45 protein-coding genes and 2 tRNA genes (1 of these 47 cut by a window edge) are annotated in these 57671 nt (G+C 49.6%); 28 read left to right on the top strand and 19 right to left on the bottom strand.

Translation table 11 applies throughout. The features are described 5' to 3' along the window. From C0081_RS10270 to C0081_RS10255, 4 genes are all read left to right on the top strand, one after another. A protein-coding gene (locus C0081_RS10270) for a protein-L-isoaspartate O-methyltransferase family protein (protein ID WP_101533685.1) crosses the window boundary here: on the top strand, positions 1-205 show its end. Its footprint begins 449 nt before the window's first position; 205 of the gene's 654 nt are visible here — the last part of the coding sequence; its start codon lies off the left edge, out of view; the stop codon is at positions 203-205. Between the two features lie 315 nt (positions 206-520). After that, positions 521-1903 carry a TolC family outer membrane protein gene (locus C0081_RS10265; protein WP_245417909.1) on the top strand — a complete coding sequence of 461 codons (1383 nt, stop codon included), beginning with the start codon at positions 521-523 and terminating at the stop codon, positions 1901-1903. A 303-nt stretch (positions 1904-2206) separates the two neighbouring features. After that, positions 2207-2944: a PopZ family protein gene (locus C0081_RS10260; RefSeq protein WP_101533684.1), complete on the top strand. Its 738-nt coding sequence runs from the start codon at positions 2207-2209 to the stop codon at positions 2942-2944. Positions 2945-3203: 259 nt separating this feature from the next. Continuing rightward, positions 3204-5927, top strand: coding sequence for a valine--tRNA ligase (locus tag C0081_RS10255; RefSeq protein WP_101533683.1), 2724 nt, complete (start codon positions 3204-3206; stop codon positions 5925-5927). 112 nt (positions 5928-6039) lie between these two features. Here C0081_RS10255 and C0081_RS10250 read toward each other — a convergent pair whose 3' ends face one another. Together C0081_RS10250 and C0081_RS10245 are read right to left on the bottom strand one after the other, a co-directional pair. Further along, the gene (locus C0081_RS10250; protein WP_101533682.1) at positions 6040-6528 is read right to left on the bottom strand and encodes a hypothetical protein; all 489 of its coding nucleotides are present in this window, start codon (positions 6526-6528) and stop codon (positions 6040-6042) included. Positions 6529-6615: 87 nt separating this feature from the next. Then, complete coding sequence (locus C0081_RS10245) at positions 6616-7488, bottom strand: ATP-binding protein (RefSeq protein ID WP_101533681.1); 873 nt, start codon at positions 7486-7488, stop codon at positions 6616-6618. A gap of 171 nt (positions 7489-7659) precedes the next feature. On the opposite strand from C0081_RS10245, the gene yajC reads away from it, so the two are divergent. The 5 genes from yajC to C0081_RS10225 all read left to right on the top strand — a co-directional run bounded on the left by yajC (position 7660) and on the right by C0081_RS10225 (position 12170). Further along, entirely contained in the window at positions 7660-8061 is a 402-nt protein-coding gene (yajC, locus tag C0081_RS10240; RefSeq protein WP_373235829.1) for a preprotein translocase subunit YajC, read from the top strand. Between the two features lie 81 nt (positions 8062-8142). After that, a complete protein-coding gene (secD, locus tag C0081_RS23400; RefSeq protein WP_210200456.1) occupies positions 8143-9777 on the top strand; it encodes a protein translocase subunit SecD in 1635 nt (544 codons plus the stop codon). A gap of 18 nt (positions 9778-9795) precedes the next feature. After that, positions 9796-10761: a protein translocase subunit SecF gene (gene secF / locus C0081_RS23395; RefSeq protein WP_210200455.1), complete on the top strand. Its 966-nt coding sequence runs from the start codon at positions 9796-9798 to the stop codon at positions 10759-10761. A 3-nt stretch (positions 10762-10764) separates the two neighbouring features. Then, positions 10765-11283, top strand: a complete 519-nt coding sequence (locus tag C0081_RS10230) for an Mth938-like domain-containing protein (RefSeq protein ID WP_245417908.1) — start codon at positions 10765-10767, stop codon at positions 11281-11283. A gap of 23 nt (positions 11284-11306) precedes the next feature. After that, the gene (locus tag C0081_RS10225; RefSeq protein WP_101533680.1) at positions 11307-12170 is read left to right on the top strand and encodes a phytoene/squalene synthase family protein; all 864 of its coding nucleotides are present in this window, start codon (positions 11307-11309) and stop codon (positions 12168-12170) included. Here C0081_RS10225 and trmFO read toward each other — a convergent pair. Then, on the bottom strand, positions 12162-13589 hold the full coding sequence (gene trmFO, locus C0081_RS10220) for a methylenetetrahydrofolate--tRNA-(uracil(54)-C(5))-methyltransferase (FADH(2)-oxidizing) TrmFO (protein WP_245417907.1): 1428 nt from the start codon (positions 13587-13589) through the stop codon (positions 12162-12164). The genes C0081_RS10225 and trmFO overlap by 9 nt on opposite strands. A 79-nt stretch (positions 13590-13668) precedes the next feature. Here trmFO and C0081_RS10215 point away from each other — a divergent pair, with 79 nt between their 5' ends. Continuing rightward, positions 13669-14445 carry a hypothetical protein gene (locus tag C0081_RS10215; RefSeq protein ID WP_101533679.1) on the top strand — a complete coding sequence of 259 codons (777 nt, stop codon included), beginning with the start codon at positions 13669-13671 and terminating at the stop codon, positions 14443-14445. A gap of 216 nt (positions 14446-14661) precedes the next feature. Here the strand turns inward: C0081_RS10215 and C0081_RS10210 are convergent, their stop codons facing one another. Together C0081_RS10210 and uvrA are read right to left on the bottom strand one after the other, a co-directional pair. Beyond that, positions 14662-14814, bottom strand: a complete 153-nt coding sequence (locus C0081_RS10210) for a DUF1127 domain-containing protein (RefSeq protein WP_101533678.1) — start codon at positions 14812-14814, stop codon at positions 14662-14664. Between the two features lie 558 nt (positions 14815-15372). Beyond that, positions 15373-18270 carry an excinuclease ABC subunit UvrA gene (gene uvrA, locus C0081_RS10205; RefSeq protein ID WP_101533677.1) on the bottom strand — a complete coding sequence of 966 codons (2898 nt, stop codon included), beginning with the start codon at positions 18268-18270 and terminating at the stop codon, positions 15373-15375. Between the two features lie 401 nt (positions 18271-18671). Here uvrA and C0081_RS10200 point away from each other — a divergent pair, with 401 nt between their 5' ends. Next, positions 18672-19223: a single-stranded DNA-binding protein gene (locus tag C0081_RS10200; protein WP_101533676.1), complete on the top strand. Its 552-nt coding sequence runs from the start codon at positions 18672-18674 to the stop codon at positions 19221-19223. A gap of 90 nt (positions 19224-19313) precedes the next feature. Here the strand turns inward: C0081_RS10200 and C0081_RS10195 are convergent, their stop codons facing one another. Beyond that, a complete protein-coding gene (locus tag C0081_RS10195) occupies positions 19314-19907 on the bottom strand; it encodes an NADase-type glycan-binding domain-containing protein (RefSeq protein ID WP_101533675.1) in 594 nt (197 codons plus the stop codon). Positions 19908-20046: 139 nt separating this feature from the next. Continuing rightward, complete coding sequence (locus C0081_RS10190) at positions 20047-20994, bottom strand: cation diffusion facilitator family transporter (protein ID WP_101533674.1); 948 nt, start codon at positions 20992-20994, stop codon at positions 20047-20049. A 170-nt stretch (positions 20995-21164) separates the two neighbouring features. Here C0081_RS10190 and C0081_RS10185 point away from each other — a divergent pair, with 170 nt between their 5' ends. Beyond that, positions 21165-22181 carry an efflux RND transporter periplasmic adaptor subunit gene (locus C0081_RS10185; RefSeq protein ID WP_101533673.1) on the top strand — a complete coding sequence of 339 codons (1017 nt, stop codon included), beginning with the start codon at positions 21165-21167 and terminating at the stop codon, positions 22179-22181. Positions 22182-22191: 10 nt separating this feature from the next. Beyond that, positions 22192-25398 carry an efflux RND transporter permease subunit gene (locus C0081_RS10180; protein ID WP_101533672.1) on the top strand — a complete coding sequence of 1069 codons (3207 nt, stop codon included), beginning with the start codon at positions 22192-22194 and terminating at the stop codon, positions 25396-25398. Positions 25399-25475: 77 nt separating this feature from the next. On the opposite strand, the gene C0081_RS10175 is transcribed toward C0081_RS10180, so the two are convergent. Continuing rightward, a complete protein-coding gene (locus tag C0081_RS10175; protein ID WP_180966825.1) occupies positions 25476-27035 on the bottom strand; it encodes a CYTH and CHAD domain-containing protein in 1560 nt (519 codons plus the stop codon). Between the two features lie 230 nt (positions 27036-27265). On the opposite strand from C0081_RS10175, the gene C0081_RS10170 reads away from it, so the two are divergent. Further along, complete coding sequence (locus C0081_RS10170; RefSeq protein WP_101533670.1) at positions 27266-27613, top strand: hypothetical protein; 348 nt, start codon at positions 27266-27268, stop codon at positions 27611-27613. Here C0081_RS10170 and C0081_RS10165 read toward each other — a convergent pair. After that, positions 27603-28232, bottom strand: a complete 630-nt coding sequence (locus tag C0081_RS10165; protein ID WP_101533669.1) for a MarC family protein — start codon at positions 28230-28232, stop codon at positions 27603-27605. The genes C0081_RS10170 and C0081_RS10165 overlap by 11 nt on opposite strands. Positions 28233-28450: 218 nt before the next feature. Between C0081_RS10165 and gyrA the strand changes: the two genes are divergently transcribed. Continuing rightward, the gene (gyrA, locus tag C0081_RS10160) at positions 28451-31270 is read left to right on the top strand and encodes a DNA gyrase subunit A (protein ID WP_101533668.1); all 2820 of its coding nucleotides are present in this window, start codon (positions 28451-28453) and stop codon (positions 31268-31270) included. A 197-nt stretch (positions 31271-31467) separates the two neighbouring features. Here gyrA and C0081_RS10155 read toward each other — a convergent pair whose 3' ends face one another. Then, positions 31468-31692, bottom strand: a complete 225-nt coding sequence (locus tag C0081_RS10155; protein ID WP_101533667.1) for a hypothetical protein — start codon at positions 31690-31692, stop codon at positions 31468-31470. A gap of 229 nt (positions 31693-31921) precedes the next feature. Between C0081_RS10155 and coaD the strand changes: the two genes are divergently transcribed. From coaD to tgt, 6 genes are all read left to right on the top strand, one after another. Then, positions 31922-32422 (top strand): pantetheine-phosphate adenylyltransferase, encoded by a 501-nt coding sequence (gene coaD / locus C0081_RS10150; protein ID WP_101533666.1) that lies wholly within the window; start codon positions 31922-31924, stop codon positions 32420-32422. Between the two features lie 11 nt (positions 32423-32433). After that, on the top strand, positions 32434-32994 hold the full coding sequence (locus C0081_RS10145) for a peptidylprolyl isomerase (protein ID WP_101533665.1): 561 nt from the start codon (positions 32434-32436) through the stop codon (positions 32992-32994). 81 nt (positions 32995-33075) lie between these two features. Further along, on the top strand, positions 33076-33549 hold the full coding sequence (locus C0081_RS10140) for a peptidylprolyl isomerase (RefSeq protein ID WP_101533664.1): 474 nt from the start codon (positions 33076-33078) through the stop codon (positions 33547-33549). A 162-nt stretch (positions 33550-33711) separates the two neighbouring features. After that, a complete protein-coding gene (locus C0081_RS23090) occupies positions 33712-33984 on the top strand; it encodes a hypothetical protein (protein WP_146006435.1) in 273 nt (90 codons plus the stop codon). Positions 33985-34027: 43 nt separating this feature from the next. After that, entirely contained in the window at positions 34028-35083 is a 1056-nt protein-coding gene (queA, locus tag C0081_RS10130) for a tRNA preQ1(34) S-adenosylmethionine ribosyltransferase-isomerase QueA (RefSeq protein WP_101533662.1), read from the top strand. A gap of 84 nt (positions 35084-35167) precedes the next feature. Continuing rightward, a complete protein-coding gene (tgt, locus tag C0081_RS10125) occupies positions 35168-36328 on the top strand; it encodes a tRNA guanosine(34) transglycosylase Tgt (RefSeq protein ID WP_101533764.1) in 1161 nt (386 codons plus the stop codon). A gap of 218 nt (positions 36329-36546) precedes the next feature. On the opposite strand, the gene C0081_RS10120 is transcribed toward tgt, so the two are convergent. Together C0081_RS10120 and C0081_RS10115 are read right to left on the bottom strand one after the other, a co-directional pair. Then, a tRNA-Lys gene (locus C0081_RS10120) sits at positions 36547-36622 on the bottom strand. A 213-nt stretch (positions 36623-36835) separates the two neighbouring features. Further along, a tRNA-Lys gene (locus C0081_RS10115) sits at positions 36836-36911 on the bottom strand. A gap of 392 nt (positions 36912-37303) precedes the next feature. Between C0081_RS10115 and C0081_RS10105 the strand changes: the two genes are divergently transcribed. Next, positions 37304-38041 (top strand): cytochrome c biogenesis CcdA family protein, encoded by a 738-nt coding sequence (locus C0081_RS10105; protein WP_101533660.1) that lies wholly within the window; start codon positions 37304-37306, stop codon positions 38039-38041. 32 nt (positions 38042-38073) lie between these two features. On the opposite strand, the gene C0081_RS10100 is transcribed toward C0081_RS10105, so the two are convergent. Both C0081_RS10100 and C0081_RS10095 read right to left on the bottom strand, forming a co-directional pair. Further along, positions 38074-38991, bottom strand: a complete 918-nt coding sequence (locus tag C0081_RS10100; RefSeq protein ID WP_101533659.1) for a DMT family transporter — start codon at positions 38989-38991, stop codon at positions 38074-38076. 132 nt (positions 38992-39123) lie between these two features. Further along, positions 39124-40179, bottom strand: a complete 1056-nt coding sequence (locus tag C0081_RS10095; RefSeq protein ID WP_101533658.1) for an SPOR domain-containing protein — start codon at positions 40177-40179, stop codon at positions 39124-39126. Positions 40180-40347: 168 nt separating this feature from the next. On the opposite strand from C0081_RS10095, the gene glmU reads away from it, so the two are divergent. After that, positions 40348-41697 (top strand): bifunctional UDP-N-acetylglucosamine diphosphorylase/glucosamine-1-phosphate N-acetyltransferase GlmU, encoded by a 1350-nt coding sequence (glmU, locus tag C0081_RS10090; RefSeq protein WP_101533657.1) that lies wholly within the window; start codon positions 40348-40350, stop codon positions 41695-41697. A gap of 179 nt (positions 41698-41876) precedes the next feature. Continuing rightward, the gene (glmS, locus tag C0081_RS10085; RefSeq protein WP_101533656.1) at positions 41877-43703 is read left to right on the top strand and encodes a glutamine--fructose-6-phosphate transaminase (isomerizing); all 1827 of its coding nucleotides are present in this window, start codon (positions 41877-41879) and stop codon (positions 43701-43703) included. A gap of 82 nt (positions 43704-43785) precedes the next feature. Here the strand turns inward: glmS and C0081_RS10080 are convergent, their stop codons facing one another. Continuing rightward, positions 43786-44166, bottom strand: coding sequence for a YbaN family protein (locus C0081_RS10080; protein WP_210200454.1), 381 nt, complete (start codon positions 44164-44166; stop codon positions 43786-43788). Positions 44167-44484: 318 nt separating this feature from the next. Here C0081_RS10080 and C0081_RS10075 point away from each other — a divergent pair, with 318 nt between their 5' ends. Further along, positions 44485-45279 (top strand): DUF502 domain-containing protein, encoded by a 795-nt coding sequence (locus tag C0081_RS10075; RefSeq protein WP_101533763.1) that lies wholly within the window; start codon positions 44485-44487, stop codon positions 45277-45279. A 39-nt stretch (positions 45280-45318) separates the two neighbouring features. On the opposite strand, the gene recG is transcribed toward C0081_RS10075, so the two are convergent. Next, positions 45319-47424, bottom strand: a complete 2106-nt coding sequence (recG, locus tag C0081_RS10070) for an ATP-dependent DNA helicase RecG (RefSeq protein ID WP_101533762.1) — start codon at positions 47422-47424, stop codon at positions 45319-45321. Positions 47425-47601: 177 nt separating this feature from the next. Between recG and C0081_RS10065 the strand changes: the two genes are divergently transcribed. Next, positions 47602-47901 carry an FAD assembly factor SdhE gene (locus tag C0081_RS10065; RefSeq protein ID WP_101533654.1) on the top strand — a complete coding sequence of 100 codons (300 nt, stop codon included), beginning with the start codon at positions 47602-47604 and terminating at the stop codon, positions 47899-47901. 86 nt (positions 47902-47987) lie between these two features. After that, on the top strand, positions 47988-51485 hold the full coding sequence (mfd, locus tag C0081_RS10060; protein ID WP_245417906.1) for a transcription-repair coupling factor: 3498 nt from the start codon (positions 47988-47990) through the stop codon (positions 51483-51485). Between the two features lie 20 nt (positions 51486-51505). Here mfd and C0081_RS10055 read toward each other — a convergent pair whose 3' ends face one another. From C0081_RS10055 to C0081_RS10045, 3 genes are all read right to left on the bottom strand, one after another. Further along, complete coding sequence (locus C0081_RS10055; RefSeq protein WP_101533653.1) at positions 51506-52855, bottom strand: diguanylate cyclase domain-containing protein; 1350 nt, start codon at positions 52853-52855, stop codon at positions 51506-51508. A gap of 50 nt (positions 52856-52905) precedes the next feature. Next, complete coding sequence (locus C0081_RS10050) at positions 52906-54612, bottom strand: AMP-binding protein (RefSeq protein WP_101533652.1); 1707 nt, start codon at positions 54610-54612, stop codon at positions 52906-52908. A 129-nt stretch (positions 54613-54741) separates the two neighbouring features. Next, positions 54742-56628 (bottom strand): extracellular solute-binding protein, encoded by a 1887-nt coding sequence (locus C0081_RS10045; protein ID WP_101533651.1) that lies wholly within the window; start codon positions 56626-56628, stop codon positions 54742-54744. A 372-nt stretch (positions 56629-57000) separates the two neighbouring features. Between C0081_RS10045 and C0081_RS10040 the strand changes: the two genes are divergently transcribed. After that, entirely contained in the window at positions 57001-57651 is a 651-nt protein-coding gene (locus C0081_RS10040) for an invasion associated locus B family protein (protein ID WP_210200453.1), read from the top strand. Positions 57652-57671: the final 20 nt, after the last annotated feature.

The raw sequence follows: 57671 nt of genomic DNA, 5'->3' as shown, positions 1-57671 counted from the left end.
CGAAGGTGCCGTTGAAGAAATACCGCAAAAATTGTTGGACCAGTTGAAAGACGGGGGACACCTCATCACCGTCGATGGCGCTGCACGGCGGGCCGAAGCGATTAAGATTCTCCGAACCGGCGATCATTTTTCGCGCATGTCCGCCTTTGATACCAATGCACCGGTTCTGCCAGAATTTCGAAAACACGTTTCATTTGATTTTTAGCCATTCTGGAGTGGCCATTGGGTTACCCACAAAAATATACATCAATGTATGTAAATTGATCCAAAACCGTAACTTTCACGGTTTTGGGGCGTAAATCACCGTGTGATACGCACTTTAACGAAAATTAGGACAAAATTGCGCGTTTCTTGTGGTTTTATTTTGTTGCGAGAAAGCCTCATTAATAACTTTTTAACCAAATCACCAAAAGCAAACACTAGGCATTCCGATCACTTCAGACTATGTTCCAACGAAAATCATAGCGTAAAGACGGTCCATCACGATTTTGCGGACTGTTCATTTCTAGGAGTATTGGGCGTGGCTGGCCTTAGAAAATTAACATTGTGCGCTGTTTCTGCGCTGCTTTTGAACATAAATTCGGCGTCAGCCGAAAATCTGACTCAAGCACTTTCGCTGGCATACAGCAACAATCCAACACTCAACGCGGCCCGTGCAGGATTGCGCGCTACGGACGAGGGTGTTCCTCAAGCAATGTCGGGCTATCGCCCTACGATATCTGCAAGCACATCAGCCAGCCGCAGTTGGACCAATTACGACTATCTTTCAGGCACCAGCCGTAACTCTCAAGCCACAACAACCAGTCTTGGACTTCAGGTCCAACAAATACTATATCGCGGCAACCGTACTAAAAATGGCGTAAAGCAAGCCAAAGCAGCCATTGAGGCAGCGCGCCAAGGGCTTAGGACAACCGAACAGACGGTCCTTTACGATGTCGCATCTGCCTATATGGACATTCTCCAAAATCAGGCAATTCTTGAACTTCGCAAACAAAATGTAGCCTTTTTGCAAGAACAAGCCCGTTCAGCTCGAGACAGATTCGCCGTTGGCGAGACCATTAGCACCGATGTTAGCCAAGCAGAAGCCCGCTTGTCAGGCGCTGTTTCTGAGGTTAAAGCAGCGGAAGCCAGCCTGTCATCCAGTCGCGCGACTTATCAAATGCTCGTTGGAAAAAAACCGGGAACCCTCAAAGCAGGATATTCGGTTGATAAGCTTTTTCCCAAAAGCTTGAACGCTGCCATCAGCCAAGCTATGGCAAAGCATCCTGCTATCTTGTCTGCAACATATAATGTCGATGTCGCTCAGCTTTCAGTTAAGCTCGCTGAAGGGGAATTGTTGCCGACAATTTCTGTTACAGGAAGCGCCGATCGTAACTGGTCCAATAACGCAAGTAACGACCTGCATGGTGCCACAAATAGCGCTTCACTGACCGGTTCAATCAACATTCCAATTTACTCTGGTGGTGCAGTTCATTCCAAAGTCCGCCAAGCCAAAGAGACATTGGGTCAACGCCGCATCCAGCTAGACCTCGCCCGCGATCAAATTCGTGCCAATATTATTGCATCGTGGAGCTTGTTACAGGCAACAATCCCGCAAATCGAGGCAGCTCAAGCGCAAGTGAAAGCGTACCGTCTGGCAACGCGTGGAGTGATCGAGGAACAAAAAGTTGGACAACGCACATTGCTTGATGTTCTGGATTCACAAGAAGATCTGATCTCCGCTCGTATTGCTCTTGTCCAGGCTCAGCGCGCACGTATTGTCGCATCTTTTAGCGTTGCCTCTGCAATTGGCAATTTGTCTGCCGAGAACTTAAAGCTGCGTGTTCAACGCTACGATCCAAAAGCACATTATACAGCTGTTCGCGATAAATGGATTGGCCTGCGCACCCCAGATGGTCGATAGAATATCGGCATCCATATTCCGACGTTAAAAGGCCCGATTTTTGATTGGGCCTTTTTTGTCACCGTTTTGATGTGCTGCGACAATAAGCGCAGATACAAAGAGTGCATCTGTTATGCAGGGCCAGAAGGGGATTGCGGGGAAATTAGGTGTTGAAACCCTCCCTCCACACCTCTTTCAAGCTTTTTTACGTTACGGATTTCAACAAATTGGCAAAAAGCCTATAGTGATTAGACGACCGAATCACGTTCGCGGCGGAATGCGATTTGATCGGTTACCTGTTTGTCAGTAGTTTCGGGTGAGGCCATGTCCAATTCAAGTGCAGCTCAAGAACCCTCTATGGAGGAAATCCTAGCGTCGATTCGCCGGATAATTTCCGATGAGGAAGCTGCAATAGGTGATGAACCGGCCCCAGCAGAAGAAGCAATGCCGGACGGCAATGCTGAGCTTAGCCAAGACGACCTCGACGCACTTTTTGATACGCCAGCGCCTGCTCCTGTAGAGGAAGAGCCAGTCGAAGACGACATGGCCGCGGCAATGGCCGAAATGGAAGCGCAAGAAAGCGAGCCGGAACCAGAACCAGAAGAAGATGTTTTGGATCTTCAAAGCGAGTGGCAAGAAGCAGAACTTGTCGAACCTCGAGATGATGATCTTGTTTTCGCTGAAGAGGCCAAGCAACCTGAACCCGCACCAGAACCAGTCGCTGCAATTCAAGAAGCTCTGCATAGGACTCTTGAAGAACAGGTGCCTCCGATTCTAAAAGCAAGCATAGAGACAACACCGACGCCAGATGGTCCGTTGCCTGAAGTGAATCGTGGAGCACGTCTCGTTTCTGATTCCACTTCCGACGTCGTAACCAACGCATTCGGCGATTTGACCCATACAATTCTGTCGCAAAATACGCGCACCATGGAAAATGTGGTTGAAGATATGCTGCGCCCAATGCTGAAAGCGTGGCTTGATCAGAATTTGCCCATCATGGTGGAACGCTTGGTCCGTGCAGAAATTGAACGAGTGTCTAGGGGCGAGCAGCATTATCGCTGATCGCCCGCACCAACCTGACCAAACAAACCTCCCACCCCTCATATTGTGTATTTTTTCGTTAAATATACACTCAAAGCGGCAACTTAGACCCATATGGGCTGCTAATGGTTGACAGCTGTGAGGGAGAATGGGATTTACACCTTTACCCGAGATAGTTTGCGAACCATGCCTGCTCCTTTCGCGAGCCAAGGCTGGATTTGGCGTCTGAGAGACAGATTTGCAGGCATCCAAGCCGAGCGATCTGCGAGATGGAAGTGCAATGCTGGAAAAAACATTCGATGCAGCGGCCGTTGAGCCGCGCCTTTATGAAGCGTGGGAAAAATCAGGTGCCTTTAATGCTGGCGCTGGTAAAAAAGACGGGCAGGATAGTTTCTGCATCGTCATCCCACCACCGAATGTAACCGGTTCCCTTCATATGGGCCACGCCCTGAACAATACATTGCAAGACGTAATGATCCGCTACCATCGGATGAATGGCAAAGACGTTCTTTGGCAACCGGGAATGGACCACGCCGGCATCGCGACGCAAATGGTGGTGGAGCGCCAATTGGCTGCTAACAATGAACCAGGCCGTCGTGATATGGGTCGCGAGGCCTTCCTTGAGCGCGTTTGGAAATGGAAAGACGAGTCGGGCGGAACTATTTTCAACCAGCTTCGCCGCCTTGGCGCATCAGCAGATTGGTCCCGTGAACGCTTCACGATGGATGAAGGTCTGTCCAAGGCCGTTCAGAAGGTCTTCATCGAACTTTACAATGAAGGCTTGATTTATAAAGACAAACGTCTGGTCAATTGGGACCCGCATTTTTTGACCGCCATTTCCGATTTGGAAGTCGAGCAGAAGGAAATGAACGGCCACATGTGGAACCTGTCTTACCCAATCGAAGGGGAAGAGGGGCGCACCATTACAATTTCGACCACCCGACCAGAAACCATGCTTGGCGACACTGCCGTTATCGTTCACCCTGATGACGAGCGTTACAAGGATCTGATAGGTAAAAACATAATTTTGCCTCTGGTCGGACGCCGTATTCCGATCATTGCTGATGATTATGTCGATCTAGAAACGGGCACAGGCGCAATGAAAGTGACGCCAGCGCACGACTTCAATGACTTTGACATCGGTAAGCGCCACAATTTGCCAATGATCAACATCATGACCCGTGAAGCCAAAATGTGGCTGAAGGATAACGAAGATTTCCTCGACGGCATTGATGCATCCAAAGATCTGTTTGAAACAATCTCGGCTCTGGAGGGTGTGGATCGCTTTAAAGCACGCAAGATTGTTGTGCAAATGTTTGAAGCCCGCGGTCTGCTTGCAGGCATTGATGACCATGTCAATATGACTCCGCATGGCGATCGTTCAGGCGTTATCGTTGAGCCCTATTTGACCGATCAATGGTTTGCCGACGCGCAAACTCTGGCCAAACCAGCAATTGCGTCTGTGCGCGAAGGCCGCACCAATTTTGTGCCTAAGAATTGGGAAAAAACCTATTTCGATTGGATGGAGAACATCCAACCATGGTGCATTTCGCGCCAGCTTTGGTGGGGTCACCAGATTCCGGCATGGTATGGACCAGATGAGAAGGTTTTTGTTGCTCACAATGAAGCCGAAGCTCAAGAACAGGCCAGAGCCCATTATGGCAAAGACGTTGAACTGGTCCGCGATGAAGACGTTCTTGATACGTGGTTCTCATCGGCATTATGGCCATTCTCAACCCTTGGCTGGCCAGACAAAACCCCTGAACTAGACCGTTACTATCAAACGGATGTCTTGGTCACGGGTTTCGATATTATCTTCTTCTGGGTAGCCCGCATGATGATGATGTCGCTGCACTTCATGAAAGAAGAGCCGTTCCACACTGTCTATGTCCACGCGCTTGTACGTGACGAGCACGGCGCCAAAATGTCTAAATCCAAGGGCAACGTCATTGATCCACTGGATCTGGTTGATGAATATGGTGCGGATGCGGTTCGTTTCACCTTGACGGCAATGGCCGCGCAGGGCCGCGACATCAAACTCGCCACCAATCGTGTTGCCGGATATCGCAACTTCGGCACCAAACTGTGGAACGCCACGCGTTTCACACAGATGAACGGCTGTGCACGTGTTGAAGGCTTCGATCCCCATACGGTCAAGGAAACAGTCAATCAGTGGATTGTGACAGAGCTGGCCAAAACCGCGAGCGAAGTGTCCGAAGCCATCGAGACCTATCGTTTCAATGATGCGGCCAATGGTCTGTACCGGTTTGTCTGGAATCTTTATTGCGACTGGTACATAGAGCTTTCCAAGCCGGTTTTGCAAGCCGAAGACGAAAGTGACGCAAAAACCGAAACTCAGGCTTGTGCGGCTTGGGTGCTCGATCAAATCTGCCTGCTGATGCACCCGCTTATGCCGTTCATTACCGAAGAATTATGGGCTGAAACCGGCAAAACTGGGCCCTCCCGTGATGGTTTGTTGATCACCGAAAGCTGGCCAACCTACGACATTGCGGATACTGGAGCGGCCGACGAAATCAACTGGTTGGTTGATACCATCACAGCGATCCGCTCTGTTCGCGCCGAAATGAACATCCCGCAATCGACCAAATTGACGCTCGTATTTGTTGGTGCTTCAAAACAAACCAAAGAGCGCCTTGCGGCTCAAGACGCAGTTCTCAAACGTGTCGCTCGCTGCGAGAGCATCACCACCTCGCAGGAAGTGCCTCAAGGGTCTGCGCAGGTCGTCGTTGGCGAAGCCACCATTGCTTTACCATTGGCTGGTGTGATTGATTTGAGCGCAGAAAAAGCCCGCCTAGAAAAAGAGATCGACAAGATCTCCAAAGTGGCGGCTAAATTCGAAGCCAAACTTGGCAATGAAAAATTCATTGCCAATGCACCAGATTCGATCATTGCCGAACAAAAATCCAAACTGGCCGAACAGAATGCCTTAAAGGAAAAAGTTCAGGAAGCCCTCGATCGAATCCTCGGTTTCATGCAAGCGTAATCGACGCTATCACGAAAATACAAAAGCCCCGCTAGAGCATTCTAGCGGGGCTTTTTACTACTGTTGAAAATGTTGAGCGCTTCAGAACGGTAGCCCCAACGCATAGAAAAGACTATTTGTTGTCCGGCCTGATGCTTTTCGAGATATAACAAACGAATATTGGCTTACCGTTTTTGCTATTATTCTCACGGACCACGACATAGTCTGTTGGAACGCCGTGACCGGTACGTGGGGTATATCTTTCAACCCGATAGCGAGATTTCATAAAACGCCCAAGGTCTGCATTTCCACCCAATATTGAAGCATCAAAGTGAGTTTTGGCTTTCCCCTTGCCCTTGCGTTTACTGTAGTGAAGTTGCACCTGCAATTCTTTATTGAATGGTTTGCCTGTGGTGCGTTTTCTTTTCATAGGATGATGTTTGCACGCGATACTTTCCAATTCATAGCCACGTAATTTCATCCTTTTGGCAAGAAACATCGCACTTCCATAGTCTCGCCATCGCTCCCCAGCAAAGGCCTCAGAGGATTGACCGACCGTGACGGCAAGAAAAGCCAGCGAACTGCAGAGAAATGATATTGAAGCAATACGGAGCGGATTCATTGAGACTCACCCAAAAATAGAAAAACTGCTCAACAGTTTATACTTGCATCAATAGATCAACACAACTTCGAAAAACGTCCATACGGATCAGAGTTTCACGCCCTTTTCACCAGCCAGATCCTGAATATATTGCCACGCCACGCGGCCAGAGCGTGAGCCACGTGTTGTCGCCCATTCCAATGCGGATGCACGCAAGATATCTGGATCGATTTCAATGCCATATTCAGCCACATAACCAGTAACCATCGCCAGATACTCATCCTGACTGCAATTGTGAAACCCGATCCATAGGCCAAACCGGTCGGATAGAGAAACTTTCTCCTGCACACTCTCACCTGGATTGATCGCAGTGGACTGTTCATTCTCGATCATATCCCTCGGCATCATATGGCGTCTGTTGGAAGTGGCATAAAACAGTACATTATCGGGCCGCCCCTCAATGCCGCCATCAAGCACTGCTTTAAGCGACTTATAGGCATTCTCACCGCTATCAAATGACAAATCGTCGCAAAATAATATGCAACGCTCGGATCGGTAACGCAGAATATTCATCAATTGCGGCAGACTTTCTATGTCTTCTCGTGCAATTTCGATCAATTTCAAACGCGCATCTGACTTGGCTTCCAAATTGATATGACCGTGACAGGCTTTTACCAAGGAGCTTTTACCCATCCCTCTAGCCCCCCATAACAAAGCGTTGTTTGCAGGCAATCCATTCGCAAAACGCCGTGTATTCTCCAAGATCATATCGCGATTGCGGTCAATCGCTTTCAGAAGCGACAAATCGACTCGATTGACTCTCAAGACTGGTTGCAAATGAGCGACAGGCACCGTCTGCCACACGAAGGCATCTGCCGTTGTTAAATTTGGTTTAGGCGTCTTTGGCGGTACAGCTCGCTCGATACTCTTATGAATTTTCTTGAGCATATTGGCAATTTTTTCAAGATCATTTGCGGACATGAAAGGGCAGGCTCCATTTATCGTAACTTAAAGCAAAATTTGTGGCTAATAATCGCGCAGAACCGCATACCAGCCCTTTTATCTTGCTGAAAAAATCATTATGTCTAACCACTAATTAGCAGAGTTGGACAAGGCGTTGCAAACCGTTCACAAGATATTTGCAAAGTCACGATGGATCGCTATAGTCCGCTCAAACCAGTTCCGACCCAATTGAGTGGTCAAAGCAAAATACAGCCTGAGTTTGCCGCCGTGCAGTTCGCTGTTGAAGGAGACCTTATGGATACCAATAGTGCAGTGGTGCAATTTCTACCATTCGTTCTGATCTTTGTAATCATGTATTTCTTGATCATCCGCCCGCAACGTCAACAGATCAAAAAGCATGCAGAGCTCGTTGCCAACGCACGCCGCGGCGACACCATCGTGACCGGTGGCGGCATTGTGGGTAAAATCACCAACGCGACAGACGAGAACGAAGTCACCGTTGAGATTTCCGAAGGCGTAAAAATCAAACTGATGCGTAAATCCATCGCAGATGTCCGCTCCAAGGGCGAGCCTGCAGGCGATGCTTCCTAAATCTTTTATCCCAACATTTTCTCAGTAAAAAGTACTCGGCCTCATAGCCGGGTACTCTGCCAATACTGGTAGGATTGCCGCATGCTACATTTCGCTAAATGGAAGGTTGGACTGGTTTTGATCACAGTACTCTGTGGCATCCTGTTCTCCATCCCCAATATGTTATCCGACAAATTTCTAACTGAAACGATGCCGGGTTGGTTACCATCCAACAAACTCGTCTTGGGTCTTGATTTGCAAGGCGGAGCCCACATTCTTCTTCAAGTTGAAGAAGAGGGCGTGATCAAAGAACGTCTTGAAGTATTGCGCGGCGATGTACGAACCCTGTTGCGCGAAGAAAAGATTGGCTACACAGGCCTTGCTATCAAAGATGGTGCGGCACAGGTGCGCATCCGCGACTTGAACGACCTAGATGTGGCCACCGCCAAGATTCGCACGCTGGTGCAACCAATATCCAGCTCGATCCTGACCGGCAGTGGCGCCATGGAGACATCCCTTGATGTGGCTGAGACCGGAGTTATTCGGCTCGAATTGACACAAGAAGGTATTACCAATCGTGTTCGCAATGCCGTTGCCCAATCCATCGAAGTGATCCGCCGTCGTATCGATGAACTGGGTACAACCGAACCATCTATTCAACAGGAAGGCGACAGTCGTGTTCTTGTTCAGGTGCCCGGCTTGCAAGATCCTGATCGCTTGAAGAATATTCTTCAATCAACCGCGAAACTGACTTTCCGCATGGTTGACGTCACCATGGCACCAGAAACGGCCTTGGAAACACGCCCTCCGCTTGATTCAGAAGTCTTGTTCGAAGCTGATGACAAAAACAATCCACTACCCCAGGAACAACGCACTCCCTATTTGGTGACCAAACGCGTTTTGATTTCGGGTGACGAGTTGGATGACGCTCAACCAACATTTGATCAGCAAACCAACGAACCGGTGGTTTCCTTCCGCTTCAACACCTCCGGCGCAACCAAATTCGCACGCGTTACCGAACAAAATGTTGGCCTGCCATTCGCGATTGTGCTTGATAATGAAGTGATTTCTGCACCAAGCATTCGCGAGCCTATCCGGGGTGGATCGGGGATTATTTCCGGATCATTCACTGCAGAAAGCGCCAACGATCTAGCTATTCTTATGCGGGCAGGGGCATTGCCTGCTGACCTGACAATTGTCGAAGAACGTACAGTCGGGCCGGGCTTGGGCAAAGATTCCATCGCAGCAGGAGAGATCGCAGGCATGGTCGGCGCTCTTGCCGTTGTTGTCTTCATGTTCCTCAGCTATGGCCTGTTTGGGTTATTTGCCAATGTTGCCTTGGTGATTAACGTCGTCTTGTTGATAGGAGTTCTGTCAGCACTCGGCGCGACCCTTACGCTACCCGGTATTGCAGGTATTGTTCTGACCGTCGGTATGGCGGTGGATGCCAATGTGCTTATTTATGAGCGTATACGCGAAGAGAACAATTACGGCCGATCAACCATAGCCGCCATTGATGCCGGTTATAGTCGAGCGCTTGGCACCATCCTTGATGCCAATATCACCACTTTCATAGCTGCGGTCATTCTGTTCTCGTTGGGATCAGGTCCTGTGCGAGGCTTTGCTATAACGCTGGCTGTTGGTCTTATCACGACCGTTTTCTCGGCCTTTACCTTCAACCGTTTGCTTGTGGCAACGTGGGTCAAAGCCCGTCGCCCATCCAAGCTGCCCATTTAACGAACCGGAGATAAAACTATGAAAACCCTTCGTCTTATCCCGGACGGCACTTCCATTCGTTTCATGGAAGACCGACGCTTTAGCTTTCCGCTTTCGGGACTGCTAATTGTGGTATCATTGGCCCTTTATATGGTCTTCAACCTCAACTTCGGAATTGATTTCAAAGGCGGAACGCTGATTGAGATCAAAACAGCTGAAGAAGTAGCAGACATAAGTGGCATTCGGTCACAACTGGGCACTCTTAACTTGGGCGATGTTGAGGTGCAAGAATTCGGTGCGCCAAACGACGTTCTTATCCGCGTTCAAACACAAGAAGCCGGAGACCTCGGCGCAGAAGCAGCTCAGCAGGAAGTGGTAGCTAAAGTAAAGGCAACTCTTGGAAATACCGTTGACTATCGCCGCGTAGAAGTAGTCGGGCCCCGTGTCTCGAGTGAATTGGCCAGTGCTGGTTCCATAGCTGTGATTTCGGCTCTGTTTGCCGTGTTGGTCTACATTTGGTTTCGCTTTGAATGGCAATTTGCTTTGGGTGCCGTTATTGCAACGGCCCATGATGTGATCCTAACCATCGGAATTTTTGCCTTTCTACAGATGGAATTCAACCTTTCTACCATCGCGGCGGTTCTTACAATTGTTGGTTACTCACTGAACGATACAGTGGTTGTCTATGACCGTATTCGCGAAAACTTGCGTAAATACAAAAAGAAGCCGCTGACTGAAGTTCTCGATCTATCTATCAACCAAACCTTGTCCCGCACCATACTGACGTCTGTCACAACTTTGCTGGCCTTGGGCTCGCTCTATTTCTTTGGCGGTGAAGTGATCCGTTCCTTCACCTTTGCAATGATCTGGGGTGTTTTTGTCGGCACCTATTCATCCATCTTCATTGCCGCTCCATTGCTCGTCTTCCTCAATTTGCGTAGCGAACAGGTGCAAATACCAAATGAAGCTGATGAAACAGATGACACCGGTAGTGTGACAAACTGATTGATGATTTTCAATTGGATCAAGGGCAACATAACCAAGCCCGCACCATCTGATACCAAGTCAACCGGCGAGGGCACGTCCCCTGCCGGTTTGACGAACCAACCTGAAGGCCTTGTCGAGAATGCTGTTGCATTGGCCACCGGCCTAGAAATGGTCGATGCCTTTTATCCTGGGCATGACCCAATCGACTATTATGGCGATGGTGGCTTCCGTTTTGGCCCCATGTCACATCAAGGCGCAGTGATGTTTCTCCCCAGCGGGATAAGACGGTGGGATGTTACAGGCTTGAACGACATTGCCTTGAATAGCTTCGACAAGATTCTGGCCGAAAAAGAAGACATTGAAATCCTGCTGATAGGGACTGGCCAACAGATGAGTTTTTTGAACCGGTCTGTGACGGACGCCCTTCGCAAACAAGGTATCAAAATCGAGGTGATGGACACCTCCGCGGCTGTAGGCACACTCAACATTCTACTGTCCGAAGGGCGCGCCGTGGCTGCCGCCTTGTTGCCTGTCGATTGAGTAAATCTGAGCAAAGAGTAAGCATGTCTACTGTACAAGACAATCTCGTCTTCTGTAAGACAGAGTTGAGAAAACTCGACCCCGTGGCGCATTTTTCCTCCCTCACAGCAGATAAAAAGCATAGAGCAGCACTTATCAGTTTTCTTGCATTCGTCGCTGAAATTTCCCGAATCCCCAAGATGGTCTCAGACCCCTCCATGGGAGAAGTTCGCCTGCAATGGTGGCGCGATATCGTCGGTGATCGCGACAACAATAAAACCTTCAGTGCAAAGAATATCGGACCATTGGCTGCGGCATTAAAAGACACTCAACGGCGCTACAATCTGCCTGCTGAAACACTCCTGCAGATAATAGATGCCCATACGTTCGACCTCTACAATGACCCGATGCCAGACGTGGCGACCTATGAGGCCTATGCGGGAGAAACCGCAGCGCTGCCCATTTTGCTTTCGGCGCAAATTCTGAATGGCGGTGAACATCCAAACCATCTGTCTGATTTGTGCGGCCACGCAGGAATGGCAATCGCGCTCGCTAACAATCTATTCGACTGGCCCAAGGCCGCTAACGCGCAAAGATTGTTTCTTCCCGCAACAATCTTTGCAAAGGAAGGCGTCGGAACACATGACATATTCAATCAAAAATCATCGCAAAATTTGATTGAAGCTATTCGGTCCTGCACCCAATTAGGCCATGACCATCACTCCAAGGCAATGGCATTCTATCAAGCATTACAAGGAGAAGGGCGGTCGCATCTTGCTCCTGCTTTCCTAATGCTTGCTCCCGCCAAAAGACTACTGATCAAGAGATCAAAAGATCCAATTAACAATATGACACTAGCCAATTGGCGGGCGTATTTAAGCATCTGGCGCATGGCAGCTTTAAGCTGACGCCACGGACAAATCGATGTTGGCCAGCCATGCTTTGGTGTCTGTCAACGCGCGTTTTGACAGTGCCTTCTTTTTGGAGAGTTGCTTTTCAACTCCGCGCATTCTTGACCCATCTTCTCGGCGACGGGAGAATTCCACGGGTGGGAACAAACCGAAATTGACATTCATTGGCTGAAACGACCGGCGCCCACCATTGGTATCGATCAAATGCCCGCCTGTAATGTGCGCCAGAAGTGCGCCAAAAGCAGTTGTCTCTGGTGGGGGTAAAGCTTGGCGCCCTAAAGCCTCCGCAGCCAAAAATCGACCGGTCAGCAAGCCTATGGCAGCGGATTCTACATATCCTTCACACCCTGTGATTTGGCCCGCAAAGCGAATATGCGGATGTTTTTTCAGGCGTAGGGTGCCGTCCAACAGTTTGGGAGAATTAAGAAATGTGTTGCGGTGAATGCCGCCAAGCCGCGCAAATTGTGCCTCTTCAAGGCCGGGAATCATCCTAAAAACTTCCGCTTGCGCACCATATTTCATTTTTGTTTGAAATCCGACTATATTGAACAAAGTTCCTAGCTTATTGTCTTGGCGCAATTGTACCACTGCATAGGGATCCACATCTGGATTGTGCGGATTGGTCAAACCAACGGGCTTCATCGGCCCAAAACGTGGGGTTTCAATGCCGCGTTCAGCCATCACTTCGATTGGCAAGCAGCCATCAAAATAGGCCGCTTTCTCAAACTCCTTAAATTCCGACTTATCAGCCGACAACATCGCAGCGATAAAAGCTTTATACTGCTCTTCATCCATTGCACAATTGATGTAATCCGCACCGGTTCCCGAGGGCCCCTTTTTGTCATAACGCGATTGGAACCAGGCCTTTTCCATATTGATTGAGTCAAAATGAATAATCGGCGCAATGGCATCATAGAAGGCTAGAGATTCTTCTTCTGTTGCAGCCAAGATCGCTTCCGACAAGGCTTTTGACGTCAATGGACCCGTTGCGATGAGACACGGTCCGTCTTCGGCATCGGGCAGCTGAGATATTTCACCACGATCAATGCTAATCAACGGGTGAGCCTTCAGCTTCTCGGTTACAGCTTCAGAAAAAGCTTCGCGTGCGACAGCCAAAGCACCACCCGCAGGAACAGCATTCACATCTGCGCAACCAATAATCAAAGACCCAGCTTCACGCATTTCTTGATGCAAGACACCAACGGCATTGGCTTCATGGTCATCTGACCGGAAAGAGTTGGAACAAACCAATTCAGCACAATGATCAGAAACATGCACTTCGGTTTCTTTAACCGGCCTCATCTCATGCAAAACAACAGGCACGTTATGGTTTGCCAATTGCCACGCAGCCTCTGAACCGGCCAAGCCAGCACCAATGATGTGAACGGGTTTGAAGGATTGCATAATGATTGCCATTGCCTCTTGTCGAATGAAATTTTCAAATGGGAAGTGCGCTTTCGTATCATTCCTAAGGAATAAAGCAAAGTCTCATTCGATGATTGGCAAAGATTTGTCTCGTGATCGAATGACAACACGAACCTTCCTCACAAATGGGCATTATGATTTGCAATTGGCAGCGATGGATCCAAATGCTAAGTCAGTCAAACACCAAAGCCAACAGGATGGAATCGAAAGCCTCATGAAAGCACTCACTCTTCTGCGCGGTCCAATGTTGGCTACCACCCTCATTACAGCACTCGCCGCTTGCAGCACACAGTATGCGGAGTCACCCGACCGTTGGATCAATGACATGAACAATCGGGCTCCAACAAAATCAACGATTTACATATGTCATGCCTATAGCTGCAAATTGAAATACAGTTTTCATCCGACTCAAAAAGATCTAAATGCGTTGGAAAAAATCCTAGCAAACGGTTCGGACACAGCAAAAACGGAGCGCAAGGCCATAGGAAAAGCCGTACAATGGTTTGAAACCCGCGTTGGTCCCCTTGTTGGATCAGACAAAGACAAAGGCGGGTTGGATCTATACAGCGCAGGAATCCCGGGACAAATGGACTGCATCGATGAGGCAAGCAACACCACGTCATTACTGATGTTTGCTCAGCAGTATGGGTTTCTAAAACACCACCGCGTGGTTTCACCGGTTGCGCGCGGTTTCTTCTTGGATGGTCGCTATCCTCACGCCACCGCTGTCGTCATCACCAAAAGCACAAACAAGCGCTTTGCCGTTGATAGTTGGAAGTTTGACAATGGTATGTTTCCTGCGATCAAGCCGCTTGACGTTTGGATGAGCGAGTCACCAACAAGATAATAGCCCAGCAAAACATACAAGTATTTATAAATTCAGCGCGACGCAGCCTGAAGACGATTGATTCTGCGGGAATTTGAAACGATTGGCGAAAACGACGAAAGCCCACCGGGGGAGGAAATCCGGTGGGCTTCGTTAGGTGTTTCAAAACGGGGAGGAGGTCGTTTTGAAACCGATCAGGTTTCCGGGAGGAGGAGAAAACCTGAATTCCATAAATTCTTACTTGCTGACCGATTCACGGGCAACTTGCGGAATGTCGCTGCGAGAAATGCCAAGATCTGCAAGATCACGGTTACTCAAGCTGCTCAGTTCATCAACTGTATCGCGAAAGTTACGCCACTGACGGTAGCCATCTACAAAACTATCAAACATGTCTGATCCTTTTTGCGGTTAACTAATAAGTTAGCGTTACAAGTATCGATTTCAAGAGCGCTTATTGGGAGGAGTTAAGTTGCTCTCGTTTGTTGAAATAAGATATACAGGAAATATTTTTGAGTTGCACTGCAAAATAATGCATAGCTGTCCTGCATCCAATGCAAATCTGTTACTAACTAAATCAAGCCCATCTAAATTTGCATACCGGTCTAAAGGAATAAATATTTATTCCTTTAAATACAATATCTTATAAGATTATTGAATCAATTTTAGCACTCAACATTCAATAGGCAATAGTGCGTATGACGCAAAGGTCAATGGTGTTGATATAATTTTTTGACACCAATTTCAGTCATCCCAAGCAGCTGTTTCTCATTGAATTCATCAAAAATGTGCGCTGCACCATAGAATCCCAGCCTAATTTTTGATTTGGTTCAAGGAAACGAAAAAGACTGGATAAATGAAAGAGAATAACCTGCCCAAATAGAGATCTGGCGCATAGTAAATGCACCAGATAGCGCCCCATCAAGATCTCTCTTGGATATTGGCAAGACACTAATCAGCGTTAGCTTTGCGTCTTTCTTGCAACTCCTTAAGAAAGACACCCGTATAGCTTCTCTCGACTTTGACCAAATCCTCTGGTGTACCAACGGCGACAATCTCACCCCCACCATCTCCACCTTCAGGACCGAGATCCAAAATCCAGTCTGCCGTTTGTATGACTTCAAGATTATGCTCAATCACAACGACGCTGTTGCCCTGATTGACCAACTCATGCAGAACTTCCAGCAACTTGGCGACATCATGAAAATGCAATCCGGTGGTTGGCTCATCCAAAATATATAGCGTTCGTCCAGTGGATCTCTTGGAGAGCTCTTTAGACAATTTTACACGTTGTGCCTCACCGCCTGACAAAGTATTGGCCTGCTGGCCTACCTTTATGTAGCCAAGTCCGACTTTTTGCAGCGTCACCATCTTGTCACGCACAGAGGGAACCGCAGCAAAGAACTCAGCTGCCTCATCCACCGTCATATCCAGAACACCGGCAATGGATTTGCCTTTGAATTCCACTTCAAGTGTCTCACGATTATAGCGATGCCCCTGACAGACATCACACGTCACATAGACATCAGGCAGAAAATGCATTTCGATTTTGATGACTCCATCACCCTGACAAGCCTCACATCGTCCACCTTTCACATTGAATGAAAAACGACCTGGCTTGTATCCACGAGCTTTCGCTTCAGGCAGGCCTGAAAACCATTCTCGGATCGGAGTGAAGGCACCGGTATATGTGGCAGGGTTAGAACGAGGTGTACGGCCAATCGGCGATTGATCAATATCGATAATCTTATCGATATGTTCCAGTCCTTCAATACGGTCATGAGGGGAGGGCATGTTGCGGGCTTTGTTGAGCTTCATCGCCGCGCCTTTATACAGCGTATCGATAAGGAAGGTAGACTTGCCCCCACCCGAAACACCGGTCACACATGTGAATATACCAAGAGGAATGGAGGCGGTTACATTCTTGAGGTTGTTGCCTCGCGCATTGACGACGGTTATTTCACGACCCTTCTTGCTCGTGCGCCGACCATTTTCAACACCAATGCTCAAGGCTCCGGACAAATATTGCCCTGTTAAAGAGGCGGGGTCAGCCAAAATTTCCGTTGGCGTCCCCTGACTGACGATCCGGCCTCCGTGAACACCAGCCCCTGGGCCAACGTCGATCACATGGTCAGCGCTTAAAATCGCATCTTCATCATGCTCAACAACAATCACGGTGTTTCCCAGATCTCGTAAATGCTTCAGCGTTTCTAAGAGTCTCGCATTGTCGCGCTGGTGCAATCCGATGGATGGTTCATCGAGCACATAAAGCACACCGGTTAAGCCTGATCCGATTTGCGACGCCAGCCGAATACGCTGGCTTTCTCCGCCCGAAAGAGTGCCAGAGCCGCGCGATAGGGTTAAATATTCAAGTCCGACGTCGTTGAGGAAATTGAGTCGCTCACGAATCTCTTTCAAAATCCGCTCTGCAATTTTCATTTGTTTGCTGGTGAGTGTCTCCGGAAGATGGTGCACCCAGTGGGCAGCTGCGCGAATAGATAGAGTCGCGACTTGAGAAATATGTTGACCATCCAGCTTCACAGCCAAGGCTTCAGGCTTCAAACGATGGCCTTCACAGGCGGAACAAGGGTGGCTGGATTGAAACTTGCTCAGTTCCTCGCGCACCCAATTGCTCTCGGTCTCTCTAAAGCGTCGTTCAAGATTTGGGATCACGCCTTCAAAAGGTTTCTCGGTTTTGTAAGAACGCGCCCCGTCGTCGTAAACAAACTGTATTTTCTCTTTTCCCGTGCCATGCAGAAGAATCTCCTGCGCCTTAAAGGGCAATTCCACCCATGGCACGGTCAGTTTAAAATCATAATGGCGCGCCAAAGCCTCGAGCGTTTGACGATAGAAAGGAGAAGTCCCTTTGGACCAAGGCGCAATTGCCCCGTCTTTGAGGCTGAGTGACATGTCTGGAACCACGCGCTCAGGACTGATTTGCAATTCACTGCCCAGACCGTCACAAACAGGACAGGCGCCGAATGGATTGTTAAAGGAAAACAGACGCGGCTCTATTTCCGGAATGGTAAAACCCGAAACAGGACAGGCGAATTTCGCCGAAAAAACAATCCGCTTGGGCGCTCCTTTTTCGTCCTTCTCGTCCACCATTTCAACGATTGATAGACCGTCTGCCAAGCCAAGCGACAACTCCAAAGAATCCGCCAACCGCTTTTGAATGCCATCTTTGACCACCATCCGGTGAACAACGACTTCAATGTCATGCTTGAATTTCTTATCCAGCGTTGGCAAATCGCCATCGTCATACATTTGGCCATCAATACGGAACCGCGTCAGGCCTCGCTTGACCAGTTCCGCCAATTCCTTGCGAAACTCCCCTTTGCGCCCACGCACGATCGGAGCCAGCAAAAGAAACCGAGTTTTTTCCGGCAAGTCCATAACCCGATCAACCATTTGACTAACGGTTTGGCTCTCGATGGGTAGGCCTGTCGCAGGGCTATAGGGAATGCCGACACGAGCATAGAGCAAACGCAGATAATCATAGATTTCAGTTACAGTACCCACCGTTGAGCGTGGATTGCGTGAAGTGGTCTTTTGTTCGATAGAAATAGCTGGCGACAAACCATCGATTTGGTCGACATCCGGCTTCTGCATCATTTCCAAAAACTGGCGGGCATAAGCAGAGAGAGATTCCACATAGCGGCGCTGCCCTTCCGCATAGATGGTATCGAAGGCCAAAGAGCTTTTGCCCGACCCAGACAATCCTGTCATGACAATCAATTGATCCCGGGGAATGTCCACATCAACATTTTTAAGATTGTGCTCCCGAGCGCCGCGAATCGAAATCGCTTTCAGGGAAGAAGGAACGGGCTTTTGTGTTTCGCTACTCATGTCAGGCAATCTCTCCGAAGGCTTACTAAAGCCATCTATATCAATAAGTCGATGCTATGTACGCATACGATCAAGGGGACAAGATCAGATTTTCCAAAACTCGCTAATGACAGATTTTCGTCCCACTCGATCCAATAACGCTTTATAAAATCAAAGGCAATTGCCTAAGCTCATGACCCACATCGCGAGCATATTAGCCTCGGCACTTCCATTTGTACATACTTTGTTCTATTATTTAAACCGTCACTTCTACCTTTCAAGTGGGTGCTGACGCCAACCGGCAAAGGATGGGGATTGAAGGCAAACGAATATAGAACTGTAGATCAAACCCGCCTATGCTAGGCTCCACCCGTTCTAATTGTTACAGTACGGGGCGGGCACAAAAGACAAAGGACAAACCAATGGCCGGAAGCGTAAATAAAGTCATCCTTGTGGGCAATTTGGGAGCCGATCCCGACATTCGCAGAACGCAGGACGGCCGCCCTATCGCTAACCTGTCTATTGCTACGTCAGAAAGCTGGAAAGATCGCAATTCTGGCGAGCGGCGCGAAAAAACCGAATGGCATCGTGTTGTTATCTTCAATGAAGGCCTGTGCCGGATTGCAGAAAATTACCTAAAAAAAGGTGCTAAAGTTTATCTGGAAGGTCAGCTACAGACCCGCAAGTGGAAAGACCAGAGCGGTGCGGACCGTTATTCAACGGAAGTGGTTTTGCAAGGGTTTAATGGCAACCTGACCATGCTTGATAACCGAGGAGAAGGTGGCGGCAACTTTGGCGGCGGCCAACAGGGCGGCGATTTCGGCGGTCCCGGCGCTCCTAGTAGCGGTTATGGCGGAGGTCAGGAGCGGTCAACTCCGGGTGGTTTCGGTGGTCCATCAGGCACCAGTCAACCAAGCACCTCGCAACAAGGCGGTGGTTTCCGCGATGAGATGGATGACGACATCCCGTTTTGATGACAAGACACTCTTGTTAGTGCTTGAGACAAGCATCATTACAAATGAGATGAAACAATCATTCCCGGATAATGCGCTCATTGTCCGGGATTATTGCATCTGCTGGAATTCCAGCTCGCGTAGCTCCTCAAAATCAACCCCAAACCCCGATAGGCACAGATCGCTATATTTCGTTCCCGGATAGACAGAACGAATGGTGACGCGAATGCTGCTGATTTGATGCCAGCCGTCCAAGTTGATAACTTGTTTTCCCCAACGATCCAACAAGCGGCGATTAAGAACCAAACCGCTATCTGTGCGAATGGTAATATCCCGTGCACGCGCATTTTGTGAAAATGACTTACGGCTCTTTTGGTAACCGTTAAAGAAGATCATTTTGCGAATGGTCGTACTGGGTCGGGCCGTAAATTCAAACCATTCGCCAACCCCGTTGCCATGCTTGCCTTCGCACCAAGCGTGATGTGTGTTTGCTTCCCATCCAGACAGGTTGCCCGGCCGGTAGGTTGCGACTTTAGAATTTGGAAGAACCGAACTCGCACAATAGGTCACGTCATCAACAAGTTCAGTTCCAAAATAGATCCGATCACAATCAGGTCCCTGAGCGAATGCTATCGGGCACCAAACCAAGAGAAAATAGACCACACCAAAAGGCAGTAAAAAGTGAAAAACAGAGTATGCCTTCATCAATCCCTCCCATAAAAAGACATATGATAGCATAGAGTATGAAGCTGACACCTTGTAAACAAAAGGCTCTGCAGTGTCCTAGGACATCGCAGAGCCTTATAAAAATCACAACATTCTATTGAGAGAAGATACTGCTTTTTCAGGCTTCCTCGTTCAAGATTTCCGCTACAGCTACATGATCTCGGTGAGATTGTGCCTCGATGAAAATCCGATGAATCTGCGGGAACCGGGCTCGTATATCGCCTTCAAGCTCCGCGATCACCTTTTCCAATTTGCCGACAATCATAGTGTTTTCAAAATCAATACTCAGGGTCAACAACACTTCATTGGGCCCACGGTGCAATGTGCGCAGTTCATTGACGGTGGTAACCGCAGGATGCGCAGAGACAATGTTGGTGATCTCCGCTTCCAGTTCAGTAGATGCCGCTTCGCCGATTAACAATCCTTTGGTTTCATAAGCAAGCAAGAAGGCCGTTCCAGCCAAAATGACACCAATAACGATTGACGCCGCCCCATCCATCCAAGGAATTTGCATATAATAAGAAACGCCAATACCGATCGCAGCAACGACCAACCCGAGCATCGCAGCAGAATCTTCGAATAACACGGTAAAGACCGTCGGATCTTTTGAGTCGGTAACCGCCTCTAGCCAACCCAGTTTCCCTTTTGTGGTGCGAAACTCTTTGAGCGCAATCCACCATGCCCAGCCTTCAAATACCAAAGCGGCACCCAGAACATAAAAGTTAATGGTGGGATCGCTAATAGGATGTGGGTCAAGCACCTTTTGAATGCCTTCGTAAATAGACAGCCCCGCTCCGACAGCAAAAATCAACAAGGCAACAACAAAGGCCCAAAAGTAGAGCTCGGAGCCATAACCAAAGGGATGTTTCTTATCCGCTGGTTTGCTGGCTCTCTTTATACCATAGAGTAACAACCCCTGATTACCGGTATCCACCAGACTGTGAATGCCCTCAGACAACATAGCAGAGGACCCCGTGATGGAAGCTGCAAAAAATTTAGTGATAGCAATCAATCCGTTACCAGCGAGAGCTGCGTAAATGACCTTCTTTGAACCGTGGGATGCCAAATGAATTCTCCTGGAGCGGCCAGCATATGAAACAATAATGATACTTGTTCTAACGGATGGACCCAAGGAATAAAATAGGGAATTGTTGCTGATAGGCCTTTGACAATGTGATTTATTTCTTATATTCGTAATTACTAATATATAGTTTGGACAGCAGGAGAGACTTTTCCATGCGCAAGTCACACCCAAAACCCCGTTCTGCACTGCTCATCGCGTGTTTCGTCGCTCTGACTGCACCATCTTTTCAGGCATTCGCGAGTGACTACACAGTTAAATTGGTTTCTGTAGAAGACAAAAAGGCCGTCTTTGCGACCGTTGAAAGCACCGATTCTATTGCTGCACGGGTGCGTATAACCGGAACCATTACCGAATTGACCGTGACAGAGGGCAGTCAGGTCAAAGCAGGCGAGACCATTGCATTGGTCCGCGACCCCAAACTTGGTTTACAAATTGAGGCTATTGAAGCCCAAATTCGTGCGGCCGAACGTGAGATCGCCAATATCAAAACCGAACAGGAACGGGCCGAACAACTGTTTAAACGAGGGTCGACAACCAAAGCCCGACTAGACCAGATCAACACCCAATATGATGTGGCTAACAGCACACTCGAAGCATCACAGGCTCAAAAGGCCGTCATTCAGCGCCAGTTAGAAGAAGGCGCGGTGCTTGCACCACAGTCAGGCCGTGTCTTGGATGTGCCAATTACCATAGGGTCTGTGGTTATGCCGGGTGAACCCGTCGCCACAATCGCGAAAGACAATTATATCTTGCGCCTTTCTTTACCAGAGCGCCACGCACGGTTCCTTGAAAAAGGCGATCCTGTCGAAGTTGCTGGCCGTGGGTCCGATTGTGAAGGATCATGCACCAGAACAGGTGAGATCGTGAAAGTTTTCCCCAAAATTGCCAGCGGTCGCGTTTTGGCTGATGCCACAGTCGACGGACTGGGTAACTATTTTGTCGGTGAACGCATTCAGGTGCGCGTAGGGGCCGGACAACGTGACACTTACCTCGTTCCCCTTGGCTTCGTTTTCAACCGTTATGGCGTTGATTTTGTTCATTCAAATGGAACAGACGGCGAAGCGACCGACATCGCGGTGCAAATCGGCAGAACTTATCAACGAGATGGGTCCACGATGATCGAAATCCTATCCGGCTTACAAGCCGGTGACGTGCTGTTACAGCCTTAAAGGAGCCAAGATGGACAATGGACCACATAATCTTGGCATTTCGGGAAACCTGGCCAAGAGTTTCATAACATCCCCTTTGACCCCGCTTCTTCTGATCACAGCCTTCACGTTGGGATTGGTTGCATTGATGGCTTTGCCTCGCGAGGAAGAACCACAAATTTCGGTGCCAATGGTCGACATTCACGTCAGGGCCGACGGTTTAAAAGCCGAAGATGCGGTCAAACTGATCACGGAACCGCTGGAGACCATCGTCAAAAGCATTGACGACGTGGAGCATGTCTATTCAAACAGTTACGACGATATGGTTGTTGTAACAGCTCGGTTTTTGGTTGGCACCAATTCCGACACAGCTATTTTGCGCGTTCATGACAAGATCATGGCCAATTTGTCTTCCATTCCAGTGGGAATTCCACAACCGCTCATCATTGGTCGTGGCATTGATGATGTAGCCATCACCGTCTTGACCCTCTCGCCAGAACCAGACGTCGCCGAAAACTGGAACGATACCACTCTGTATAATATCGCGGACGAACTGCGTGTAGAGTTGGCCAAACTCGAAAATGTAGGTTTGACTTATATTGTCGGAGGTCAAACGGATCAGATCCGCGTCGAACCGGACCCTGAGAAATTAGCGCTGTATGGCATAACTTTGCAACAACTGGTGGGGAAGGTGCAGTCGGCCAATACATCTTTCATGGTTGGTGCGCTACGTGACCAAAATAAAAGCCTGCCTGTTGCAGTCGGCCAGACACTACGCGGAGTGCCCGACATTGGTCTTTTGTTGGTAACCTCTCGTGATGGCCGACCTGTTTATGTGCAGGATGTTGCCAAAGTGGTTGTTGGCAGTAGCCAGAAAGAACAGCGCGTTTGGCACATGTCCAGAAAAGACGACGGTGGTTTCAATCGCCTTCCGGCTGTTTCGCTTGCTATCGCCAAGCGCAAAGGGGCCAACGCGGTCGATATTTCCCATTCAATTATCGAGCGTGTTGACCAACTCAAAGGGCACATTATTCCGGCAGGTATCAAGATAGATGTCACCCGCAACTATGGCGAAACCGCAAACGAAAAAGCCAACGAACTGCTTTATCATCTGGGGTTAGCGACCATATCTATCGTCATTCTTGTTGGTGTTGCCATCGGATTGCGTGAAGGCATAGTGGTCCTGATTGTCATTCCAACGACAATCCTGCTGACGTTGGCCGCCACCTATTTGATGGGATACACCATCAACCGCGTTTCGCTGTTTGCGCTCATTTTTGCAATCGGTATCTTGGTTGATGACGCCATCGTTATGATCGAAAATATTGCCCGGCACTGGGCCATGCCCGATGATAGATCCAAGATACGCGCTGCCATTGAAGGCGTCGCCGAAGTGGGCAACCCAACCGTTGTTGCGACCCTCACCGTGGTCGCCGCTCTATTGCCCATGATGTTCGTATCGGGACTAATGGGCCCCTATATGAGCCCAATTCCCGCCGTAGCATCAGCCGCGATGATCCTATCATTCTTTGTTGCCGTTATGCTGACTCCATGGCTGATGAATATCATCGGAAAGCCGGGGCATTCCGAAGCAGCTGACGGAGGCATTCTGGGCAAGGTTTACCGTGTGGCCGCCAAACCCATTTTGGCGGGAAGGGGGCGTTCATGGATCTTCCTCTTGATCGTAGGAGGGGCCACAATTGCATCAACTTTGCTTTTTTATACCAAGGATGTAACCGTTAAACTATTGCCATTCGACAACAAATCGGAACTGCAAATCATCGCAGATTTGCCTGAAGGGTCCTCCCTTGAAGCGACAGATCGTTTGCTTTCCGCTGCAGCAAATCGGTTGGAGAGTGTCGAGGAAATCCACACCATCCAATCCCACGCGGGCACGGCGGCTCCCTTTGGCTTTAACGGCCTTGTGCGGCACTATTTCTTGCGCGGCAACCCCGAACAGGGGGATCTACAGATCAACCTGACGGAAAAAGGCGAGCGCGACAGGACCAGCCACGCCATAGCATTGGAAATTCGCAAGCTGATTGCAGACCTTCCAATGATAGAGGGAACCAGCCTTAAAGTGGTTGAAGTCCCACCTGGACCGCCGGTTCTGTCTACTTTGTTGGCCGAAATCTATGGTCCAGATGCACAGACCCGCAGAACTGTCGCCACAGAACTGCGCACATTATTCGAACAAGTACCCTTTATTGTCGATGTAGATGACAGTTTTGGAACGCCATCCATGCGAGCACGCATTCGCATTGATCAGGATAATCAGGAATATTACGGAGTTGAACAAAGCGACATCTATCAAACCATTCAATACTATCTCAATGGCCAAGTGGTCGGATATTCCCATAAAGGCGAGGGGCGCCGTCCGATTGAAATAGCGGTTAAACCCAATAAAAAAGATTTGAGCCTCTCTGAACGCTTATTGTCAATTCCTGTGCCGCAGAATGCCATTCCCGGCGACAGAGGTGTGACCGAACTGGGCGATATCGTTCGCATTGATCGAGAAAAGGCCAGTTTCCCGATTTTTCGTCACAATGGCCGCTCCGCCGAAATGGTGATGGCCGAACTGGCTGGCGACTTTGAAGCACCTATCTACGGCATGTTGGCTGTACAAGAAAAAATTGACTCACACGATTGGGGGGATCTTCCCAAACCAAAAGTCATTCTGAATGGCCAACCGGAGGACGAATCCGAAGTATCTATGCTTTGGGACGGCGAGTGGGAAGTCACTTGGGTCACATTCCGTGATATGGGAGCCGCATTTGGTGTGGCCATTCTGGCAATTTACGCCCTAGTGGTCGCCCAATTCCACTCCTTCAGAGTGCCATTGGTGGTCCTAACACCGATTCCTCTCACACTGATTGGCATAATGATTGGTCATTGGATTTTTGGTGCGGCCTTCACAGCTACATCAATGATTGGCTTTATCGCACTCGCCGGCATTATCGTACGCAACTCGATTTTGTTGGTCGATTTTGTAGGCCATGCAAAAGGCTCAGGGCGACAGTTGAAGGAGGTGTTGCTTGAGGCTGGCTCTATTCGCTTTAAACCAATCATGCTCACAGCCTTGGCGGCAATGATCGGTGCTGTCGTCATTTTGGCCGACCCAATCTTTCAGGGGCTAGCGATCTCGCTCCTGTTCGGACTGGCCTCATCAACGTTACTAACAGTATTGGTCATTCCGGCCATTTACATTGCTCTAAAAGGCGCTGACACAAAGGTTTGATCACCCGCCTGAACAACCAAAACAAAAGCCCGGCGAGACTATCTTTCGCCGGGCTTTTATATTCTATATTTGCAAAATCAAGACCAGAAAGGGCGGGTATCATCTAGTTTCTCCCAACGCCTTTTCGCCTTCTTCCATGCCTTTTGAGCCTGTTTTTCATGCCGGGCAATCACCTTATCAGCGATCTTTTTATCGGTTGGACAGGCTGGCCCAGCATCCCGCACGACTTTGCTTAGGTGGCTCGCCATCGCGACGTCATTGAGATAGCCAAAGACATCCTGCAATGCTCTCAGCTTCTTGCAAAACCGCCTCGTCTTACGGCGACCATAGAGCGGTCCAAAAATCTCGGCTTGATAGCGAACGATTTTTAGCGATTTGCGCATGGAATGCCGTTCGGAAAAATCAAGTTTATCAATGTCGGCACCCCACCTTTGGCAATGTCGATAAGATTTTTTCAATGCCAATTTTGCCAAAGCAGGAATCGGTTCGGCCCGATCTGAACCGGTATTGTTGGTGTCCCAAGGCGCCATGCGTGTAAACAGGGCCAATTCAATTTGAAATGACGCGCAGGGCCAGTGCTGCATCTCTTCAAGCGTCTGACTTCGTACTACGTCCCTATAACGTGTTAGACGGTCAGCCAACCGTCTCTCGTCCAGTTGATTTTTACCACCCTCTTTTAGGGCAACAGGCGCGTAAATATCATCAATAAGGACATCCAGATCCCTCAATCTTCCCACCAGATGCGTCACATAACGTGCGCGTTTCTCCATCTCACGAAGAGCAGGATTGTCGATTGAGGGCCGAAACGCGCGCAACAGGCTGCGGAACAAACGCAACCCGACGCGCAGTTGATGCGGACCTTCAGGATCATTGCACGACTGCGTAACGGCCCAATTGTGAAGAATGAAGTCAACCGTAGCGTCAATCAATTGCACAAAGGCTTGATGAATGGTTTGGGACTCTGAAATAGAGGGCAGGCTCAATGCAACAGGCAAAAGGTGCGGTGGTTTTTCAGCCCCGATAAGGACAAAACCGCGCGAGGCTTTATTCTGACTGGCCAGCTTGAAATGGCGACCAGCAAAAAGAACAGAAGCAAAATGCAATAGAACCTCGGGGCCGCCAGCCTTCAACTCCAATTCAGCTTCTCCGATGGGTATCAACCCCTTGTCACTAAAGACATGCCCAACATCAACAGCAAGCTCAACATCTCCGCCACGAACTGACATCAGGCGATAGCTTGTGCGTTCAACAACAGTTTCGAATACCGGCAGCAGCAGTGCTTCTTCAACGATACGCAGCACCTGTTTACGCAAGACTTTATCCCCAATCAGCGCCGGTACGGGGGTGGAATTATCCAGAGGATTTTCGCTCTCGATAGGATTTGAGACGCCGCCTTTGACAACAGTCTTTGCCTTGACGGTTTGTACCCATTGTCCATCCACCAAACGAGCCCGTAAGGCGATGCCGGCTGCACGCAATGCAAAGGTAGGCGTATCGAAATAGATCGAACGCAATTGCCGCACTTTTGGCTCGCCATGCAAATCGTCGCATTGCGCCGCAGTCATCTGCAATGCCTTCAGCTCACCAACATCCATCTCGAATTTCAGTTCGAGTTCTTTATTCTGTGCATGTGCCATGATCATCTCCTCATTTCCAAAGTACGAACAGAAAGGACAATGGAGCAAGGAGAAAGACGTGCTTGGTTCACATGCCATATTTTATGCCGACAACAGACAAGCCCGTAGTGCGTGGAATCCTCGCAATAACGTGACTTAGAAAATCGGGAACTTTGACTAAGATAGAAAGTCTTCCATTTATAAATTATGAGGCACAGAGAATGAGAGTATGTTTAGGCGCCATTGCTGCAATGATAAGCATCCCTATGGTTTGGGTATCATCTGCATTGGCCGGAGAGGTTGATGTTATCGACGCGCAAATCAAGAAAGAGACAGGCGGCACATATAGCATTTCAGCAACCCTGAAGCATGCTGACGAAGGTTGGGACCATTATGCCGATGCGTGGGACGTTTTGGCTCCAAATGGCAGCATACTGACCACACGCGTGCTTGCACACCCCCATGTCAATGAGCAGCCATTCACGAGATCCAAGGGAGGCATTGAAATCCCTCATGATATCTCAGAGGTAACCATTCGCGGCAAGGACACTGTACATGGATATGGCGGCAAAACCTTCAAGCTAACAATCAGCCGCTGACGATGGCCATCACACCGTCTGCAATGAATTGAACAGCGAGAGCCGCAAGCAAGACACCAAGCAAACGAGTCAAAATATTGCGGCCATTGTCGCCCAATATCTTCTCCACCCAACCCGCGATCACAAAAGTGAATAAAACCAACCCAAGCACAAACACAACGATAAACAAGGTAGACCCCATGTCGATCCAGTCTGTCGACTGGGACGACAAAAGCAAAACCGCAGATATGGCGCCGGGACCAGCAATCAACGGAATGGCGAGAGGGAAAATGGCGATGTTATGGATTTCGTCATCCGACATAGCCTGTTCGGCCGACTTCGTTTTGCGGGCTTCACGTTTTTCAAAAACCATTTCAAATGCAATGACAAACAGCAAAATGCCACCTGCGATTCGAAATGCCGGCAAAGAAATGCCCATTACAGAAAGAATCGCCTGACCAACCAAGGCAAAGGTAAGCAAAATTCCAGCTGCGACGATCACCGCCCGAACCCCGATGCGGATTCGCTCATGTTTGCTTGCACCACTGGTTATAGCCAGAAAAATAGGCGCAAGGCCGATCGGGTCAATCGTTACAAACAGAGTAACAAAGGCGTTGAGCATCATGTCAAAGGGCAGCATATGAGGGTTTCCTGCAGATGTGGAAGCGGTTTGAAGGGGTGTAGTATCACCTCTAATGAGCCAAAGTTAAGCCCAACAGCAAAAGACCGATATATCAGTAAATCTCCGGTCACCCAATCCTGGAGCATTTTGCGCACAGGGCAAGAGCAAAATTTTGCTGTGCGGATATAAATCGGCTATACATAAATACCCTTTTGACAAGGATTCGAGACACTCCTTTGACAGATAAAAACGATACAATTACGGGCGATGGCCTTTCGAGCGATATCAAGCCCATTTCCATCACGGAAGAAATGAAACGCAGCTATCTTGATTATGCGATGAGCGTAATTGTGAGTCGTGCGTTGCCCGATGTTCGAGACGGCCTTAAGCCGGTCCATCGACGCATTCTTTATTCCATGCACGAGAATGGCTTTGAATGGAACAAATCCTATCGTAAGTCGGCGCGTGTCGTCGGTGAAGTGATGGGTAAGTATCACCCTCATGGTGATACAGCCATTTATGATGCCCTTGTGCGCATGACGCAGGACTTTTCACTGCGCCTGCCATTGATTGAAGGCCAAGGTAACTTCGGCTCGGTCGATGGTGATAGCGCAGCAGCAATGCGTTATACGGAATGCCGTCTGGAAAAGGTCGCACAGTCCTTTTTGGATGATCTCGACAAAGATACAGTCGATTTCGTTGACAACTATGATGGTTCAGAGAGCGAACCGCGCGTTATGCCATCTCGCTTTCCCATGCTTTTGGTCAATGGGGCAGGCGGCATCGCGGTTGGCATGGCCACCAATATTCCGCCACACAATTTGGGCGAAGTGATTGATGCCTCTATCGCACTGATCGACAATCCTGCGCTGACCCCAGAAGAGTTGATGGAAATCGTACCAGGCCCTGATTTCCCGACTGGCGGCATGATTCTCGGACGTTCCGGCATTCGCAGCGCTTATAATACCGGCCGCGGCTCTGTCATGATGCGCGGCAAAGTCGATGTAGAAGAGATCCGCAAAGATCGTATGGCATTGATCATCACCGAAATTCCTTATCAGGTGAACAAAGCCACGATGATCCAGAAAATCGCAGAAGCAGTCCGCGAGAAACGCATTGAGGGTATTTCAGACATTCGCGATGAGTCCGATCGTCAGGGCATGCGCGTCGTCGTTGAGCTGAAACGTGACGCCATAGCTGATGTGGTGCTCAATCAGCTGTATCGTCACAGCCAGCTACAGTCTTCCTTCGGCGTCAATATGGTTGCGCTGAATGGTGGCAAACCAGAGCTGATGAATCTGCGCGATGTATTGGTTGCTTTCAACGCATTCCGCGAAGAAGTTGTTAGCCGCCGTACCAAGTTCTTGCTGAACAAAGCACGCGATCGCGCTCATATTCTGGTTGGCCTTGGTATTGCTGTTGCCAATATTGATGAAGTAATTAAACTAATCCGCAATGCTCCAGATCCAGCTTCGGCCCGTCAGCAATTGATGGAACGTCATTGGGATGCCTCTGATATCCGCGATTTGATCGCGCTGATTGATGATCCGCGTCATAGAATCAATGAAGACGGAACCTTCAATCTATCGGAAGAACAGGCCCGCGCTATTCTCGAGCTGCGCTTGGCACGCCTGACCGCATTGGGACGTGACGAAGTCAGCGACGAGTTGAATGCTCTTTGCGACAAGATCCGCGACTATCTGGAAATTCTGCGCTCTCGTGAACGGATCTATTCGATCGTCAAAGAAGAGATGCATGAGATCAAGGAACAGTTTGCAAATCCACGTCGCACCGAGATTGTCGAAGGCGGAGCGGATTTTGACGACGAAGATTTGATCCAGCGTGAAGATATGGTGGTTACCGTATCGCATGCGGGATATATTAAGCGCGTTCCTCTTTCGACCTATCGTGCCCAACGCCGCGGCGGTAAGGGTCGCTCGGGTATGGCAACAAAAGACGAGGATTTTGTCACACGGCTATTCGTGGGCAACACCCACACGCCAGTTCTGTTCTTCTCATCACGCGGTATTGCCTATAAGATGAAAGTCTGGCGTCTGCCACTGTCGGCTCCGACAGGCAAAGGCAAAGCCCTGATCAATCTGTTGCCATTGCAACAAGGCGAACACATCACCTCGATCCTGCCGCTGCCTGAGGATGAGGAAAGCTGGGAAACTTTGGATCTGGTGTTTGCAACCATATCTGGATCGGTCCGGCGCAACAAATTGTCAGATTTCAAACAGGTCAATCGCAACGGCAAAATCGCAATGAAATTCGAAGAGGGCCCAGATGGCGTCCCTGAAGATGGCATTGTCGGAGTCGAAACATGCAACGCGGTTGACGATGTGATGCTAACCACCGCCAAAGGCCAGTGCATTCGTTTCCCGGTTGAAGATGTACGTGTCTTCCAGTCTCGCGGGTCCACCGGTGTGCGTGGCATTCGTCTGGAAGAAGATGACAAAGTCATCTCGATGTCCATTCTTCGGCATTTTGTTGCCACCCCTGATGAACGCACAGAATATCTGCGTCAGGCCGGCGCGGCGCGGCGGGCACTGTCAGATGAAGGTGGAGACGATGTAACATTGGAAACACCGGCAACCTCTATGAGTGTTGAAAGATATGCAGAAATGGGTGCTGCCGAGCAGTTTGTCCTTACCATTTCTGAAAATGGCTATGGCAAACGAAGCTCTTCCTACGAATATAGAACCTCTGGACGTGGCGGTAAGGGCATCGTTGCCATGGCAACCAATGACCGTAATGGTCGCCTGATTGCCAGCTTCCCTGCCGAGGAAACCGATCAAATCATGTTGGTGACCGATGGTGGACAGCTTATTCGCTGCCCAATCGACGGCATTCGCATCGCTGGTCGCTCCACTCAAGGGGTTACGGTTTTCAAAACACGCGAAGCTGAAAGCGTCGTGTCTGTTGAGAAAATCTCAGAAGACGATCATGAAATCGAGTCAGAAGATGGCGCCCAGACCAATCCTGAAGCAGGGACTGAACCAACCACTGATGAAACGCCACAACCGGATGCCTCATCAGAGGATGATCCGGAATAAGAACAAATCGTTAGAAAAGGGCTCCTTGGGGAGCCCTTTTTTTTGACATCTTTGCTACATATCGAAACTGAATGTCGAAACTGAAGTTAAAAAAAGAGGCCCACGAGGGGCCCCTAAAGTTTGAGTTTGGATATACAGTCAGAAACGAGCCAACGGTGTCGCAACAGAAGGTCATCTGCTCCGTTGGCTATATCTGTTTAGAACATCGTGCTAGTTTGGTTGAGACAGGACATGGAGCCCTTGCGCGCTTCGCAGCGTCCTGAAGTCTGTAGGCCAATGGCTTCCAAGCTGGCCTGTTTTAAATGTGTGCCATAGCCACTGGATAGAGCAGAAGAGCCGCTGACTGCGATGAATGCTAATCCGAGCATACAGATCATGATTCCGGTCGCGACCAAAAATTTCGTTTTTTTGAAAGAAGCCATTTTAGATACCCCACAGACACATTTTCGTGCTCTCGTCATTAATGCTTTTTTATCGTTTCAGACATGAAAGAGCTCTGAGTGTCTCATTCATGTTGTGTTCACTTACCTGAACAACTCTTATAAGTAAGACGCGCTAACCACCAAAAAGGTTCCAAATATTCTTTAGTCATGCGAATAGTTGCCAATTCTTGCTTGAGATCGAAGGGCGAGGGCGGTATGGAATGTGACCATGTCAGAAAAAATCGCACTTTATCCTGGGTCTTTTGACCCCATAACCTTTGGTCACATCGATGTTGTCCGCCGTGCCTGTCATTTTACTGACAAGTTGGTGTTGGCTGTTGGTGTGCACCACGGCAAAAAACCGGTCTTCACCAAAGAAGAACGATTTGAAATGATCAACACCATCGTCGCCCCGATCGCCCAAGCGACAAAGACAGACTTTGAGGTCGTATCTTTTGACGATCTGGTTGTAGATGCAGCCATGCGCGCAGGCGCAACAATCATGATAAGAGGCCTTCGTGATGGGTCTGATTTTGACTATGAAATGCAATTGTCCGGTATGAACGAAAAAATGGCACCGCATATTCAGACCGTATTTGTTCCTTCCAGCGGCGACACGCGCCACATTACCGCCAGCCTTGTTCGTCAGATTGCGGCAATGAGTGGGGACATCACCCCCTTTGTTCCAGATGCAGTAAAATCAGCATTTGACAAAAAACTATCGAGTTAATTGGAAACGACATGACCTCAATTCGCCATTTTCTAACAATTGCAGCCGTAATCGCTTCATTTGTCCTGCTTGCGCCCTTATCTGCCAATGCGGCGGAAACAAAAGCATCAGATTTGGAAAATACGCTTTTCCTTGATACCGTTTATGGCCGCGTGGTGATCAAATTACGCCCTGATTTGGCCCCCAACCACGTCAAGCGGATCAAAAAACTCACACGCGAGGGCTTTTATGATGGGCTCAAGTTCCACCGTGTGATTGACGGCTTTATGGCTCAGACCGGCGATCCCAAAGGCAACGGGACAGGTGGTTCAAACTTGCCGGACCTCAAGGCGGAGTTCAGCCCACGGCCTTTTGAAAAAGGTGTGGTTGGCATGGCGCGATCCCAAGATCCAGACAGCGCAAACAGTCAATTTTTTATCATGTTTGCAAGCTCATCTTGGTTAAATGGCCAGTATACCGTGTGGGGCGAAGTCGCATCCGGCATGGAATTTGTCAATAAGATCAAGAAGGGCGAGCCTCCGGTAAACCCTGACATTATCGTGAAAATGCAAGTCGCAGCGGACGCAAAATAACCGACGAACAAATCAATCCTTGCCCTGTGACCCGTTATTCGTCACAAGGTTCAGACGAAATCTAAGATAAGGAAGAAACTATTGGCTGAGATCAAAGATCCCGAAAACACACTCGTCATGGAAACCACCAAAGGCAAAGTTGTCATTGAGCTGCGTCCAGATCTGGCACCCAAGCACTGTGAGCGCATCAAAGAACTGGCGCGCGAAGGTTTTTACGATGGTATCGTATTCCACCGCGTAATTGACGGTTTCATGGCTCAGGTTGGCTGTCCGCATGGCACCGGTACCGGTGGTTCCAGCAAGCCAGATCTTGCACAAGAATTTAGCGCAACCAAACATGTCCGTGGCTCTTGCTCTATGGCCCGTTCGCAGAACCCTAACTCTGCAAACAGCCAATTCTTCCTGTGCTTCGATACGGCACCTTGGCTCGACAACCAATATACCTACTGGGGTCAGGTCGTTGAAGGCATGGAAAATATTGACCAGCTGAAACGCGGTGAACCTGTACAAGATCCAGACAGCATCGTTTCCATGAAAGTTGCTGCGGACCTCTAAGGTCTGTTCAATTTTTGAAAGGCCCGGACCAAACCATGAGCGGCGATACGCACCATTTATTGGGCGTATCGCTTGCCGTCGCCCACATTGGAAAACCATCAAACGTTTCCACTGTAACGGTCTGGGCTTTTCCTCTTTGGCTATATGCAGGCCATAGCGGCTTTGAAAAATAAACATCGCCACACGAATATCCCCAATCAACTTTCATTTACGCATCTGCACGGGATAACTCTTCCCAGCCCCCTCCATCATCAAATCCTTTTGGTATTCTTCCTGCCACGGCGGCAAGAATGGCAGAAACGGGTTGATATGAGAGCAAATGCGGGATATGAAGCCGTCCAATCCAACATTAATGACGGGGATGCTGTCAGGGTTACCTTCCAAGATCCGGATATCTATCGCATCGCCCTGCAAAACCGCGCTTGGTCTGCCTGACTAACGGCAACCGGCCCCGTTCAAACAAAAGACAGACCCTGCCATGCGCGTCGACCTATTCGACTTTAACCTGCCCACCGAACGCATTGCCTTGCGCCCGCACAATCCGCGCGACGAAGCAAAGCTGCTTTACATTCCACCATCTGGCCCTTTTGAGAATCACGTAGTTCTCGATTTAGTAGATTTTCTAAATCCCGGTGATGCGCTGGTTTTCAACGATACCAAGGTCATACCGGCAGAGCTTTCCGGCACACGCGTCAGAGGCGACATTCGCGCCAACATCCATTTCAACCTGCACAAACGCGAAGACCTGTCCGTCTGGCGCGCTTTTGCCCGCCCTGCCAAAAAAGTCCAGATTGGCGACTTGTTGGAATTTGGCGACACTCTAACCGCAAAGATCGAAGAAAAAGGCGATGCCGGTGAAGTTACTTTGCGATTTGATTGCAGCGGCCCCGCGTTAGACCGTGCCATTGCAGAAGTCGGCAGCATTCCTTTGCCTCCCTATATCGCCTCAAAGCGCCCCGAGGATGAGCAGGACCTGACAGACTACCAAACCATCTACGCACGCGAAGAAGGCGCTGTTGCAGCCCCGACCGCCGGATTGCATTTTACAGATCGATTGTTTAATCGGCTGCAAATCAAGGGCGTTGAGAGGCATTTTGCCACGCTACATGTAGGGGCAGGGACATTTCTCCCTGTCAAAGCCGATGACACCGATGATCACAAAATGCATGCGGAGTGGGGTGAAATCACCGCGGATCTCGCCGGTAAGCTCAATGCGGTGAATGCGCGCGGCAATCGTATCATCGCGGTAGGCACGACATCTCTTCGATTGCTAGAAAGCGCAACGGACCCGGATGGCACCATCAAGCCATTTTGTGGTGATACTGATATCTTCATTACACCTGGATATCAGTTCAGGGCCATCGACGGGCTGATGACAAACTTCCACCTGCCCAAATCAACACTTTTCATGTTGGTTTCCGCCATCATGGGCCAGGACCGCATGCAAGCGGCCTATGCCCATGCTATTGAAAACAAATACAGCTTTTACTCTTATGGGGATTCCTCGCTGCTGCTGCGCCCGAAAAAAGGCTAGCGCACGGAATAGATGATGATGAACGATCAAATCACAACCACCACATCAGCACAGCCGACCGGCGCAGATCACCCCAACGGCGTTATGGGGCTAGGTCAACCACTACCAGATCCGCGCCCGACCGACTTTTCTTTCAAGCTCATTGCAACCGACGGCAAAGCCCGCCGTGGGGAAGTCTCTATGCCCCGAGGCACAATTCGCACTCCGGCGTTTATGCCGGTCGGTACGGCGGCGACAGTCAAGTTCATGTATCCCGGTCAGGTGCGCGATTTGGGGGCTGATGTCATTCTAGGCAACACCTACCATTTGATGCTGCGGCCCGGCGCAGAACGCATTGCCAATCTTGGTGGGCTGCATAAGTTTGCCAATTGGCCCTATCCAATCCTGACAGACTCAGGTGGCTTTCAGGTTATGTCATTGGCAAAGCTGCGTAAAATGAGCGAACAGGGCGTTGAGTTCAAATCCCACATCGACGGCGCCAAATATATGATGAGCCCCGAGCGCTCTATTGAGATCCAATGTCTTCTAGGGTCCGACATTCAGATGCAACTGGATGAGTGCACCAGACTGCCCGCCAGCGAAGAAGATATTGAAAAAGCCATGCAGCTTTCCCTGCGTTGGGCTGAGCGCTGCAAGACCCAATTTGGTGATCGTCCAGGTCAAGCCATGTTTGGTATTGTGCAAGGAGGGGATATTCCGCGGCTGCGTGAAGAATCAGCACTGGCCTTGAAAGCAATGGATTTGAAGGGATATTCCATCGGCGGGCTTGCCGTCGGTGAACCGCAGGACGTGATGCTCGACATGCTGGGGATCACATGCCCGTTGTTACCAGAGAACAAACCCCGTTATCTCATGGGCGTAGGCACGCCAGATGATTTGATCGAGGCAGTAAGTCAAGGCGTCGATATGTTCGACTGCGTCATGCCCACCCGCGCAGGTCGACACGGATTGGCTTATACGCGCTTTGGCAAGGTCAATCTGAAGAATGCGCGTCACAAGGACGATCACCGTCCATTAGACCCAGAAAGCAACTGTCCGGCCTCCAGAGACTATTCCCGCGCCTATCTGTATCATTTGACTAAGTCAAATGAAGCCTTGGCCTCCATGCTGCTGACCTGGAACAACCTCGCCTATTACCAGACCCTGATGCAGAATATGCGCGATGCCATCGAAGCAGGGCACTTCGTGGATCACAAAGCCGCCGTAAAAGAAGCCTGGGCCAAGGGCGATATGCCAGCCTTATAAGGCTGAAAATCGCCCTTCAGCGCCATGATTGTATCAATCCAATTTAGGCGCGTTAGAGGCTTTAATCCGAGATATAATGACCCAAGGCACTCCAACAAATTGTTAGGGACCAACCCATTCAGTCTCTGCGTGCTGTGGCGAATCGGTCGTGCGCTTGCGCAACGCTACAAACGATCGGACTATTCGTGCATGCTAACAATGAAAGTGAACTGAGTGAATGGTATGCCCGGAAGGATTCGAACCTTCGACCGTCCGATTAAAAGTCGGATGCTCTACCAACTGAGCTACGGGCACATATCCAATGGTGACGCTCTAAGCATCTGACCAGCCTTCAATGCGAAAGGCTTGTCCCTTTTAACAGAAATATATCCTCAGTCGAGGGAACATTTCCAACAGCTGAGGTTTTCTACAGCTAAATCACAACGCTTTATATCTACGCTCAAAATCAGACAACAACAACAGAAAAACCTGCAAGATATTGAGAAATCATCTGATTTTAAGGAAAAATGGTATGCCCGGAAGGATTCGAACCTTCGACCGTCCGATTAAAAGTCGGATGCTCTACCAACTGAGCTACGGGCACGCTGTGTTGGTGAGCGCCTTTGTAACGGATTCCTGCGTCCAGTCAACACCCTCACACAATTCAACGGCTTTTTCGTGGGAAAACTTGTCCAAGGTCATAAATTCGTGATTTCTCATGTCAAACAATGGGGAATATCAGATCAAAATGCATGACATTATTTCCGAAAACAATCCATCCTTCCTGCAAAGAAACAAGCGCAACCAATTTAAGATCGCATTTTTTTGGGTGGGATGCTGCATGGGAATCAAAGAATACACACAGTTCGTTCACTTTGCCTCGCATGAGGGTGATTGGACATTCAGTTAGCAAAAGCTTATTGAGCGTTTGTATCGTCAGAGCTATGGTCTACAAGTCGCAATCGTCTAAAGAATTTGAGTTCAAGGAAACCCACAATGGAATTTGACGTGACAATTACCGGTGCTGTGCTTGCCGGATTTATTTCTTTCGTCTCGCCCTGCGTCTTACCGTTGGTTCCGCCCTATCTTTGCTATATGGCAGGGGTCTCTATGGACCAATTCACTGGCACCAACGACAAGCAGCGTGCCGCCAGTCGGGTGTTTTTTTCAGCGTTTGCTTTTGTCCTTGGTTTTTCGACGGTCTTCGTGCTGCTTGGGGCTGGAGCATCCGTCATAGGCCAATATCTCAAGCTCTATTCCGGCATTCTTTCCTATGTCGCGGGGGCCATCATCATCATCATGGGATTGCATTTTCTTGGCGTATTTCGCATCGCTTTCCTTTACAGAGAAGCACGCGTCAATGTTGATCGCAAACCTGCGGGTCTCATCGGCGCATATTTGATTGGCCTTGCGTTTGCATTTGGCTGGACACCGTGCATTGGACCGGTTCTTGCAACCATTCTGGCTGTTGCAGGGACAGAGGAGAATGTCCAACAAGGCATGATCTTGCTAAGCGCCTACAGCTTGGGACTGGGCATTCCATTTTTATTGGCAGCAGCCTTTGCCAGCCAGTTCATGGGGCTTATGCAGCGTTTCCGCAAGCATATCGGCACAGTAGAAAAGGTTATGGGTGCCCTGCTTGTCATCACCGGCGTTTTGTTCGTCACAGGGCAGGTACAAAATGCCGCCTTTTGGCTGCAAGAGATGCTGCCGGCACTCAATTCGCTGGGATGATCACCAGCAAAGTGAGGCCACCCAGTTCCGGATCAAGCCTGTTTGCTATGTCTTGCAAACAGGTGGACGGGGAAGGTAGCCAAAACAACCCCTGTCATAACCAAAATCAATCCGATTGCGTGGAATGGAAGAAAGTCTTCGCCCAGAAACACAACAGCCAGAACCACCCCGATTGGCGTCATTAGATACATAAACACACCCGACGTCGCAGGGCCCAATATCTTGATGCCATATTGGTAGGTCGTAAAAGCAAGAATCGACGAAATCAGTGCCAACCCAAACAAACTGATCCATTGGTCAGCTTGAACCGGGAAATTACCAAGTGTGACAATTTCCCAAGTCATAAACGGCACCTGTATCGCAGCCCCGACACCAGCAACAACAGCAAACATACCAACGGTCGAAACAGGCTGAAAAACACGCTTTTTTGATAGGGTGGAATAGATAGCCCAGCAGATCGCCGCGATGACAAACAGCAAGTCACCACTATTAAATTCGACCGACCACAAGGCATCCAATCTGCCTTTGAAAATGATATAAAAAATACCCAAAACCGCAACCAGAATACCTGTGATTTCTCGTAACGAAATCGGACGACCACGATACAGCCACTCAATTATAATGATCAGCACAGGCGATGCTGTATAGATCAGAGTTCCATTGGTTGCAGACGTGTATTTGAGCCCCAAATAAACCCCGGTGCCACACACCCCCATCGCCAAGAACGCATTGAGGCAAATCAGTTTCCACTGCTCTGCAAACAAATGCCGATGTTTTACCAAAGCACCCCAGGCAAATGGCAATATCATCAAAAAAGCCAATCCCCAGCGAAAAAAGGTCAATGTGAACGGATCGATTGTCCGCACCGCAATTGAACCGATGATGAGGTTGGAAGACAGAAAAAACGGACAAAGGGCAAGCAATAAGTAGGCGAGGATATTAGGAGACAAAAGAATTCCCTTTCAGCAAAAGCCGAGATGCGGCGCGGTAGCTTTAAACGCAATTGTCGACGCTTACAATTGGTCAAGATGTCTTTAGATAAACAACGACTTTGGATTGGCTCTCACGGAGGATGGGGAGAGCTAACGAGAGGCAAGGGCTTGCCCCTGAAAGACCGAGACATGACAGGCGTAGCCGTTAAACTTGAGTTTGGCACACAAACTTGCCGCTTCTGCTGCATTCTGAATAGGGCCGAGAATTAAATTCAGTACCAACTGGTTGTCTTTGCTCTGCGAGACCCGACTCAAAGGGCGCAGATCACCCACAACAGGACGCTGAAATACGGACAATTCCTTCCATGCGGAGCTGAGATCGGTCAAAGACAAGAACTCTCCCAAATCAATCGCAAATGAAGTTTGGCTTGTCGGTACAGAATAGACCGGTGTCTTGATAATTTCACTATCAGGCCGCACAACAACGGCATCTTTTGCAGAGACGGCTTCAGCCGGTTTTCCTTTTGGCAGAACCATTTCACCTGAAGCGCCTTCGACAGTCAAATCCATATTGAGCGGTTCGACTGTCGTTTTAACGAGAGGTTGGGTCTTTTGCCGAAAAGGGTCAAATGATTGTCCGGTCGGAGGAATAGGTGCTACCGGTGCGATTGATCCGGTGGCCTCCAGATCAATCATTTTCTCGCTGCTGTTTTTTGCGTTTATAAATACGCTACGCGCATCATCCCGTTTGGGCAAAGCAACCACGCGCACATGGCTGTCTTCAGTGGTTTGTCCCAACTCGACCTTTGCCAGTCTTTGCTTAAGCAGATTATTCTCATTCCGCAGACTTTTAGTGCTAACGTGAAAAGCAGAAACCTCGCGCTTGAGGGCCTTAAGCTCGGCAAGTACCTGCCTAAATTCATCCAATTGCTGTTGGGTTCGCTTATCAAACGGATTGTAGGATCGGTTCTGATCGCTCACCAGCTCATTTTTGGGCGATTCAGGCGAGATTGTTTGATTGTCAGGCAGCGATCCAGTGACAAGACGCGCGTTATCATTCCCTAGTGCGGCAACCACACTGGAGTCTTTCGCGGGTTCACCGGTAGTATCGACCATCGTCAATGCAACCAAACCTGTTAGAACCGCCGCAAACGCCCAACCTGCCATCATAGTCACATCAAAGATGGCCTTGCCTGGCCGCGCCATTCAAAAAGCCCCTTTTCACGCGCGAATCTTATGTTTCACGCTTTGTTTAGCAAAGTCTTTTTTTGTGGTTCCTGCAAGGGTGCTTCTTATAACAGTCTCAATTGTTCCTTAGTTAATTACGGACTAAAACAGTGACAACAAATTAGATTGGTATCGAGGAGACTATTCATGACGCGTCGCACTTGTCAGGCAATTATCCTAGCAGCAGGGCAGGGAACCCGCATGAAGTCGCGGAAACCGAAGGTTTTGCATCAAGTCGCAGGCCTATCTATGCTTGGGCATGTAACCAAAGTAGCCAGCGAAGCAGGGGTAGATTTGGTCTCACTGGTCGTTGGTCCCGAAATGGACGATGTCCACAAGGAAGCCTCTCGCATCCACCCTTCGGTCAATGCCCACATCCAGACTGAACGCTTGGGCACCGCGCATGCCGTGTTGGCAGCCCGCGCTGATATGATCGATGCCAAAGACGACATTCTTGTCTTGTTTGGAGATACACCGCTGTTGCGGACCGAGACTATCCTCAAAATGCGCGAAAAACTGGCTGACGGTAATGACGTGGTCGTTTTGGGTTTCCACTCTGATGAACCTGATCCTTATGGGCGTTTGCTCGAACAAAATGGCAAGCTGGTAGCGATCCGAGAAGGCAAAGACTGTAGCCAAGAAGAATTCAAAGTAAATTTCTGCAACGGCGGTATCATGGGTTTTGCAGGCCAGCATCTGCTCACCCTGCTGGACAGCATCGACAGCAACAATGCGCAAGGCGAGTTCTATTTAACCGATGCGGTTGAAAAGGCCAACGAGCAGGGGCTCAAAGTGCTTGCCATAGAAGCAGATGAGGCCGAGCTACAGGGCGTTAACAACAGGATGCAATTGGCAAAAGTAGAGGCCACTTTTCAATATCGCGCCCGCGTCAACGCCATGACCAATGGTGCAACGCTGACCGCTCCCGAGACCGTTTTCTTCGCATTTGACACCCAAATTGGCAAAGATGTCCTGATTGAGCCGAATGTGATTTTTGCGCCCGGCGTTACCGTTGCCGACAACGCAGAAATTCGTGCCTTCTCCTATCTGGAAGACGCCAGTGTCGGCGAACGGTGCATCGTCGGCCCCTATGCACGGTTGCGTCCGGGCACGATCCTGCAGGAAGGCGCTAAAATCGGCAATTTTGTCGAGATCAAAAAGTCACTCATCGAAAAAGGCGCCAAGGTCAATCACCTGTCCTACATCGGCGATGCGCGCATCGGTGCAAAAGCCAACATCGGCGCAGGCACAATCACCTGCAACTATGATGGGTATGAAAAATTCAAAACCGATATCGGGGCAGGAGCTTTCATTGGCTCCAATACGTCGCTGGTCGCCCCCGCAACCATTGGTGATGGTGCATTTATCGGTGCAGGAAGCGTAATCACACAACCGGTTAACGCTGATGCATTGGCTGTGTCCCGCTCCAAGCCTGTGGTAAAAGACAAATGGGCAGCTTCCTTTAGGGCGGCAAAAGAAAAGAAATCAAAGAGATAGCTGCCATTTTAGAGGTCAATTCACCATGTTTTTGCGGTGCGTTAGAAACTGCAACCGGAATTGATTTCCTTAAATCCCAAAAGGTGCGTTACCCCAATAAACAGAGCCATTGCCAAAATCAGCTTCAAAACTGACTGCAATGAATTTTTAAAGCTGAAGTTTTCAGGAAAGAGATTGTTATGTGCGGCATTGTCGGAATTCTCGGAAAAAGCTCCGTCGCCCCTCAGTTGGTCGACGCACTAAAGCGGCTTGAGTATCGCGGGTATGATTCTGCTGGTGTCGCCACCATCCATCAAGGCCACTTGGGGCGGCGCAGAGCGGCGGGTAAGCTACGCAACCTAGAAACGCTTCTTGGTGAAAATCCTCTATCCGGCAACATCGGCATCGGCCACACCCGTTGGGCTACGCATGGCGTGCCCAATGAAACCAACGCACACCCCCATCAAGCCGGTAACGTGGCCGCCGTACACAATGGAATCATCGAAAATTTCCGCGAGCTGCGTGACGAGCTGACAGCAAAAGGCCATACGTTTGAATCAGAAACAGACACAGAAACAGTCGTGCATCTGATTCAATCCGAGCTGAACAACGGCAACACCCCGATCGACGCCGTTTCTGCGATTCTAGGCCGGCTTGAGGGTGCTTTTTCTTTGGCCATCATCTTTGGTGGCGAGGAAGACCTGATGATCGGCGCACGCAGAGGCTCTCCTTTGGCCATAGGCCACGGAGAAGGTGAAATGTTCCTTGGCTCCGACGCCTTTGCTCTGGCGCCATTCACGGATGAAATCACCTATCTCGAAGAAGGCGATTGGGTTGTTTTAAGTCGCTCATCCATAACCATCTTTAACGAAAACAACGAGCAGGTTGATCGAAGCTCAACGATGGCACAAGCCTCTGCTTATGTCGTGGAGAAGGGCAACTACAAGCATTTCATGGAAAAAGAAATGCATGAGCAACCAGAAGTCATCCAGCACACACTTGCCCACTATGTGGATTTTGCCTCAGGTAAAATACGTTTCAAAGAAAAACTGCCATTTGATTTTGCCGATCTCAACCGCATTGCCATGTCTGCCTGCGGAACCGCCTATTACGCAGGCGTAGTAGCAAAATACTGGTTCGAAAAACTGGCGCGCATTCCTGTCGAGATCGATGTCGCATCTGAGTTCCGTTATCGCGAAATGCCGATGGAAAAAGGCGGACTGGCGCTGTTTATCTCACAGTCTGGTGAAACAGCCGATACTTTGGCATGCTTGCGCTATTGCCGTGCACAAGGTCAGCACATCGCCTCCATCGTTAATGTCACAGAAAGCACCATTGCGCGCGAAAGCGACGCGATTTTCCCAACATTGGCTGGACCGGAAATTGGCGTTGCCTCCACAAAAGCCTTCACCTGCCAACTGTCCGTTTTGCTGGCATTAGCCATCATGGCGGGCCGTGCTAGAGGCACTATTACCGAGCAGGAAGAACAAAGTTACACCCAAGCCTTAAGTGAGTTGCCCAAATTTATCCGTCAGGCTCTTAAAGGCTCCGACGACATCGCCGCACTTGCCCATGATCTTTCCAAGGTCAAGCATGTTCTCTATTTGGGTCGAGGCACCAACTTCCCGCTGGCGATGGAAGGCGCACTCAAACTCAAGGAAATTTCCTACATCCACGCCGAAGGATACGCTGCGGGTGAACTAAAGCACGGCCCTATTGCCTTGATTGATGAGACCATGCCCGTCGTAGTGATTGCACCTGATGATCCCTCATATGAGAAAACCGTTTCCAATATGCAAGAAGTCGCAGCCCGTGATGGTAAGATCATTTTGATCACAGACCAGTCAGGCGCAGACAAAAACGCTTTGGAAGACTGCCAGACCATCGTTATGCCGACAGTACCCGACATAATCGCACCGATCGTCTTTGCGCTGCCAGTTCAATTGCTTGCCTATCACACTGCAAATTTAATGGGAACAGACGTTGACCAACCACGCAATCTGGCAAAGTCAGTAACCGTGGAATAATCCCAGATCTAATCAAATTCAAAAGCCCGCTCCCGATCTGGGGGCGGGCTTTTTTTAGATCAAATGAAATGAAACATTGCGATTATTCAGAACGAGGACCACTTGGCCGACTACCAACATAAACTGCGCTGCCAATAAAAAACAAAGCCACAACGACCAACAACCAAAGGTCGGGGGCAACAAAATACAAAAATGAACCAAACCCAAACGCCATCCCCAAAAAGGCAAAATACTTAGCCATTAGCGGAATGGCTCCATGCTCCTGCCAAGCGGTCACAGGCGGACCAAATAGAGAATGGTTCAAGATCCAGTTTTCAAGTCTGGGAGAGGATCGAGCAAAACAAAAGGCTGCAAAAATGAAAAATACGGTCGATGGCAAAACCGGCAAAAATGCGCCAATGATTCCGATGCCGCTAACGAGCAGGCCGAGCACCATAAAAAAGGGACGTTTCAGTCGATCCATAAATCAGATCCGTTACCATTGATCGTAAAAATAAACAATTTGGCCCAACAGAACCACCACATAAGCACCGCAAAACCCTTCTACAACAAAATTAGCCCAGAATTCAGGCAACAAACTGAATTCTTGTGCTTTTAACCTGCTCCATGCCGCACTATTTTAGGATAGTGCTTCGCTCTGCTGTGCAACATGATACAACGTCGCACAGCAGGTCCGAACAGCACCGGCACATCTGCAGTTGCCCCGAGCAAGTAAATTCTTTTGAGTTTGACCATTGGTAATGGTCGATTGGTCGGCCACTTGATTGGAACGAAAAACAAAATGAAGAAACTGAAAAAAGACGAGAAGCAAGAGGTCCCGGAGCCTGTAAGATTGGGTTTTGGTCATCGTGTGCGAAATTATTTTTTCACAGGTCTCGTCATTGCTGCACCTATTGGTATTACACTCTTCATAACATGGTCTTTCATCCAATGGGTAGATGCGTGGGTTAAGCCCTATATACCGCACATCTACAATCCTGATAATTATCTTCCCTTTTCCGTACCTGGCGTCGGTCTGATTTTCTCATTCCTGATCATCACGATTCTTGGTTTTCTGACCGCCAACTTTGTTGGGCGTAACTTGGTCACATTTGGCGAAGTAATGGTTGGGCGCATGCCCTTGGTTCGCAACCTATACAATGCCCTAAAACAGATATTTGAAACAGCCTTGTCCCAAAAGGGCCAGACTTTTACCAAAGCGGCTGTAATTGAATATCCGCGCCGAGGTCTCTGGGCTCTTTGTTTCATTGCCACAAGAACAAAAGGCGAAGTAGCACACCGTTTGGAAGACCATGAAAATTCCGATACAGGGCATATTTCGGTTTTCTTGCCGACCACCCCAAACCCAACGTCCGGATTTTTGTTATTCGTGCCGCGCGATGATGTCATCATTCTAGATATGAGCGTTGAAGATGCCGCAAAACTTGTCATTTCCGCAGGCTTGGTCACACCAGATTTCATCGCCGATCATGCCATTGAAGAAGATGAGGACAAAGCACAAGCATTGACTGGCAAAGGCTTGGAAAAATCATCCAAACCCAGCGGCAAAAAACAAAAAGTGGACGCAGGCGAATAAACCGTTCAGCATTTAATCAGTCGAGACCCTAGGCATCCGTTATCCAGCCTTGAGCAACCGAATGGCCTCGTCACGACCAAACAGATAGAGCAGATCACGCAAGGCAGCCCCGCGGTTGCCTTGCAGTGTAGGATCATTTTCTACAATCAACCGGGCCTCTTTGCGGGCAATCTCCATAAGATCCTTGTGTGCTTCGGCATCCGCAATACGGAAACCAGGCATGCCTGATTGCTTGGTCCCCAAAACATCGCCTTCGCCACGCAACCGCAAATCAGCCTCGGCAATCACAAATCCGTCTTCCGTTTCGCGCATCATATTGAGTCGTTCTCGAGCAATCTGGCCCAAAGGCCCTTTGAACAATAGAATGCAAGACGACGCCTTGTCGCCGCGCCCAACACGGCCACGCAGCTGATGCAGCTGCGCCAAGCCAAATCTTTCGGCATGCTCAATGACCATAATAGTGGCTGCGGGCACATCAACACCAACTTCGATTACAGTGGTGGCAACCAGTATTTGCGCATCGCCATCCTTAAAATTGTCCATAGCGGACTTCTTTTCATCCGCCGTCATCCGACCATGAATCAGTTCAACGCGATTACCAAACATCGGTTTCAAGCTGGCGAAACGGTCTTCGGCTGACATCACATCCAAAAGCTCGGATTCTTCAACCAGAGGGCAAACCCAATAGCATTTGGCCCCCTGCACAAGCGCGGTCTCCAGACGAGAAACAAGCTCACCCAAGCGATCCAGACTCATAGTCCGTGTCTCGATCGGCTTGCGACCAGCGGGTTTTTCAGTCAGCAGAGACACATCCATGTCTCCATAGTGGGTCAAAACCAGCGTGCGCGGAATCGGCGTTGCTGTCATAACCAGCAAATCCGTTGCGGCCCCTTTGGAGGAGAGCGTTAACCGCTGATGCACTCCGAACCGGTGCTGTTCATCAACGATTGCCAAGCCAAGGTCAGCAAACACAACGCTTTGCTGAAACAGCGCATGCGTGCCAATCAAAAAATCAATATCACCCGCCTCAAGTGCCGCAAGCGTAGCGCGTTTGTTTGCTGCCGTGTCTTTACCGGTAAGAATGCCCGCCCGTATGCCGACCTTTTCACAAAGGTTTTTGACGGACTGGAAATGCTGCCGCGCCAACAAATCGGTCGGTGCCATCATTGCCGCCTGAGAGCCACTTGCAATCACATCGGCAGCCGCCACCAAGGCCACCATAGTCTTGCCGCTGCCCACGTCTCCCTGAACGAGCCGCAACATCCGTTCAGGCAACGCCAAATCTGCTTCGACATCAGCAATCGCGCCCAGTTGGCTATTGGTCAGTGTAAAGGGTAGGGCGTTAAGTAGGCTGGCTTTAAGTTTTCCATCCCAATTTCGAGCAATGCCTTTGGTTTTTTTGACAGTGTTGCGCACCAATGACAGCGCCAACTGGCTGGCAAGGCACTCGTCATAAGCCAAACGTTGCCGCGCGGGCGCATTTATGTCCAAATCGGAAAGTCCCAACGGACTGTGGAGCAATCTCAAAGCCTCATTGAAGGAAGCCCAACCTTCGCGATCAAGTAACGCACGATCCTGCCATTCAGGCAAAACATCCAAGCCATCAAAACAGGCCTGCAGGTTTTTTTGCAGCACTTTACCAGACAGTCCTGCCGTCAACGGATAGACCGGCTCAATCAGCGGCATGGTGGCAAAGTCATCCTCATCCACCATATAATCAGGGTGAGTGATCTGTGGTGCACCTTGAAACCGCTCCATCCGGCCAGATACATAGCGCACCTCACCAATCGGCATTTGCGCCGCAAGATAGCCACCTTTTGCATGAAAGAAAGTCAGCGTCAGCTCATCACTTTCATCATGAGCCAAAATACGATACGGCACCCGATGATTACCCCTTGGAGGCGGCAAATGCTTGTCGATGGTCACGCAAACGGTGACAATGGCCCCTTCAGGTGCACTTGCCAACGACGATTGTAAACTCCGGTCAATGATCGAAACGGGCATATGCAGCAACAAATCAATTCTACGAGCTTCGAGCAAAACGTCCCCACGCAAAAGCCGCGCAAAAGCTTGCGCCAATTTGGGGCCAACACCCTTGAGGGAAAGCAAAGAAGAAAAATAACTGTTCAAATGATTGGGACGCATAACACCGGACGATTCTTTAGGGACTGATAAAGCTAGGCCAACAATGACCAACAACAGCACTGTCGTCAACAATGTTCCCCATTTGTTTTGTGACTGAATGGTGATCTTTTGCTGACAACGCCTGTTACAGTCGCTATACAGAACCATCTTTGAAGAAGCCCACTAAGGAGCACTATCATGTCCCACGGCAGCACCCGCAGCAGCGAAGGTCTGGACGTACGTCGCAAAAAAATTCTCATGCGCGCTTGGCATAGGGGTATTAAAGAAATGGACTTGATGTTTGGTCGCTTTGTTGACGACAAGCTCGACGTCCTAACGGATCAGGAACTTTCCGAACTGGAAATGTTGATGGATCAGCATGACCGCGATCTGTTGCAATGGTTTACCAATGAGCTTCCCGTGCCAGAAGCATTCGATTGTGGTGTCTTTCACACCGTTAAAAACTACCACAAAAATTTCGAGTCCGGTCTGCTTTAGGGCCGGTTCGCACCACGGCGGGCAGGGGCCACTCCTGACAACCGCCTTTTCGTTTGTTCCGCCCCCTGCCATGATCGCGCGTGTCTATGACTTCGATTTCCAAAGCTCTGTCTTCATCCATGATGCTCCATATCAGCCATGTGTCTGACGGATTGGAGGGGGTTGCCGTATCCGAGATCGCACAAGCGCATCTCAAAGCGGCAAAAGGCACGAAAATAGCAACGGTATATGTGGCACGGGACGACCGGCGCATGGCCTCAATGGCGGCAGCGCTGAAGTTTTTTGCCCCCAAACTGGAATGCGTGTCTTTCCCCGCTTGGGATTGTTTGCCATATGACCGCGTGTCGCCCAACGCAGAAATCTCTGCCCGCCGCATGACGGCTCTATCGCGACTTGCCTATGGAACGTTCGACAATCCTGTCGTTTTGCTCACATCAGTCAATGCACTACTCCAGCGGGTCCCAAGCAGAGCGTCGGTCAAACAGCAAAGTTGGTCTGCCAGACCTGGCAATAGCGTCGATATGGATGCCTTGATTACATGGTTGGCGGTCAATGGATTCTTGCGGACCCCGACCGTCCGTGAACAGGGCGAATATGCAGTTAGAGGCGGTATTGTCGACCTATACGCTCCAGGTGCAGAAGAGCCTGTCCGGCTTGATTTTTTTGGTGACACGCTAGAAAGCATTCGTACTTTCGATGCAGAAAGCCAGCGCTCTGTTGGCCAATTAAAAGAAATCGATCTGGTATCAGCCTCTGAAGTGGTGTTGGATGAGGAAACCATTTCGCTCTTCCGCCGCCGCTATACCGCTAGTTTTGGCGCAGCAACGCGCGACGATCTACTCTATCAGGCCATCAGCGATGGCCGCCGATATCAAGGCATTGAACACTGGCTTCCCTTCTTTAACGAAGACCTCGAAACCCTTTTCGACTTCACCCAAAATGCACCGATTGTCCTTGATCATTTGAGTGATGAAGCCATCCAAGAGCGATTGGATTTGATCAAAGATCACTATGTCTCTCGCAAGGAAGGCGTCGATGCCGGATTTGACCAAGGCGTACCCTATAAACCCATTGATCCCGACCTGCTCTATCTCAATAAAGAAGGTTGGGCTGGCGAAATAGGCACCCAAACGCGCGTGCGCCTGTCCCCCTTTGATGTGCCGGACAACAGTTTGGAGACCATCGTCAATCTGGGCGGCAAGCAAGGCAAGACATTTGCCGCCGAGCGCAGCGCCGAAAATGTAAATGTTTTTGATGCTGTCATCGAGCATATCAATGCTTTGAAGGCAGACAACAAACGAGTGACCATCGCATGCTGGACCCCGGGGTCCGCCGAGCGTATGCATCAGGTGCTCACCGACCATGGCATGACTGGCCTTGTGCCCTATGAAACATGGGCAACCCGCAAGGTCATCACGCCCAAACAGGTCGGCCTGACAGTCCTTGAACTTGAATGTGGTTTTGTCGCAGACAAAGACGTCGTGATTGGCGAACAGGACATTCTGGGCGATCGTCTGATCCGATCCAAACGCCGCCGCAAAAAAAGCTCTGATGTTCTGACCGAGGCCGCCAGTCTAACGCAGGGTGATATTGTCGTCCATATTGAGCACGGCATAGGTCGCTTCCAAGGCTTGCAAACGGTTGATGCAGCCGGTGCGCCGCATGACTGTTTAGAGATACACTATTCAGGTGGCGACAAGCTCTTTCTGCCAGTAGAGAATATAGAGCTGCTGTCCCGCTATGGCTCTGGTGATGCCGAAGCCCAATTGGACAAGCTGGGTGGTGTCGCATGGCAGGCGCGCAAATCCAAGATGAAAGCCCGCATCCGCATGATGGCGGATCAGCTTATCAAAGTAGCTGCAGAACGAGAACTGAGAACAGCAGAACGCCTGGTGCCGCCAGAAGGCCTGTATGACGAATTTTCAGCCCGCTTCCCGTTTGACGAAACCGAGGATCAATTCAACGCCATTGAACAGGTGTTTGACGACATGGGCTCGGGTCGACCAATGGACCGTCTCATCTGTGGCGACGTGGGCTTTGGCAAGACCGAAGTCGCAATGCGCGCCGCCTTCATCGCTGCGATGAATGGCAAACAGGTGGCGATTGTCGTACCCACCACATTGCTCGCTCGTCAGCATTACAAAACATTTGCTGATCGCTTTGTCGGCTTCCCGCTCAACGTCGCCCAAGCATCTCGTCTGGTTACAACAAAAGAGCTGAACAAAACAAAAGCGGGTATCTCTGACGGCTCCATCGATATCGTAGTCGGTACCCATGCCTTGCTTGGCAAATCCATCCAGTTCCGCGATCTGGGCCTGATGATTATTGATGAAGAGCAGCATTTTGGCGTCAAGCACAAGGAGCGCCTCAAAGAATTGCGAGCCGATGTTCATGTGCTGACCCTTTCGGCCACGCCAATTCCGCGCACCTTGCAACTGGCACTGACTGGTGTGCGTGAACTATCATTGATTGCGACACCACCCGTTGACCGTCTGGCCGTGCGGACCTTTATCTCACCATTCGATGCTTTGACCATACGCGAGGCTTTACTTCGCGAGCGCTACCGTGGCGGCCAGAGCTTTTATGTCTGCCCACGTGTTGCCGATATCGCTGACATCAAACGATTCCTTGATGAGCATGTGCCGGAAGTCAAAGTCGCAGTCGCCCACGGCCAAATGCCTCCCGGTCAGCTTGATGACATCATGACTGCCTTCTATGATGGCAAATATGATGTTTTGCTCTCCACCACAATTGTCGAATCCGGTATCGATGTACCAACGGCAAATACGCTTGTTGTGCATCGCGCCGACATGTTCGGCCTGTCCCAGCTTTATCAGCTACGTGGACGGGTAGGGCGCTCCAAGACCCGCGCCTACGCGCTGTTTACGGTTCCGGCAAAAAAAGTACTGACACCAACCGCCGAACGACGCCTCAAGGTTTTGCAGAGCTTGGATACCCTAGGGGCAGGTTTCCAACTGGCCAGCCACGATCTCGATATTCGTGGAGCAGGCAACTTGCTTGGCGAAGAACAATCAGGTCACGTCAAAGAAGTCGGCTATGAGCTGTATCAGCAAATGCTTGAAGAAGCCGTGGCATCTCTCAGATCTGGTGACCTGACCATCATGGAAGACAAATGGTCACCGCAGATTGCCATCGGCACACCAGTGATGATTCCTGACAGCTATGTTGCAGATCTGCAATTGCGGCTTAATCTCTATCGCCGTCTTGCCGATCTGGTTGAAGCCAATGATATCGACGAATTTGGCGCCGAATTAACAGACCGTTTTGGACCGCAACCAGATGAGGTCAAACATCTGTTGAAGATTGTCTATATTAAGGGCCTGTGCCGCAAAGCCAATGTCGAGAAGATCGATGCCGGACCAAAAGGTGCCGTGTTTGGGTTCCGTAATAATGAATTCTCCAATCCCGCAGGACTGGTTCAATTCATCACGGAACAAGGTGTTCTGGCCAAAATCCGTCCAGATCAGCGCATATTCCTTTCACGGGATTGGGCAACACCACGCGCACGCCTGCAAGGCACCGCTATCATCATGACGCAGTTGGCCAAATTGGCTCAGAGTTGATCAAGAGCCAAACAAAAATTTTAGAATCGGATGACCGGATTTTCAAACAGGTCTTTCAAAATCTTCTCTGCATCAAAACCCGGCTGGCCCGTATCACTATGGTGCAGAGAGAAGTCCAAAGTCACGTTGACACCGTGGCTAGCATTCTGCTCCACAAATGGGCTCAGTTGCACGACCGAGCGGATGCGTTGCAACGCAACCCGAGATTCAAAAAGATCCGTATCTGGGAAGAAGGCAACAAACTGGCCATTATCGAGGCGAGCAAGAATGTCTTCGGCACGCATCAGTGACGCAATCAACCGCCCGACGCGGGCAACAAGCGTTGAACTGGGTTTGGTTTCCGTCTTTGTGCCTTCAACCACATCGAAAGAAACATCGATTCCCGCAAATGTCACAGAAGACGAGGTTTCTTCCTTGTCCAGAACATCCAGATGCGATTTTAGAAACTCTTCCGAGTAGAGCCGCGTCACCGGGTCCGTTGGCATCAATAAACGGGCTTCGGTAAAAATCTTCTTGAGCTGCTGACGATATCGCTCTTCGCAGACCAATATGACGATGCGATTCTCAAAGAACCGCTCCGAAAACGGAAAAGACACAATATCATTCGCACCCGCAGCCAAGCCAGCCAGCCCATCTTCAATGGCAGTCTTGTGGCACACCAGAATAATGGGAAACGAGAAATAAGAAGGATTTCGGCGCAAGTCTGTAATAAAATGAATAAAATGCTCGTTATAGTCTTTCAATTCGACAATGAGGGCATCGAAGGGAGACGCCTCTAAATATTGCTTAGCCATCGTGGGCGACAAAGCCGCCACAGTCTCAACGGAATTGGGTAACGCGCCTTGAATAGGCAAAAAAGACATGCCTGATCCCAAGTAAAGAAGGCGCTGCTGCTCCATGTTATTAGGCGGAGGCACAACAGGCAGCCCGACACCAAATCTCTTGAACGTCACAGAACGGCGCTCAGCTTCTCGGCGCATCGTCGCAAGCCGCATCAAAGACGTCAAGCGATTGGCAATAAGTTCCTGCGTTAAAGGTGGTTTGAGAACATCAGCAAAAGGCTGCAACAACCGTTCATCCAGCGCGACAGAAGCATCTGTAATAGCAACCATCGGCACGCGTGCCTCAGCAAACCCCAAAGATTTGCGCAACAAAACCGCGCGCTCCACGATGCTCACCAGATCATCCTTGGCAACAGCCAAAAGATCAACCAACAAAATGTCAGCAGCCATAGAAACTGAATCAGGCTTCTCATCGCTATGCAGGCAATAGGACCAGACTGCAAAATTGGCCTCGGTCAGCATGTCCGCCCATTCGGGCACATCAAGTCCATGATCACTGTCTGTAAGAATCAATGCATGCTTGGCCATGATAGTCTCTTATGTCTTGAGAATGAGATTCTGTGATTGAATCACAGAATTTAAGCGACTTGACACAATTGCGACGCAGCAAGCAAACTGTCGCGCTGCACACGGCCGTCAGTCTGGCGCGGAATGGCTTGAACCAAAAGAACGTCCCGTGGCCATTTGGTGCTGGAAATCTGTTTGTCTTTCAAAAAGGTATAAAAATGCTCGGTTGCCTCGGCTTCATCTTCGACGACAAGCGCCACCATCAGATGGCCCGGGCCATCATCTTCCGATGGCACAACGAAGGCTGCAGCATCCACCACACCACCACACTCTTTATAAAGCTGATCAAGATCGACACCGCGTTCGCTCAATCCACCAAAAGACAAAACATCGGACAAATCCCCAAGTGGACGGAACAGTGCACGCTGCTCACCATGTTCTTCGGTTACTAAATGACAACCAATCTCTGTATGGATGAAGTCGTCGGAAGTAGATCGCAGCGCATCACCTTTGATGGCTCCTGCCACAGGGAAAATGGTTAGTGGAATCATCGCGCCTTTCAGGCACAATTCTCCGCCAACAATTTTATTTTCAGACCGCGCCCGTGCTTCTTCCACTCCATACAAGTTGGTTTCCAGCCAAACACTCTGTAAGGATTTGCGCCCATTTATTTCGCCTAGCGGTACAGATCCGATTTCACCTGGATGGCGCCTGATCTGACAAAACAGGGCCAACTCTCCAAAATTGGTCAAATCCAACAACCGCGCAGCTGTTTCGTTCTCACAAAAATCGCTTTTTGCAGCATGCGACCGATTCCAAATGAGTGTGACGCTCTTAAGCTGCTCACGGGCGCTCATTGAAAGGCATGAGTGGAACGCTTGCCAATGCGCACCCGGCAAAAAAATATGTTCACCACCATACTCGGACAATGCCTCGGCGTAATGTGCGAGTGTTTGGAAATGATGGAACTGAATACGAGCACCAGCATCCAATGCGCCAACAAGGCCTCCGGCAAATCCATTAAGCCCCGACAACTGATGCCCAACCATCAAACAATCATTAGACTCAAGATCGGTTTGGTCGTGCACGTGACGCGCCACAGCCAAAAGCTGATTGTGACTACGTCCGATTGGTCGAGATGGTTGACTGGTGGCAGAGGTCCAATGAATCGCCAAAACCGCATCCGCTGAGGGCGATACGGAAAGTTCAAACAAATCTTCTTGGCTAGCGCTATCCTCGTCATCCAGCACGGATTGCAACTCGATCAAGCCCTCGGGAGCACCTTCTCCCACACAAAACACAAAGCGTATCGAGAACATATCTGCGGCGACGTTACGCGCGCGCTCCGCAACCGGTTCATTCTCATATCGAGCAGTACAAAGGATAGCCTTTGCACCAACCCGTTCCAGCTTTTCACGGATTTCTGTCTCGCCATATGTGATTGGAATGGGTGCTATGATTAGTCCCATTCGGCTGGCGACCAGCGTAAAAATCACAGCATCGACGCTGGGTGGCATCAGCATAGCAACAACGGTATCGGTTTTCATACCAATACCGGAGAGGAAGTTGGAAAGTGCCACCACTTTGCGCCACGCGCGTTCAAAAGAAAGACACTGTGGGCGTCGGCCTGTAACCGCATGCAGACCTTGATCATCAATCAGCGCTAGTTCATCAGGACGATCCTGAACATGCTGGCAGAAGATTTGATCGAGCCGCTCCTCTCCCCAAAGACCAGAAGAATGGTAAAGTTTGATTTGGTCTGGAGTAGAGAGAAGCATCTTGAGCCCCGCAAATAATCAATATTGTGGAATCATTTTGTTTACCTTATCTGATTCCATAATATATGAGACAGCCCCCTTGGGGACGAGTTAACCAGCAAACACGTACAAAAGAACCAGAAACGAGAGTTAATCTCCCTCAAACCACCAAGTCGTATTGCGATATCCGGCCAATGGCTGCACCTTGGCCTCATCATCAGGGACGCCAATTCTCTTCCACATCCCAACCCATTGATCAGCTTTGTGAAAAAGTGGCACCACATAATAGCCATTGATAAGGGTGCGATCAAAGGCGCGTACAGCGGCCGTAAAAGCCTCTTGGCTTCTTGCAGCCAGAAGCGCATCAATCATCGCATCAATGGCAGGATCGTTAGCACCAGCTTGATTGAACCAACCATCTTTATCCCGCTGCGAAGAATGCCACCGGGCCATTTGTTCGTTACCCGGAGAAAGGGATGCGCTCCATGACATTTTCATCATGTCAAAATCCATGGTCTTGCGGCGTTCCCAATATTGCGCCGAATCCACGGTCCGTATTTCCATCTGAACACCAATGCGCTCCAAAACACGCTCGTAGGCAAGGGCAATGCGTTCTTGTTCTTTCGTCGTCGCCAAAAACTCAAAAGCCAGAGGAGTGTTTGTCTGACTGTTGGTCATCACCCCATTCTTCAAGCTATAACCAGCGGACCCAAGGTCCCTGATCGCAGCCCCCAAGAGCTTGCGAATAGCCCGCGTATCCGCACCAGAGACCGGCATATAGCTGCCGTCCAGAATATCTGGATCGATTGTGTCGAGATACGGTGCCAACAGCGCCTTTTCGGCCTCACTTGCTGGCAAGCCAAGTGAAGACAGAACCGAGTTTTGAAAATAACTGCCAGAGCGAGAGAATAACCCGTGGTAAAGATTTTTATTCACCCAGTCAAAATCGAATAGACTGGCCAACGTGCGTCGCACCCGACGGTTTTCAAACACCGGCTTGCGCGTATTGAACACAAAGGCGGACATGCCCTTTGGTAGACCTGAATTGAACGTTCTTTTTTCCACCGAGCCGTTTTCAATGGCGGTAAAATCATACTGATTGGCCCACCGGGCAGGGTCAGACTCAATTGAGACGTCAAACACGCCCTTTTTAAACGCTTCAAAAAGGGCTGTATTGTCGCGAAAATACTCGATGCGTATTTCGTCAAAATTGTCCTGACCAACCTTAATTGGCAAATCTTTGGCCCAATAGTTGGGGTCGCGCTTCAGAACCACTTTTGACCCAGCATCAACCTTATCGATCAGATAAGGCCCCGATCCAATAAACTGATACATGCCCGATTTGGCGAACTGCTCGGGGTCAATTGCGTGACTAGGTAGAACAGGAAGCATACCAATCAGCAACGGCAATTCCCTATCACTGCCATCAGCAAAGACAAAGCGGATTTGCTTGTCACCGGGTTCCTCTATTGCCTTGATGCGTTTGATTCTTCCCGCGTATGCAGGACGACCATGCTCGCGCAGCAAATCGATGGTAAATTTAACATCTTCAACATCAATGGCATGGCCATCAGAAAACCGAGCTTCATCTCTAATCTTGAATGTGATGGAAGAACGATCATCGGGCATATCGACCCACTCAGCGATCATGCCATACAAAGAGAAAGCTTCATCCGCGCTGCGTGCCAGCAATGGCTCATAAACGTTCAGCCCATAACTTTCATCCCACAAACCGCGCGGGGAAACCCCTTTAAGCAAAAAAGGATTCAAACTATCAAAGCTCCCCTGCGCGCCATAAGCGATCTTGCCTCCCTTGGGAGCATTGGGGTTTACATAATCCATATACGAAAAATCTGCGGCATATTTGGGTGAGCCATGCATCGCGATGCCGTGCACGGGCTCAGCTTGAGATTCAAGGATGAGAGCGGGCGAACACATGACACCGCAGGCGACGAACGCAGGAACCCAGATGCGCTGAACGAAGAAATGCGAAACAACTCGCAAATTGGTCAATCTGTGTTTGTTAAAAATTAGCATCGGAAAGCTCCTTTACCGTGAGGCCGGCAGAGCATACCGAACAACGGCGACCAGGGAATCATTGTTAAGAGCAATCTAACACAAGCGGGAAAACGGCCCCATAGTGTTTCTGGCCACTGGAAATTTTAGCAATCACCATGTAGAACATTGCCAACAGTCACTATTCTGCCCAATTCATTGTGAATGAAGAGGCTAACACGAAATTCAAGACTGCTATTGAATTGCAAGTGTGCTTGGATAGAGCCAGTTGTGCTTTTAACGCATGGTCAAGTCTAGACCACAATTCAGCGCCAGTCTTCCAAGACTGATAAACAGTATCGGGAATTAAGCCTTCCTGACAATAATTGAATGATAAAACCGGGACTTTCTTTCATGGTCATGACCGACAACGCATTGAATTTCATTAAGCCATTTGCTGCCGCTACAGCGGCCCTTGCGATGGTCTCGCTTTCTGCTCCTGCGGCCTATGCGCAGACGGCAACGACTGCAACAGAAGGCCAAAATCAGAATAGCAAATGGCTCAAATTCTGCAATGAAGATCCAAAGAGCAAAAAGCAGCTCTGCGCCATCACTCAGGAACTGAAAGCCGAAACAGGCCAGTTTCTAGCTTCCATCTCCATTCGCGAGCTGGAAGGTGCAAAACGCAAGGCCCTTGTTATTGCTATCACTCCCGGCATGCTATTGCGCCACGGTTTGACTTTGCAAATTGATAAAGGCAAGCAGCTAAAAGGCACATTCTCGATCTGCTTCCCAAATGCCTGTTTCTCTGATCTGGCAGTGGATGAAAATTTTGTAGCGCAAATGAAAAAGGGCGCTTCTATTGCGATCACCGCACTGAACCAGCAGGCCCAACCCGTTCGCTTTGATCTGACCCTTTCTGGTTTCACCGCCAGTTATGATGGCGATCCTATCGATTTGAACAAAACAGCTGATGAACAGAGAAAACTTCAGGACCTGTTGCGCAAACGCGCTGAAGAACAGCGTCAGAAACTGCTCGATCAAAAAAACAAAGCTGCGGAATAAGATCTAAATATATGTCTGGA

The organism is Cohaesibacter celericrescens, assembly GCF_002866925.1.
Taxonomy (GTDB): domain Bacteria; phylum Pseudomonadota; class Alphaproteobacteria; order Rhizobiales; family Cohaesibacteraceae; genus Cohaesibacter; species Cohaesibacter celericrescens.
The sequence above is the reverse complement of the archived record's forward strand: the minus strand, read 5'-3'. Positions and strand labels throughout refer to the sequence as shown.

Excerpts from the sequence above, each read along its gene's own strand:
- C0081_RS10260 (WP_101533684.1), top strand. The coding sequence starts at position 2,207 with ATGTCCAATTCAAGTGCAGCTCAAGAACCCTCTATGGAGGAAATCCTA.
- C0081_RS10255 (WP_101533683.1), top strand. The coding sequence starts at position 3,204 with ATGCTGGAAAAAACATTCGATGCAGCGGCCGTTGAGCCGCGCCTTTAT.
- C0081_RS10250 (WP_101533682.1), bottom strand. The coding sequence starts at position 6,528 with ATGAATCCGCTCCGTATTGCTTCAATATCATTTCTCTGCAGTTCGCTG.
- C0081_RS10245 (WP_101533681.1), bottom strand. The coding sequence starts at position 7,488 with ATGTCCGCAAATGATCTTGAAAAAATTGCCAATATGCTCAAGAAAATT.
- yajC (WP_373235829.1), top strand. The coding sequence starts at position 7,660 with ATGGATCGCTATAGTCCGCTCAAACCAGTTCCGACCCAATTGAGTGGT.
- secD (WP_210200456.1), top strand. The coding sequence starts at position 8,143 with ATGCTACATTTCGCTAAATGGAAGGTTGGACTGGTTTTGATCACAGTA.
- secF (WP_210200455.1), top strand. The coding sequence starts at position 9,796 with ATGAAAACCCTTCGTCTTATCCCGGACGGCACTTCCATTCGTTTCATG.
- C0081_RS10230 (WP_245417908.1), top strand. The coding sequence starts at position 10,765 with ATGATTTTCAATTGGATCAAGGGCAACATAACCAAGCCCGCACCATCT.
- C0081_RS10225 (WP_101533680.1), top strand. The coding sequence starts at position 11,307 with ATGTCTACTGTACAAGACAATCTCGTCTTCTGTAAGACAGAGTTGAGA.
- trmFO (WP_245417907.1), bottom strand. The coding sequence starts at position 13,589 with ATGGCAATCATTATGCAATCCTTCAAACCCGTTCACATCATTGGTGCT.
- C0081_RS10215 (WP_101533679.1), top strand. The coding sequence starts at position 13,669 with ATGATTGGCAAAGATTTGTCTCGTGATCGAATGACAACACGAACCTTC.
- C0081_RS10210 (WP_101533678.1), bottom strand. The coding sequence starts at position 14,814 with ATGTTTGATAGTTTTGTAGATGGCTACCGTCAGTGGCGTAACTTTCGC.
- uvrA (WP_101533677.1), bottom strand. The coding sequence starts at position 18,270 with ATGAGTAGCGAAACACAAAAGCCCGTTCCTTCTTCCCTGAAAGCGATT.
- C0081_RS10200 (WP_101533676.1), top strand. The coding sequence starts at position 18,672 with ATGGCCGGAAGCGTAAATAAAGTCATCCTTGTGGGCAATTTGGGAGCC.
- C0081_RS10195 (WP_101533675.1), bottom strand. The coding sequence starts at position 19,907 with ATGAAGGCATACTCTGTTTTTCACTTTTTACTGCCTTTTGGTGTGGTC.
- C0081_RS10185 (WP_101533673.1), top strand. The coding sequence starts at position 21,165 with ATGCGCAAGTCACACCCAAAACCCCGTTCTGCACTGCTCATCGCGTGT.
- C0081_RS10180 (WP_101533672.1), top strand. The coding sequence starts at position 22,192 with ATGGACAATGGACCACATAATCTTGGCATTTCGGGAAACCTGGCCAAG.
- C0081_RS10175 (WP_180966825.1), bottom strand. The coding sequence starts at position 27,035 with ATGGCACATGCACAGAATAAAGAACTCGAACTGAAATTCGAGATGGAT.
- C0081_RS10170 (WP_101533670.1), top strand. The coding sequence starts at position 27,266 with ATGATAAGCATCCCTATGGTTTGGGTATCATCTGCATTGGCCGGAGAG.
- C0081_RS10165 (WP_101533669.1), bottom strand. The coding sequence starts at position 28,232 with ATGCTGCCCTTTGACATGATGCTCAACGCCTTTGTTACTCTGTTTGTA.
- C0081_RS10155 (WP_101533667.1), bottom strand. The coding sequence starts at position 31,692 with ATGGCTTCTTTCAAAAAAACGAAATTTTTGGTCGCGACCGGAATCATG.
- coaD (WP_101533666.1), top strand. The coding sequence starts at position 31,922 with ATGTCAGAAAAAATCGCACTTTATCCTGGGTCTTTTGACCCCATAACC.
- C0081_RS10145 (WP_101533665.1), top strand. The coding sequence starts at position 32,434 with ATGACCTCAATTCGCCATTTTCTAACAATTGCAGCCGTAATCGCTTCA.
- queA (WP_101533662.1), top strand. The coding sequence starts at position 34,028 with ATGCGCGTCGACCTATTCGACTTTAACCTGCCCACCGAACGCATTGCC.
- tgt (WP_101533764.1), top strand. The coding sequence starts at position 35,168 with ATGGGGCTAGGTCAACCACTACCAGATCCGCGCCCGACCGACTTTTCT.
- C0081_RS10105 (WP_101533660.1), top strand. The coding sequence starts at position 37,304 with ATGGAATTTGACGTGACAATTACCGGTGCTGTGCTTGCCGGATTTATT.
- C0081_RS10095 (WP_101533658.1), bottom strand. The coding sequence starts at position 40,179 with ATGGCGCGGCCAGGCAAGGCCATCTTTGATGTGACTATGATGGCAGGT.
- glmU (WP_101533657.1), top strand. The coding sequence starts at position 40,348 with ATGACGCGTCGCACTTGTCAGGCAATTATCCTAGCAGCAGGGCAGGGA.
- glmS (WP_101533656.1), top strand. The coding sequence starts at position 41,877 with ATGTGCGGCATTGTCGGAATTCTCGGAAAAAGCTCCGTCGCCCCTCAG.
- C0081_RS10080 (WP_210200454.1), bottom strand. The coding sequence starts at position 44,166 with ATGGATCGACTGAAACGTCCCTTTTTTATGGTGCTCGGCCTGCTCGTT.
- C0081_RS10075 (WP_101533763.1), top strand. The coding sequence starts at position 44,485 with ATGAAGAAACTGAAAAAAGACGAGAAGCAAGAGGTCCCGGAGCCTGTA.
- recG (WP_101533762.1), bottom strand. The coding sequence starts at position 47,424 with ATGCGTCCCAATCATTTGAACAGTTATTTTTCTTCTTTGCTTTCCCTC.
- C0081_RS10065 (WP_101533654.1), top strand. The coding sequence starts at position 47,602 with ATGTCCCACGGCAGCACCCGCAGCAGCGAAGGTCTGGACGTACGTCGC.
- mfd (WP_245417906.1), top strand. The coding sequence starts at position 47,988 with ATGACTTCGATTTCCAAAGCTCTGTCTTCATCCATGATGCTCCATATC.
- C0081_RS10055 (WP_101533653.1), bottom strand. The coding sequence starts at position 52,855 with ATGGCCAAGCATGCATTGATTCTTACAGACAGTGATCATGGACTTGAT.
- C0081_RS10050 (WP_101533652.1), bottom strand. The coding sequence starts at position 54,612 with ATGCTTCTCTCTACTCCAGACCAAATCAAACTTTACCATTCTTCTGGT.
- C0081_RS10045 (WP_101533651.1), bottom strand. The coding sequence starts at position 56,628 with ATGCTAATTTTTAACAAACACAGATTGACCAATTTGCGAGTTGTTTCG.
- C0081_RS10040 (WP_210200453.1), top strand. The coding sequence starts at position 57,001 with ATGGTCATGACCGACAACGCATTGAATTTCATTAAGCCATTTGCTGCC.